Genomic DNA, 48,219 nt, shown 5'->3' with positions numbered 1-48,219 from the left:
CGCCGCGCCCCGCCCCCCCTTATTAACACACCCCCCCCCCCCCCCCCCCCCCCCCCCGCTCCTACAGGTTGGGGCCTCAGGCCTGGACGGCTTCTTTGTGTTTGTGCGCGCTGTGCAGCACTTCGATCAGGCAGTCTTCAAGCTCAAAGCGCTCATCGAGCAAGGCTCCCAGTGTCTTGAATTCCTGGGCGAGTTTTTCGCAATCGGGGCGATGGGCTTTACCGTCGCAATGGTCGTTAAAGGCCAAGGCCGCTTCGGTAATGACATTGATGCGAGGGTAGATGGTCTCGGCTAATGCGAGCCCGCGCTCATCATTGAACGCTTTGGCTTCCGCGTTGAGCTGCTCGTAAATGCCAAAGTGCCCTGCCGATACGTAATCAACCAGCAGTCGGCAAAACTCTTTTTGAGGCCCGCGCTTGGGGTTGTTCTGTTGATCTATGACCGCCACGTAAGCTTTTACAAGGTCACGACGCTCATTCAACCAGCGGTCTACCAACTGATGAACCCCATTGAAGCGTTCCTGAGCACTCTTACATCTTTCGAGCATGATGATCTCTCTTCCCTAATGGGCCCCTGCCAGTCAGCGTGAGCCGGGCCTGTGCGGGCCAAACCTGTGCGGATACACCGACAGTGAGCGACATAACTCCAACAATGCGTGCGGGCCAGATTATGCCCGCCGAGCAACTGCTTCAAGGTACGCACGAGAGAAAGTTCATACAAGCGTTTAATACAACGTGCTACTTCACGTCGCAGGATGCGGCTTTTTGCCAAGCAATCCAGAACGCCGCCACTGCAGCAGGCTCAGCACTGCCAAACCCGCAAACGCCAGCATGCTCAGTTCGGGAATGCTCAGGTCAAAGAGAGTCCACTGGATTTGCGCACAGGCTTGTGTACCGCGGTAGACCGACATGAACAGTTCGCTCAGTGACAGGTTGTTCCACAGGTGGGCCAGGCTTGGCTGGCAGATCATCAATTGCTCTGGCGGAAAGCGCTGTGTGAGCACTTGCATGGTTGCACTGGCCAACCCGGCCAGCGCCAGCAGCAGGGCGAGCAATGAGTAAACCCGCACGCCGACGGAACGCGGCGCATGGACGAAGGCGATGAGGTTGACAGCGCAAAAAGCCAACATCAAATAACGTTGCACAAGGCACAGCAAACACGGGGTCAGCCCGAGCCCGCACTCCAGATACACAGTGGCACCCAGCACCAAGGCGCTGGCCAGAAAAGCCACAAAAAATATGAAACGTGAGCAGGCCAAAAACATGGCTTTTCCGTAACAAATAGACAGACAGTTACGGTAGAGGAAAGCCATTCCCCCTTTCAAGGCCGGCCAATACGGATACTTCCGTAAGCCTGTAGGGAATCACCAACTGCTACTGAAAGACCTTGGAGAAAACAACGTGGGATGTTTCTTTTAGCGAAAAAAAACACTGTGGGCCACTGTGAAAGCTGCCAACGGCAACACTCACAGTGGCGCTCATGCAGCGCTCTATTGCGGTAAAGGCAGTGCCAGCAGACGCTCATCCAGCAAGTTCAGGCCTTCCTGAAACAACTGGTTGCTGCGAGCTGTGTCACCCAGCTGCGCCAAGAGCCGTGCAAGCTCTGCGCACGTCTCCGGATTACGCTCAAGCTTGAGGCTGCCTTCAAGGTAGTCCCGAGCTTTGCCCCACAGACTGTTCTGCAAACACAAGCGGCCCAGGGTCAGCAGCAAACTGGCGTCCGCCGGGTGCGCCTTGAGCCACCCTTCTGCGGTGTGCAACTGCTTGGCCGGATCGCTGCCACGCAGCAAGCCATAGAGACGCACCAGATGGGTGTCGTATTGACGTTTGAGGGCACCGCGCACCACTTCTTCAGCCTCGGACTGCGCGCCCAATTGGCGCAGTTGTTCGGCATAGGCCAATACCAGCGTCGGCTCCTGACGCTGTGCCGAGGTCAGTTGCTGCCATGCCAGTGTCAACGCTTGCAGACGACCCTCGCCTTCAGTCTCCCGTTGCGCCGCCAGCCCCAGGTTTTGGCCCCAGGCACGGCGCTCAAGTTCAGCCAGCTCCTGAGCCGGTAGCACTTTGTCTTTACGCAACTCAGGCAGTAAACGAATCAGGGCGCCCCAATCGCCGCGCTGTTGATGCAGGCGCTGCAGTTGACGAAGCACTTGCACGTTGTGCGGATGGCGCTCGTGCATCGCTTGCAGGGTGTTGAGAGCGCCTTCGGTGTCTGCGCGATCAACTTGCAGTTGCGCATGGCTCAGCGCAATTGCCAATTCCGCCTGCGGCTGACGCTCTAGCGCACGTTCGAGCAGGCTGTCGCTCTCTTCATAACGCCCCAGTTCGTTGGCCGCACGAGCCGCCCCCAGGTAGTGCAGCAACGGCTGACGCTCGGCTTCTGCAGCACGGGTCAGGTGCTTTTGTGCGCTGGCCCAGCGGCCTTCGGCGAGGTCCATCTGGCCGTGCTCGATCGCCAGTTGAGTCCGACGGCTGCGATTACGGCGTGACCACGGATTGACCAGCCCGGTCGAGACGCTGAACAACTCGACCAGCAGCTTGATACCCCAGATCACCAGCCACAGGATCACCAGCACCGCCAGGGAAGCCCACAGGCTGGATTCGTAGCGGAAGTTTTTGTAGGCCACCAATACGTAGCCTGCGTCCTCGGAGATTGCCAGGCCGATGCACGCCGCGGCTGCAATCAACAAGAACACAATCACATACAGACGCTTCATGGGCTGGTCTCCTGCGCAGGTTTGGCAGCCGCACGCCCTGGCTCGTCCGCCTCGACATGACGGCGCTCAAGGTAGGCCTGCATTGCACTCAGGGCGCCTGCAAGGTCAGGCGTCTTGACCGTGACCGGTTGCTTGCTCAGCTCAACCACTTGCTCCAGCATCTTTTTACTTTGCGCGTTGTCTTGGTTGAAGTTGCCTTCGAGCACCTCTTGAGCCTGGGACAGCGCCTGGGTATAGACCGATGCCTGACCGTTAAGCGCAGCCCATTGCGCCTGCTCCAAGGCCAGGCTCAATGCCAGTCGCACTTGTGTCAGGCTTTGCCCGGCCAGCAGCGGACGCACGTTTTTGTCGGCGTTGAAGTCGATACGGATGTAGTGCGAAATTTCGTCCCACCACTGCTCCCAGCGGCTGGCGCCATCGCCGTCGGCGGTCAGGCCCAGCAATGACTCGCCCGAATCCTTGAACTCAGGCGCCAGCGCGGTGAGCTGCGACACTTGATCACGCAAAGCCCCCAACTGCAGGAACAACCCCGTGCGGTCCGGCTGCTCAACACTGCGCATGGCCGCCAGGCTCTTGGCCAATTGCTCGCGGGCAGCGAAGGAGCCCGGATCGTTCTGCTCGCGCAAAATGTCATCCGCGCCCTGCACCAATGCCTGAGCGCTGCTGACGTCTTGTAGCGCCGACAAGCGCAGGCTGGCCAGGCGCAACAAGTGCTCGGCCTCGGCCAGGCGCCAGTCTTTGCGGCTCGCCCCCAGTACCGTCTCAAGACGCTGATTCAAGCGTTGCTGGTCGCCTTGCAGTTGCACCACCAATTGCCGCTGGTTATCCAGATCGTTGGCCGACGGCAACTGATTGAACCGGGTCAGCAACTGCTGCTCGCTCTGTTTGATCGACAGAGTCTGCGCGCCCAGCGCCTGGACTTCAGCCAGTTGCTCGGCCGTGCTGGTTTCCAGGTGGCGGACCTGCCACACACCCCAACCGCCCACCGCAATACCGGCAGCGCCCAGCAACAGTGCAAACGCGGCCAGGCCATTGCCGCGACGCTCAGGCTTGATGACAGGCTTTTCAACCGGCGCCTCGGGCGCGGGCTGCACGTGTTCTTTTGGCAAGACTGTTTCGCTCACGTATCCATCCTTTGCGTTAGAAAGCAGGTACGGGCTGTGCCCGTAGCGCCGCCAGCAAAGCCGCGGCGCTCGCGCCACGACAATCCACAACGTTTTTGGCCCCGGCATCGCGTGCTATTTGCGCAACGCGAGGGCTTGGAACAAACAATGTCATACCGCTCAGTTGCGGCCAGGCATCACCTGCCAACTGGCGCAAATGTGCGAACCCCTGTCCACTGCTGACCACCAGAGCGTTCAGGCGTTCCGCTTTTACGCGTTGAGGCAGTGTTTCAGGCGGGTAAGACGGCAACGACCGACGATACAGCTCAAGGTAGTCGACCTGTGCGCCGAGGTGACGCAGACGCTCGGCGAGCAGTTCGCGACCGCCCTCGCCCCGCATGATCAGTACCTTGGGCACATCACAGGCCACGGCCTGGGCGAAGGCCGGCAAAGCCAGCAAGGCCTCGCTGTCATCGGCAGATAGAGGGTAGCTAACATCGAGGCCATGATCGGCGAGAATCTGCGCGGTTGCGGCGCCCACACTGAACCACTTCTGCACAGGCGCTTGCGGCCAGTACAGGCGGACCCATTCAAGGCCCAGGCGCGCAGCTGGCTTGCTGACCACGATGACCGCGCAATAGCGATCCAGGTGGGCAATGACCTCGCGCTGGTCATCGCTCAATGCCAGCGGCTCGATAGTCAGCAGCGGGAGGCGGCTGCTGAACACTCCGGCGTCCGCCAACTCGCTCGCAAGCGCCGCCGACTCTTCAGTGGGGCGGGTCAGCAACAGGCGCCAGCCTGTCACTCGTGCCCCGCCTCGCCGTAGACCGCCTTGAGGATTTCTCCAGCGCCTTGCGCCAGCAAGTCTTCAGCGACTTGTACCCCCAACGCAGTGGCCGCACTGTGCGCTGCGCGCGCCTGGGCGCTCAACAACACACCACCATTAGGCTCGCCGACCAGGCCGCGCAGCCAGATCTGCTCACCTTCGAGCACGGCATAACAGGCGATCGGCACCTGACAGCCACCATTGAGGTGTTTGTTGAGGGCTCGCTCTGCGGTCACCCGCACCGCCGTTTCGGCGTGGTGCAGCGGCGCCAGCAAGGCATGAATTTCGCTGTCAGCGCTGCGGCATTCAATGCCCACGGCGCCCTGGCCACCGGCCGGCAGGCTGTCTTCAACGCTGATCGCCGAGGTAATGCGGTCTTCAAAGCCCAAGCGGATCAGGCCTGCTGCCGCCAGGATGATGGCGTCGTACTCCCCGGCATCGAGCTTGGCCAGGCGCGTGTTGACGTTGCCGCGTAAAAAGCGGATCTCAAGATCAGGGCGACGGGTCAGCAACTGGGCCTGGCGGCGCAGGCTCGATGTGCCCACCACGCTGCCAGGCGGCAACGCTTCAAGGCTGGCGAAGGTATTGGAAACAAAGGCATCGCGCGGGTCTTCGCGCTCGCAAATGCAGAACAGACCGAGGCCTTCGGGGAAGTCCATCGGTACGTCCTTCATGGAGTGCACGGCGATGTCAGCTTCGTTTTCGAGCAGGGCGGTTTCCAGCTCTTTGACGAACAGGCCCTTGCCGCCGATTTTGGACAACGGCGAGTCCAGCAGCTTGTCGCCACGACTGACCATCGGTACCAGCGTCACCACAAGACCTGGGTGAGCCTGCTCCAAACGGGCTTTGACGTATTCGGCCTGCCACAGAGCCAGGGCGCTTTTACGGGTAGCGATGCGGATTTCGCGAGAGGACATGGATCAATCCGTACTGAAAAGATACGGCCGATAATAACAGCTCAGCCCAAACAGCTTTGACTTGTATCTGAAAGTACGTGGCCTCCCGTTCCCGAAACCGCCCCCCGTGCGCTATTTACCGAAGCGCTCTAAAGCTGCTGCATCATTTTTCGCACGCCCGCCACATGGCGCCGGCTCACAATCAGCGCATCACCGTTAAGCCCCTTGAGGAACAACTGGAAGTGCCCCAGCGGGGTACGTTGCAGGCGTTCGATACGATCACGCGCGACCAGCGCGTTACGGTGGATGCGCACAAAGCGCTCCCCGAATTCGTCTTCAAGGGCTTTGAGCGGCTCATCGAGCAGGACTTCGCCACCCTCGTGACGCAAGGTCACGTATTTATGGTCGGCGATGAAATAAATCACTTTGTCGATGGGGATCAGCTCAATGCCTTTTCGGGTTCTGGCACTGATGTGGGTGCGCGGGCCACTGCCCGTCTGGGCCGCCGGGCGAGTCAACGCTGCCAGTTGCACACGATTAGGTCGATGCGCGTCTTTCAAGGCCGCAGTGAGGGCCTCAGCGCTGACCGGCTTGAGCACATGGCTGACGCCGCTGTCTTGCAGCGCCTGCACGGAAAACTCGTCAGGCGCCACACAAAACACCACAGCGGGTGGCAGTTCTCGCTCGCATAATTTGGCTGCTACCTGCAATCCATCGAGCCCCGGCATCTGGATGTCGAGCAGTACGACATCCGGCTTCAGGCTTTCGATCAGGCTCAGAGCCTCTTCGCCATGAGTCGCGGCGGGCTCCAGCAGCGTATAACCCCCAACAGCAGTAAGCAAACGGCTCAAGTGCTCTCGGGCCAAGGTTTCGTCATCAACGATCAGGACATTCATATAGCGCTGTATTCCTGCGTGAGTCTCGCACAAGGATAGCGTAGACAGGTGAAGTGACGGCTGTCACGGCGATCCACGCTAAGACTAGCGCGAAGGCCAAAAAGTGCCGCAAGTCGCACAGCAAAATTCACCTGTGTCTGTTGCTCGATTTAATACCGGATGAGTCCAACAAGCTACAAAGACCTGCAAAGACCTGCAAAGACTGATCCATATGACCAACTGTAGACGGTTGCCAAGACGAATGGGGCCAATCCATACATTTCGTCCAGGTATTTTGTTTATACCTCAATTGCGTGAAAACCTGCCGACCTGCGTCAACGCCTTGAATGGCAACCCTGTTATGATCCGCAGTAACTTTTTATGTACTCACCCTCAGCCGATTACGAGCGAATCCATGAGCACCGACAAGACCAACCAGTCCTGGGGCGGCCGCTTCAGCGAACCCGTCGACGCCTTCGTTGCGCGCTTCACTGCTTCCGTCACCTTTGACCAGCGCCTTTATCGCCACGACATCATGGGCTCTGTGGCCCACGCCACCATGCTGGCCAAGGTCGGCGTGCTGACCGATGCCGAACGCGACAGCATCATCGACGGCCTGAAAACCATCCAGGGTGAAATCGAAGCCGGCACGTTTGACTGGCGTGTCGATCTGGAAGACGTGCACATGAACATCGAAGCGCGTCTGACAGACCGTATCGGTGTTACCGGTAAGAAATTACACACCGGCCGTAGCCGTAACGATCAGGTCGCTACTGATATTCGCCTGTGGCTGCGAGACGAAATCGACATCATCGTGGCTGAAATCACACGCCTGCAAAAAGGCCTGCTGGAGCAAGCCGAACGTGAAGCCGAGACCATCATGCCGGGCTTCACACACCTGCAAACCGCCCAGCCGGTGACGTTCGGTCACCACATGCTGGCCTGGTTTGAAATGCTCAGCCGCGACTACGAGCGTCTCGTCGACTGCCGCAAGCGCACCAATCGCATGCCATTGGGCAGCGCGGCACTGGCGGGCACGACCTACCCGATCGACCGTGAGCTGACCGCTCAACTGCTGGGCTTCGACGCCGTGGGCGGCAACTCGCTGGACAATGTGTCGGATCGCGATTTCGCCATCGAATTCTGCGCTGCCGCCAGCATCGCGATGATGCACCTGTCGCGCTTCTCCGAAGAGCTGGTGCTGTGGACCAGTGCACAATTTCAGTTCATTGACCTGCCTGACCGCTTCTGCACCGGCAGCTCGATTATGCCGCAAAAGAAAAACCCTGACGTGCCCGAGCTGGTACGCGGCAAAAGCGGCCGTGTGTTCGGTGCCCTGATGGGCTTGCTGACCTTGATGAAAGGCCAGCCATTGGCCTACAACAAGGACAACCAGGAAGACAAAGAGCCGCTGTTCGACGCTGCCGATACCCTGCGTGACTCGCTGCGTGCCTTTGCCGACATGATCCCGGCGATCAAGCCAAAGCACGCGATCATGCGTGAAGCGGCGCTGCGCGGGTTCTCGACCGCTACCGACCTGGCCGACTACCTGGTGCGCCGTGGCCTGCCATTCCGTGACTGCCACGAAATCGTGGGCCATGCCGTGAAGTACGGCGTGGAAACCGGCAAAGACCTGGCCGAAATGAGCCTTGAAGAACTGCGCCAGTTCAGCGATCAGATCGAAGAGGACGTGTTCGCAGTGTTGACCCTGGAAGGCTCGGTCAATGCGCGTAACCACATCGGCGGCACAGCGCCGGCTCAGGTTAAAGCGGCAGTGGTTCGCGGCAAGGCGTTGTTGGCCAGCCGTTAAACACATCTGCTCCCTGTAGGAGCGAGCTTGTCTCGCGATCTTTTAAGGTCAAAAGTTCGCGAGGCCAGCTCGTTCCTACAGGCCGGATGCCTTGGCGCTCTTATTTTTTGCTGCTAATCCATGCCAAAAATTGCGGCATGGCAGCGTCTTTGTCTGCAGCGATCTTCTGGACATGCGGGTTTTGCTCAAGGTGTTGCAACAGCGCCTTGGCGGCTGGCAGCTCGGCCAACAGGTCCAGACCAAAGACTTTATGACCGACCGCGCAGGCCAGGTTGACGCTGTAGGCGAAGTAAATATCTGCAATGCTCAGCGTTTGACCCGCGACATAAGGCGCGAATTTACCGTGGCGCGCCAGTGACTCAATGCCGTGCAGCAATTCAGCCTTGGCTTTGGTCTTGATCGCCTCGGGGACTTGCGCACCGAAGAACGCTTCAGCGTAGCAAGCCCGAGCCGGCAGCTCGATGTACAGCTCGATTTCCTTGGCGATAGCCAGCACTTGAGCCCGCTCGAAAGCATCGCTCGGCAGCAGCTTGGGCCCCGGCTGGGTCTGTTCGATGTAATCGAGGATAACGCTGGTTTCGTTGATGTATCCCTGCTCGACACCCAGCACCGGCACTTTGCCGCAAGGGCTAACGACGAGGGCCTCCGGCGTTTTTCCAGCAAAAAACGCGACCTCTTCAAAAGGCACGCCCTTTTCCAGCAGCGCCAGCTTGACCATGTTGTAGTAGTTACTGACCGCGAATCCATAAAGCTTGAGCATTACAAAGCCTCCAGGCCATGTTGGGGTTGGCAGCAGGTGTTATAGAGCTTCTGCACAACGCTGACCAGCAGCATCATTAAGGTGAATACAGCTAAACTGCGGCCTTAACTTAAGGAGCCTGCCCATGAGCGAGCCAACTGACATCGACAACGACGAAGAAGAATTCACCGAATCGACGCTGATCCAGGCGATTGAAAACCAGATTGAGAGCGACAACCCGCCTGCCGCCAAAGCCACGTTCAACAAGCTGACCCTGGTCGGTTACGAGCGTGATGAGATCTTGAACTTGATGGCCCACGTACTGGCCATCGAAATTGACGCGATGCTCGATGAGGACCGCGCCTTTGATACGCAGTGGTACGAAACAGCTCTGCGCGCGCTGCCCGAGTTGCCGCCCGAGAAGCAGTAAACCCGGCCTCAGGCGCGAATGACAGGCGCTCGTTGCCAGTCCAGTTCACTGGCCGGCATCGGGCGGCCAAACCAGTAGCCCTGGCCCAGATCGCAGTGGTAGTCGAGCAGGAACTGCGCCTGCTCGACGTGTTCAATGCCTTCGGCGTGCACCTGCAAGCCCATGCTTTGGGACAATGCGATGACCGCCCGGACAATCGCCACGTCGTCATTGTCTTGTGGCAACCCGGCGACAAAGCCCTGGTCGACCTTGAGCTTCTGCACAGGCAATTGCTTGAGGCGCAGCAAAGAGGAAAAGCCGGTTCCAAAATCATCAATCGCCAGTCGCAAGCCCAGCGCGCGCAGACGGTGCATCTGCTCCAGCGCACCTTGGGAGTCTTCCATCACCGCACTTTCAGTGACTTCCAACTCCAACAGGGCCGGGTCCAGGCCTGTATCGGTCAGCACGGTTGAAACCAGCGTGTAAAGCTCCGGACGGGCAAAAAGACGGCTGGAGATATTCACCGCCACAAACGACAAATTCACGCCTGCCGACTGCCATTGGCACATTTGCCAGCACGCCTGCTCCAAGACCCAGGCATCAATTTCCGCAATCAGGCCGGTCCGTTCAGCGATCGGAATAAATTCCCCCGGCGGTACCAGACCGCGTATCGGGTGCTGCCAGCGCACCAGCGCCTCAACGCCGATCAGACGGCTGGTTTTGAGGTCATGCACCGGCTGGTAATACACCCGCAGTTCGCGCTGCTCCAACGCCCGGCGCAAGTCACTGGCCACCTCGATCCGGTTCAGCGCGTGTACGGTCAGCTCTTCGGTGTACAACGCGTAGCCTTCACGCCCCGCACTCTTGGCCTTGAAGAGTGCCGAGTCGGCGTTGCGCAACAATTGCTCGGCATTCAGTGCATCGCCCGGGAACACACTGATGCCGACACTGGCACTGACAAACAGTTGATGCGTGTTCACCTCAAACGCGGCCTTCATGGCTTCCAGCACGTGTTGCGCCAGCACTTCGGCCTGACTGGCCTTGGAGCAGTTCTCGATCAGCACGGCAAACTCGTCGCCGCCCAATCTGGCCACCGTATAGCCTTTGCCGAAAATACTCTGCAAACGCCCGCCGACCGCCTTGAGCAGCAGATCGCCAACATTGTGGCCAAGGCTATCGTTAATAATTTTGAAATGATCAAGGTCGATCATCAGCAAGGCGCAGCCTGTCTTGTGACGCTGCGCGGTGGTCAATGCCTGTTCGGTACGGTCGGTGAACAGCAGGCGATTGGGCAAGTCCGTCAGCGGGTCATGGTGGACCAGCCGCGCCAGTTCGGTCTGTGACTTCTTGATCGCCGAAATATCCGTGAACACTGCGACATAGTGGGTGAGTTGACCTTTGCTGTCGGTTATCGCCCGCACGGTTTGCCATTGCGGGTAGATCTCACCGTTTTTGCGGCGGTTCCAGATCTCGCCGTGCCAGTCGCCGGTGTCCTGCAAAGACTTGAAAACTGCTTTATAAAACTCAAGATCATGATGGCCAGACTTGAACATGTTGGGCCGTTTGCCCAACACCTCCTCGACCGTATATCCGGTGATTTCAACCAACGCACGATTCACATGCACAATCAGACCATTGCGGTCGGTGACCAGTACGCCTTCGCGGGTGCAGTCAAAAACCGCCGCCGCTTGACGCAGACGCTCGCGATCCTGGCGTTGACGTTTCAAGCTGGCCCCACCGCCCAGAAAGCTCAGCAAGCGGGCCCGGGCGACAAAGATCAGGACGGCGCTGACAAACACCCAAACATAGCCATTGATGAGTTGCCAGTGCGCCAACTGTGCCGAATCATCAAAAAAACTGCTCAATAAATGATCAGTCATTTGCAGCCAGACTACCGATAACAGCCCGTAAAGCAAGGCTGCACGCAAGGCATCGCGAGAAGAAACCGACATGAGAAAGTTATAGCGCCTACAAAAAAGGGAGAATTATAGTGTAAGAAACATCCAGCCACTCTTATCTGAAAGGGCGACTGGTTTTAAATGTCTGCATGGTGATAATGCGTGTTGCAGTTTTTTCATCTTCCCGAGGGCCAAACAGCCTATGTGGTACAACGGTTTACTTGACTTGTCAGCCTGGCAACTGGTTGCAGTCACCCTGTTGATGACCCACGTGACCATTATCGGTGTCACGGTTTATCTACATCGCTACTCAGCTCACCGCTCACTCGAACTCAACGGTGGCCTGAAACATTTCTTCCGCTTCTGGCTGTGGCTCACCACCGCTCAGAACACCCGTGAGTGGACTGCCATCCACCGCAAACACCACGCAAAATGTGAAACCGCAGATGACCCGCACAGCCCGGTCGTCAAAGGGTTATCGACCGTTTTGCGAAAAGGTGCAGAGCTGTATCGCGAAGAAGCACGAAATCCTGAAACGTTGCGTATTTACGGCAAGAACTGCCCTGAAGACTGGATCGAGCGCAATCTTTATTCGCGCTATAAGCTTCTGGGCGTGGCCCTGATGCTGGCGATTGATCTGCTGCTGTTCGGCGCCATCGGCCTGACGATCTGGGCCGTGCAGATGATGTGGATCCCGGTGTGGGCGGCGGGCGTGGTAAACGGCTTGGGCCATGCCGTGGGTTATCGCAACTTTGAGTGCCGCGATGCCGCGACCAATCTGGTGCCGTGGGGCATCATCATTGGCGGTGAAGAACTGCACAACAACCACCACACCTACCCCAACTCGGCCAAGCTATCCGTCAAGAAATGGGAGTTCGACCTGGGCTGGGCCTGGATCAAGGTATTCAGCTTTCTGCGTCTGGCCAAGGTTCAGCGGGTTGCGCCCATCGCCCATCGGGTCGAAGGCAAAGGCAGCCTGGACATGGACACCGCGATGGCGATCCTCAACAACCGTTTCCAGATCATGGCGCAGTACCGCAAGCTGGTGATCGCACCGCTGGTGCAGCAAGAACTGGCCAAGGTCGATCACTCGGTTCGCCATCAGTTCCGCCGTGCCAAGCGTTTGCTTTCGCGGGAAACCAGCCTGCTTGAAGAGCGCCATCACCAGCGCATCGAGACCCTGCTGGAGCACAGCCACTCACTCAAAGTGATCTATGAGAAGCGCCTGGCGCTGCAACAGATCTGGATCAAGACCAGCACCAATGGCCACGACATGCTGGCCGCCATCAAGGACTGGGTTCACGAAGCCGAAGCCAGCGGGATTCAATCGCTGCGTGAATTTGCCAAACAGCTGAAGACTTACTCGCTGCGCCCTGCGGCGGTGTAAGAGCGGTTACAGGCAGCGATTACTCTGTAGTCGCTGCCAAGGCAAGAATGGGTTACGAAGCGACCCCAAAGGTCCGCCCTACAACCCACATCGCAGCCTAGCTCCTCGTCAGCGACTACATACCTTGCTTACCAACCGCGACAACTCTGCAGTCCCGACCCGCAGCAAACGCGCGGTCTTGCTGTTAGCCAGTGCCTCCAGGCCTTCTTCTGACTCCAGAACAGCCAACTGCCCCGCCAGGTTCATGACCAGTGCTTCACGCGAATACACCCCGCCGCCCAGGTGATACACCGCCGCGATCAGCTCGCGCAGCTCCAGCGGCAAGCGCCAGCGTGTGCGCAACGCGGAGCCGAAGGCGGCCCCGAACTCGACCAGCGACTCGTCAATCACCTGCGTATCCAGTTCGCCACCCGCCTGCTGCCACTCCTGCAAGCAGCGCAACACGGCCAGGTCGCCCAAGCGATACAGCAAACCCGCGCAGTAGCAACGCGCCTGATCCAGATTCAGCATGCCCGCCAGCGTGCGCCCATAGTCTGCCGCTCGCAGCGACACAGCCCACTGGTGTTCGGCGTAGGCCGCCAGACGCGGGTCACTCAATTGCGCGCTGTGCTTGAGCGTCAGCCCTTGCACCAGGTTCATGCTTTGAGCCGGGCCTAACCGCTGCAAGGCGTGGGCCAGCGTCTGGGCGGGCCGTGCGAGGTGTTGTGCCGCGCTGTTGGCCGCGGCTATCAGCACCGCGGTGATTTGCGGGTCCTTGCGTACTTCCTGCTCCAGCGACGCCAGATTGAGCCCTTCAGGGCTCAAGCTACGTTTGACCGCCGCCCGCGCATCTACCCACAACGGAGCACCGTCTGAAGACTCCCGGCGCTGCGTCAGAAAACTTTTGAGCGTCATGCCAGGGGCCAGTGCCGGAATGTCACATAACACCTCCTGCCCTTCACTCAGCAGCAGGCCCTGCAACCGTTTGGTCAGCCCGTTCAAGTCCAGCGGTTTGGTCAGGTAAGCGGTCGGCGCCAACGGCAAGGCTTCGCGCACACTGGCGCTGTCATTCCGGCTGCTCAATAAAATGAACGGTAACGCGGGGCTGCGACGGCGTTGGCGCACACTGCGCAAAATGTCCAGGCCACTGACGCCCGGAAGGTCCCGGTCGGAGATCACCAGGTCATAACTTTTTTGGCTCAGCAGCAGGAGCGCTTGCTGACCTTCACCACAGACATCCAACTGCGCGTCACACCGTACGCTCAACACCACTTGCTTAAGCAAGTCGCGAGACCACGGATCGGCCTCGGCAATCAATACGCTCGGTACTACGGATAAATCTACAACAGCCATTCAATTTGCTCCCAGCGCAATGCCTGCACCTTAAGACAAAGGCAACGCGTGGATATAGAAAAATCACATTTTTGGATCGTCCAAACCAAAAAAAACCGCCGAAGCGGTTTTTTTGTCTATCGAGTCACATCTTCACTGCCAGCTTATGCCAGCTCAGCGAAGCACTCTTCAAGAATGGCCAAGCCCTTGTCCAGTTGCTCGTCCGGTGCAGTCAACGGCACCAGAACACGCAGAACGTTGCCGTAAGGGCCGCACGACAGCAGGATCAGACCTTTGTCACGCGCCTTAGCAACCACTTGAGCCACTGCCGCTGCGTTTGGCTTATGGGAGTCGCCGCCTTCGAACAGCTCAACCGCGATCATGGAGCCCAGCGCACGAACGTCGCCGATCACCGGGTACTTGGCCTGGATAGCCTTGAGGCCCGACACCAGACGCTCACCCACCGCGTTGGAGCGATCCAGCAGTTTCTCTTCTTCAAACACTTCCAGTACAGCCAAAGCAGCCGCACAGGCAATCGGGCTACCGGCATAGGTGCCGCCCAGGCCGCCTGGAGCAATGGCGTCCATCAGTTCAGCCTTGCCGCACACACCGGCCAGCGGGAAGCCGCCAGCGATGGATTTAGCAAAAGTGGTCAGGTCAGCAGTTACGCCCATCTGTTCCATGGCGAAGAAGGTGCCAGTACGGCCAGCGCCTGTTTGTACTTCGTCAGCGATCAGCAGGATGCCGTGTTTGTCGCACAGTTCGCGCAGGCGAGCCATGAACGCTTTCGGCGCCACGTAGAAACCACCTTCGCCCTGAACGGGCTCGATGATGATCGCAGCGATATCTTTAGGCTCGGCATCGTTTTTGAAGATGCGCTCGATGCTGGCGATGGAATCGTCAACGCTCACGCCATGCAGTTCGCATGGGTACAGAGCGCGGAACACGCCGCCTGGCATCAGGCCCATGCCGGCCGAGTAAGGCACGACTTTACCGGTCAGGCCCAGGGTCATCATGGTACGACCGTGGTAGGCGCCGGTGAACGCAATCACGCCAGCACGACCAGTGGCTGCACGCGCTACCTTGATGGCGTTTTCAACGGCTTCAGAACCGGTGGTCACCAGCAGGGTCTTCTTGTCGAAGTTGCCAGGTACCTTGGCGTTGATTTTTTCGCACAGTTCTACGTACGGCTCGTAAGCCAGTACCTGGAAGCAGGTGTGGCTCAGCTTGGTCAGTTGCTCTTGTACGGCAGCAACGATTTTCGGGTGCAGGTGACCGGTGTTCAGTACCGCGATACCGCCCGCGAAGTCGATGAATTCACGACCTTCAACGTCAGTCACGGTCGCGTTTTTAGCCGACTCGGCGAAAATCTGGTGAATCTGGCCAACGCCGCGCGGGACAGCGGCTTCACGGCGTTTCATCAAAGATGCGTTGGTCTTGTTGCTCATGGTGTTCCTCATTCGCCGTTTATCTAACGGCGTGGTTCAAGGCTGACGCGCCTGGGAAGCACCGATGCCAGCATGCGATGATCGACTGGCATGGCGCACCCGGCCACAAAAAATTACAGTTTGAAACACAGAGGGAGCATCGCTCTCGTGCCCCTTCTGCTGAACCACCCGCCGGGCTTAGATGCCCAGGCAGAGATATTTGATTTCCAGGTAGTCTTCGATGCCGTACTTGGAGCCTTCACGGCCCAGGCCCGAAGCCTTGATGCCGCCGAATGGAGCGACTTCGTTGGAAATAAGACCGGTGTTAACACCAACCATGCCGTATTCCAGGGCTTCTGCCACACGGAAAACGCGGCTCAGGTCGCGCGCATAGAAGTACGACGCCAGGCCGAACTCGGTGTCGTTGGCCAGTTCAACCACTTCAGCTTCGTCTTTGAAACGGAACAGCGGTGCCAGTGGGCCGAAGGTTTCTTCTTTTGCCACAGCGGCGTCTTTGGATACGTTCACCAGAATGGTCGGCTCGAAGAAGCTGCCTTCCAGGCTGTTGCCGCCTGCCAGCACGGTTGCGCCTTTGCTCACCGCGTCAGCGATGTGCTCTTTGACCTTGGCCACAGCCTTGTCGTCGATCAGCGGGCCGGTGGTGGTGCCTTCTTCCAGGCCGTTACCAATCTTCAACTTGGCTACGGCAGCTTTGAGTTTTTCGGCGAACGCATCGTAGACGCCGTCCTGAATGTACAGGCGGTTGGCACATACGCAGGTCTGACCGTTGTTGCGGTACTTGGAGATGATCGCGCCTTCGACGGCCTTATCCAGGTCTGCGTCGTCGAACACGATGAACGGCGCGTTACCGCCCAGTTCCAGGGACACTTTCTTGATGTCTTTGGCGCATTCAGCCATCAGTTGACGACCGATCTCGGTCGAACCGGTGAAGGACAGCTTGCGCACGATCGGGTTGCTGGTCAGCTCGCCACCGATGTCGCCCGCGCTGCCTGTTACCACGCTCAGCACACCTTTTGGGATACCGGCACGGTGTGCCAGCTCAACCAGGGCCAAGGCCGAGAACGGGGTTTGCGAAGCAGGCTTGATCACCATGGTGCAGCCAGCAGCCAGTGCCGGGCCGGCTTTACGGGTGATCATGGCGGCCGGGAAGTTCCACGGCGTAATGGCTGCGGTCACACCGATCGGCTGTTTGATCACGATCAGGCGCTTGTCAGGCTGGTGGCCTGGAATCACATCGCCATACACGCGCTTGGCTTCTTCAGCGAACCACTCGATGAACGACGCCGCATAAGCGATTTCGCCCTTGGCTTCGGCCAGTGGCTTGCCCTGCTCCAGGGTCATCAGGCGGCCCAGGTCGTCCTGGTTTTCAATCAGCAGCTCAAACCAGCGACGCAGTTTGGTTGCACGCTCTTTGGCAGTCAGAGCACGCCAGGCTGGCAGCGCCTTGTCTGCGGCTTCAATTGCACGACGGGTTTCAGCCGCGCCCATTTTTGGCACGGTACCGATGATTTCGCCCGTAGCCGGGTTGTTAACCTTGATCGTCTGACCACCGTCCGCATCCACCCAAGCACCGTCGATGAAGGCTTGCTGGCGGAACAATTGTGCGTCTTTGAGCTGCATGTTGGCTTTCCTTAACAGCACCGCGCAGAGGCGGGGCGAATTATTGATAGAAGAAAGGCGCCATAGAAGGCTGCCGTCAGGAAGTCACTCCCTAGCCAAAGTACTTAAAGGCCGCACAAAGAATAAGCCGTGCGATTCAGCACTCAGACAAGAGCGTTTGAAATCTCAAACGAATCCTAGGGTCAACAGGGGTAAAGGACAATAGGCTGTTCGAAAAAAAGAACAAACGGCCCTATTTCACCCTTTTCACACCTAGTCCTCATTAATACCCCATAACGCACAAAGAAACACCCGACGAATCAGCGGCATGGACGGGCGACACGCAGATGAGTATCATGGCGCCCGCGTTGCACCAGTAGCTCAGCTGGATAGAGTACTGCCCTCCGAAGGCAGGGGTCGTGGGTTCGAATCCCGCCTGGTGCGCCATCTTTTCTTTGTATTGAGCCTTGCTTACGGCTCAGCCGACTCAACCCCCGAATCGGTCACTTCCCCCACAGTCTCTTTCTTGTCCCCCTGGAGCCGGTAGCTCCAGTACGTTCGTGCGCGTCAGGTACGGCACTTTGCCGGAAGGCACCAGGGTGGCGGCGGCTTCCAGGTGGATGTCTTGATCGTCGAAGAAGATGTGCGGGTTGAAGGCGGTGAGTACTTTGGCTTTGCCGACGCCGCCGAGGAAGAAGGCTTCGTCGACGTAGACGCCCCAGGCGCGCAGGGTGTTGATGACGCGCATTTCCGAGGGGGAATTGCGCGCGGTCACGATGGCGATTCGGATGGGGGAGTCTTTGCTGCCCGTGGGCAGGCGTTCTTGCAACTTGGCGAGCTTGATCAACAGGCTGGCGTAAGGCCCTTCATCCATGGGCGTATGTTGAAGCGCATCTTCTTGGGCTTGGAAGGCGTCCAAACCCTTGGTCTTGTAGACCAGCTCACTGGCGTCGGAGAACAGGACGGCGTCGCCGTCGAAGGCGATGCGCACTTGGCCTTCGGGGATTTGCGGGGCGTTGGCCGGAGGTGCGGTGAGGATCGCTGCGGCGCACTGCCTGGAGTCGATGACCTTTTGCGCGTCTTCAACATTGGTGGTCAAAAACAGGTCCACATCGAAGGCGTCGATGTAATCGGCCACTGACTCGCCGCCGGTGAAGGCCGAACGGGTGATTGCCAACTGGTCACGACGAATAGTCTTGAGCACGCGAATGCCGGTATCCGGGCTGTTGCGTGACATCACCACGACCTCGACCAGCGGCGATTGGTCAGCGCTTTTGCGATGCCGGTTAAGGTCCAGCAGGGCTTTGACGAGGTAGTAACCGGTGCCCGGCGTTAGCGGCTCGTCTTCACGCTCCTGCATGTAGCGGCGGTACTTGTCGATCACGCTGGTAGGGTCGTCTTCGAGCCCGTCCTTGAACATCTGGTCGGACTCACTCATGTCGAACAAGGCGGTAGCGGAAATACCAACGACCAGGGTGTTACTCAAATCAAATGCCATGGGGACGTCCTAAATGCCGCTGCGCGCTTGCTGAGGCTGCGAGGATAGTCGATTTAGTGCTGTTCATCTGTAGGAGCTTGTCTCGCGATCTTTTGAGCGTTTAAAAGATCGCGAGGCAAGCTCGCTCCTACAGGGTGGGGATGGGTTAGAGGTCGTGCAGGCACAGGTCGTCGATGACGGCTTTGCCCATGTCGCACAGGTAGTGCGAAGCCCAGGCATGGCGTTCGCCGTCGTGTTCCAAGGCAGCATCAAGGGCCAGCTTTTTGGCGCAGAACAGTAAGGCAGACACCTGTTCCAGCGCCTGGCGCAGCGGGATGTCCGGGTTTACGCGAAACAGCTGGTGGTCGTCTGCGCCGCAAGGGCCGAAGGTCACGACGCCAAGGGTTTTGATCGGGGAAGAGGTGGTCATTGGATATGTTCCTAATTGGGTTAATGACTATCTCTTTTGTTTCCAGGCAAAAGGCGACAGCCGTACGCGGGCTGGAAAACCGGGACAATTAGGAAACCCGGCAGGTCCGAAAACCTCCCGCGCACAGCCGTCATAAGATGAAGGCTGACGCACAAAAAACGCCAATCCCCTAAAAGGCGAATGGCGCTAAAGCGCGTAATTGTTACCCGGCTTTCCAGGGCCGACCACTGTTTTTTTCAGCGGCGATGCACAGTACGCCTGCACTCAAAACCAAGAAGCCATCCATTGCCGCAGTTCACGTAGGAGCGTGCGCTTTTCTGTGCCCGCCTCTCAAACTGCGCGCTGTAAAAATCCTTCAGGCCTAAGTCTGTCGGCCTACACACATTGCCGATCAAGCTGATTTCAGCCGCATTTTGATGCCGATACCGTGCGCCGCTCTCCTACTGGAAGGCGCCCTATGAGCAGCAAGCAAGGTGTGACGCAAACACTAAGGCGTGTAGGTGGCGATGGCGGCCAAGGCGCTTCGTATTTTGATGACATGACCCCCGCCGAACTCAAAGAGCGTGATGCCGGGATCAAGGCCTACGAGGCCATTCAGGCCCGGCAAGATGCCTACATGGCGCGCCGCCAAGCTGAAGCGGCCGCTCAGCAAAGCCACCAGAAACCTGAGCGGCGGGGCTGTGTGTTCGCCAAGTGCAGCAAGCTGCCCGATGCCGTTATCAACTACAGCGACCCGGCGGGTTTCGTACCGGTTGATAGCCTGAATGACTACGGCAATTTTGCGATTTTGGGTGGGTCCCAGACCGACAGTTCCGGGTTGGTACCACTGGCATTAATCAGTGGCGCGGTACCGGCGGGGATCGGTGGTCTGGCCTTGAGCGGCACCGCCACTGGAACGACAGCCACTGGAGGCGTTGCCGCCGTTGGCGGAACGATGATTGCCAGCACGTTGTTGGGCGCGCTCGCCTTTTTATGGCCGTCTTCACTGGCTGACAGCGCCCTGTACACCGAAGACCAACTGCGCTCACTCAAACAGGCTCGCACCCGCATGCGCTTGTACGTTGAGCAACAGGCAGATGGTTCGCTCAAGGGCTATGGCTTTTACACCGGCACAAAGCCCGAATGGGAAATGATCGACGTTATCCAGTTCAGCCCCCGCGGTTCGCAGCAGGTGGCGGACTTTGGTGGCGGCGCGGAGTTGATCTGGACGCCTGCGATTGACCCAACAAACACGCTCGGTATCCCGCCACTAAACAGTGCACCACAGGCACCGCAGATCTGGATTTTCCCGCCGACCAAAAACGCCGACACGATTATCGTAAACCCGATCTACCCGCCGGACTACAAAGACTTCATTCTGGTGTTCCCGGCTGACTCGGGTGTGGCGCCGCTTTATGTTGTGTTGAATGTGCCGCGTAAAGGAGTCACTGAGTCCGGTCACTCGTATCATGCACCTCCTGAAACAGAACACATACTTGCCTTTCCAGGACTTAAAGATGTTAAGGATAAAACGCCGGTGCAAGGTGGGGGTGGTTACAGAAAGCGCTGGATTGATGCTAAAGGTAGACGTATTTATGAGTGGGACTCACAACACGGAGAACTTGAAGTTTATCGTGCAAGCAACGGAGGTCATTTGGGCGCTTATGACCCGATAACTGGAAAGCAAAATAGTCCTCCTAAGAAGAATCGGAATATTAAAAAATATTTGTGAGGTGCGTAATGGGACTCAAAGTCAGGCTGGCTTGGTATGACAAAAACACAGAGTATGGAGAGGGAAAAGAAGACTCCAAAGAATTAGGGGATGATACGAGCGTTATGAACCAACTGAATCTTTCAGTCGACAACGACATAAATAATGGCAGCTTTGACGTAAAAATAGATTGGCTCGACAATTTACAACCATTATTTGCTCATCGCATAGATTTAAAAGTCTACGACTATCAAGTCTCATTTAACTACAGAGATTGATATAAAAAGTCGGCATAGGGGTGAAGACCTTTACGAAGCAGACGAACGCTATTTATCTTTAGCCCCTACGAAAAGTATTGAGCCATGTACCATTCTGTTTTTATTGTCGACAAGCTCACTGAGGAGGTGCTCAGTGAAATTTTAATTCCTGTCAGGTATGCATCGCAGCTTAAAGCGTTAATGGGATGGACCTCAGACGAAGATGCAGTCTATGACTACGCCCTTCTCCCCTCTCAATTACAGGCCATCGAGCAGTTAATTAAGAGGACATTAGAAACACCGGACTGTATTTATTATCTATCCAGCTCAGAAATAAGGGATGAAGGCAATGAAATTTTTTGTTGAGGCCTTCGATAAAACGACTGAATTACTGGTTTTTGAATGTGTTATCCCTGCGATACATGACGAACAGGTGAAAGCCATTATGGAGTGGACAACTGAACAGCAAGGTTGGGAAGGCTACGACCTCAGAGCAGACCAATTAGTAGCGCTAGAGAAGCTCGTAAACAAAAAGCTCGATACATCGGCTTATGATTTTCAGCTCACTGTTAATGTATAACTTTCAGTTGGTTTTCCTCGCGATTTTTTAAAGATCAAAAGATCGCGAGACAAGCTCGCTCCTACAGGACGGGTTTGGTCAGAGGTCGTGCAGTCAAAGGTTTTGATCGGGGAAGATGTGGTCATTTTTGAAACTCCTATGGGATTCAGAGCTGCCACTGTCGAAATATATGACAGCATGAGTGCCATCGAATAGATGACAGCAGAGGTGAGTAAACGAAACCCACCAGGAAAGTAGAACCATGAACCATTCTGTTTTGATTTTCGACAAGACCACGCAAGTGCTGATAAACGAAGTGGCTATCCCTGGCGAGCATGCTGAACAGCTCAAAGCGCTCATGGGATGGGCTTCGGATGAAGAGGCAATCTATGAGTACGACCTCACCCCAGCGCAGGTGCGGACTATCCAAACATGGGTAGAGAGCAGACTGGAAACCCCGAATGGTCTCTATCAGTTGTCTTGCTCAGCTTAAAAACTGTAGGAGCGAGCTTGTCTCGCGATCTTTTCAAGGTCAAAAGATCGCGAGGCAAGCTCGCTCCTACAGTGGGTGGGGTTAGGTGAATAGTTTGCTAAGGCAGGTGAGTTTTTTCTTGTAGGAACGCCGGGCCTCCAAGGCTTGGTCCAGGGTGACGGGGACGAAGCGGGCCTTTTGGTTGGGTTGCATTTGGCCGATCAGGTCGAGGTCGGCGCTGATGACGGTGCCGATCATGGCGTAGCCGCCACCCGAGACGGCGTCGCGGTGCAAAACAATGGGTTCAAGCCCGGCTGGGACCTGGATCGAGCCAATCGGGTAGCAGCTGTCGACGATGTTGGACGGGTCGGAACCGGCGCCAAACGGTTGCTCGCGCGGCTGGAAGCTCAAGGCGCTGCCGCCCTTGAAGCGGTAGCCAATACGGTCAGCCTCGGAGCCGACGGTCCAGGGTTCGGCGAAGAAGCTTTGCGCGGCGGCTTCGCTGAGGCGCTCGTAGTACAGGCCCGGTACGACCCGCAGGGTGATTTCGCCACCAATGGCCTGGCGCAAGGCCATGGGCAAGCTGGCACCCGCGCGGCCTTTGCCGCTGGCAATGCCCACGGGCAGTTCGTCGCCCGCAACCAACCGCCGACCATTGAAGCCGCCCAAGCCGCCGAGGGCATATGTCGAGCGGCTGCCGAGCACGATCGGCACGTCGATGCCACCCGCTACCGCCAGGTACATGCGGGCGCCGACCTTCGGAAAGTCAAAGCGCAGCACTTGCCCGGCCTTCACCGAGAACGCGGTGTCGGGGTGCATTTCTACGCCGTCGAGGCGCGGGGTCATGTGGGCGCCGCTGACCGCGACCAGCGCGTCTTCCTGGAACTCCAGTTCTGGCCCCAGCAGTGTGCATTCCAGCGCGGCGGCTCCGGCCGGGTTGCCCACTAATTGGTTGGCTGCGCTCAAGGCGTATTGGTCGAGCGCGCCGGACGGCGGGATGCCCAAGTGGTAATAACCTTCGCGGCCCAAGTCTTGAACCGAGGTGGCGAGTCCGGGTTTGAGTACCTTGATCATGCCAGTACCTCCAACAGCGATTTTGGATAACCGACAGGGTCGGCCAGAAACGCGTCCAGCGAGAACTCCACCGGCCTAATCCGCAAATCGAAACGCCCGGCGTCGACCTCGGCCACCGCGTGGTCGTAGTCTTCGCGGTTCATCGGTTTGAATTGCACGATGTCACCGGGACGGAAAAACACCATGTGTTCTTTGAGGTACGCCAGGTTCTGCTGCGGGTCGTAGATCGGCGCGGGGGTGACGCCGAACATCTGATAGCCGCCCGCACCGCGCACCGAGTAGATACAGCCAAAGCAACCGCCGTGGCCGAGGGTCAATTTAGGCGTGTCGGTACGTGGACGAAGATACTTGGGCACTTGCAATTGCCGTTCGCGCTCAACCATCTGGAACATGAACGGCAGCCCGGCCACAAAGCCGACCATCGAGACAAACCACGGCGCGCCGCTGTGCGCCTTGATGAAGGCTTCGACATCGGCCAGTCCGTTGATACGAGCTGCGTATTCCAGGTCGGTGACGCTCGGGTCTTGATGACGGTCGCGAAAACGCATCAGGGTTTCGTGTGTCCACGGGTCGTTGTAGAGCACCGGGATTTCGATGATGCGGGTGTGCAGCGAGCGCTCGGCGACGGCGCCCGCCTCGGCACTTTGCACGGCTTCCAGCAGCGCGTGCGGGGCGATGCGATCCGGGTCAAAACGGATCTGGAAGGACGCGTTGGCCAGGCACACATCGAGCACGCCATCGAGTGCCATCTGCTCGACGGCGCGGGTGACCGCCATACCTTTGAAAAACGCTTCAAGAGACATGCTGTCGCTGACTTCGGCAAATAAATGCTCGTCAGCGCCGAAGCTGTAGCGGATAGGGTTGTTCATGCCTCACCTCCATTAGAGTGCTCTGCCAACCAAGCTTCCAATGTGCCGGTGTTGAAATCAGCCTGGTGCAGCCATGGCTGTTCCAACAGTTGGCCATGCAGCGACAACGTGCTGGCCATGCCCGTCAGCTTAGTCTGCTCAACTGCGCTGAGTGCCCGGGCCAACGCTTGCGCACGATCAGCGCCATGCACGATCAGTTTTGCCAGCAACGAGTCGTAATACGGCGGCACGCGATAGCCTTGATACAGGTGCGTATCGACGCGAACGCCCTCGCCTTGCGGCCATTCCAGCGCCTCGACCACGCCCGGGCTGGGGAAGAAGTTGCGCGCCGGGTCTTCGGCATTCAGGCGCATTTGCACGGCGGCGCCATGGAGGCGGATATCGCTTTGGTGCAAGCCCAACGGCTCGCCACCGGCAATGCGCAACATGGCCTGGACCAAATCAATGCCAGTGATTAATTCCGTGACGGGGTGCTCGACCTGAATCCGCGTGTTCATCTCGATGAAGAAAAACGCCCCCGTCTCGTCGTCGTACAGGTATTCCAGAGTACCGGCGCCCTTGTAGCCCAGTGCTTCAGCCAAGCGAACAGCGCTGTCGCAGAGGGTTTCGCGCTGTGACTGAGTAAGCACTGGCGACGGGGCTTCTTCAAAGACTTTTTGCCGACGACGTTGCAGCGAGCACTCTCGCTCAAACAGGTGCACGGCGCGTTGGCCATCGCCCAATATCTGGACTTCGATGTGCCGCGCCTTGCCGATGAAGCGCTCCAGGTACACCGCGCCATTGCCAAACGCAGTCTGCGCTTCGCGCTGGGCACGTGGAAACTCTTCACTCAGTTGCTGGGCGTTTTGCGCCAGACGAATCCCGCGCCCGCCGCCTCCGGCCGAAGCCTTGATGAGCAAGGGAAAGCCGACGGACTCAGCAGCCTTGAGCGCCGATTCGACGTCAAACAGCTCATCGGGCGAGCCCGGCACCACGGGCACGCCCGCCGCTTGCGCAGTGCGGCGAGCTTCGGCTTTGTCGCCCATGCGTCGAATGGTGTCGGGGCTCGGGCCGACGAAAATCGCCCCCGCCGCGAGCACCGCTTCAGCGAAGTCTGCATTTTCCGAGAGGAAACCATAGCCTGGGTGCACCGCATCGGCGCCAGTAGCTTTCAGCGCGCCGATCAACGCCTCGATGCTCAGGTAGCTTTTGTCGGCCCGGGCCGGACCCAGCACGTGGACTTCATCAGCCATGCGCGCAGCCAGGGAGTCGACGTCGGCCTCGCTGCAGGCGGCAACGGTGGGGATCCCCAGCGCTTGGGCGGCGCGGATAATCCGCACCGCGATCTCGCCCCGGTTGGCGATCAGTAATTTACGAATGCCTTGAGTCATGGTTCCGCCCTTACGCGTCGTCGAGCGTGGCGATGACTTGGCCCGGCTCGATCGGGTCACCGTCTTCGACCAGAAAGGCGCTCAGGCGGCCGGCGGTTCCGGCGGTCAACTCAGAAAACTGTTTCATGACTTCGATCAAGCCAATGACCGTTTCGGCACTGACCTGCGCGCCCACTTCAACAAAGTTGTCCGACTCCGGCGAGGCTTTGCGGTAGAAGGTGCCGGGCAATGGGGTGATGACGGTGTGTTCGGCCATGTCTGTTCCTCTTGGAATAGTTGTAGAAAGGCAGGCAAAAAATGAATCGCTAGGTAAACCCTGGTTCTGAGACCAGGTGTTTTCGGGTATTAGCGCGGGGCGCGTACCGTGACGCCGGCGCCATCCAGCGCCGCCCGCACGGCTTCGGCCAGCGCGAGGGCGCCCGGTGTGTCGCTGTGCAGACAGATGGAGTCGAACTCGATGGCCAGGTCTTGGCCTTCAACCGTGCGCACCACACCTTCCTGACAGGCACGCAGCGCCCGTGCAGCGACTTGGGCCGGGTCGTAAGCGCGCACAGTGCGGGTGAAAACGATGGAGCCGCTGAGGTCGTATTCGCGGTCGGCATAGAACTCGCGGATCACCGGTTGGCCCAGCTCTTTGGCGATGCGGTAGATCACCGAGCCCGGCATGCAAAACAACAGCAACTCCGGCTCCAGCCGCTGAAGGTTCTCGACCAGCAAGCGGGCCGCTTCTTCGTCGCGGGCCAGGTGCATGTAGAGCGCGCCGTGGGGTTTGATGTGTTGCAGCGCGACGCCTTGAACACGCGCCAACTCACGCAGGGCACCCAGTTGATAAAGGATGTCGTCGACCAGTTCCTGGGCTGGAGCGTTGATGTGGCGGCGGCCAAAACCGACCAGGTCGCGAAACCCTGGGTGCGCGCCAATGGCCAAGCCCAAGCGCTTGGCTTGCTCAATGGTGCGACGCATGGTGCTGGGGTCACCGGCATGGAAGCCGGTCGCGATATTGGCCGAGCTGATAAAGCCCATCAGTTCGGTGTCGACGCCATCGCCGATGGTCCATGGGCCGAAGCCCTCGCCCATGTCGGAGTTGAAATCTACGGTGTGCATAGGTGTTGCTCCTGAGGCTGATGACTGCATGCAAACTACGTTAGAGTGCTGCCTACCCCGTGGAAAGATCTATTAATAGATAGGAAGCCTTCTGAAAAACAGATAGAGGTTTCTTTGGAGTGCCCATGTCACTGACCTTGCGCCAAGTTCGCTATTTCGTCGCCGTTGCCGAGATCGGGCAGATTTCTCAAGCGGCGATTTATTTGAATATTTCCCAATCGGCGGTGACCACGGCGATCAAGGAACTGGAAAGCATCGTCGGAACGCTGCTCTTCCAGCGCTCCGTACAGGGCATGGCCCTGACCGACGCCGGGCGGCATTTTCTGAACCGGGCCTACGTGATTTTGCGCAGCGTCGATGACGCCTTGAACAGCCCGTTGCCAGACATCCGCGCCAGCGGTTTATTGCGTTTGGCAGCGAGCTATACGGTGATCGGTTACTTCTTGCCGCACCATTTGCAGCGCCTTGAACACTGGCATCCGGACGTGACCATCGAGGTCCATGAACAAGAGCGCACGGCGATCGAGCAAGGGTTGCTGGAGGGCCGTTTCGACATGGCGGTGGTGCTCACGGCAAACCTGACGCACCCGGACATCGTCTCGGAAACACTCTTCAACTCTGAGCGCCGGTTGTGGCTGCCCAGCCATCACCCGCTGTGCGAGCGTTCGGCCGTGAGCTTGGCCGACGTCGCCAAAGAGCCCTACATTTTGCTCACCGTGGATGAGGCAGAACAAAGCGCGATGCGCTATTGGGAGCAGGCGCACCAACAACCGCATGTGCGGGTGCGGACCAGCTCCGTCGAAGCGGTGCGCAGCATGGTTGCCAATGGGAGCGGTGTGGCGATCCTGTCAGACCTGGTGCACCGTCCTTGGTCGCTGGAAGGCAAACGCATTGAAACCGTCACGGTGACCGACACCGTGACGCCCATGAGTGTGGGGTTGGCGTGGCACCGAGAACGTGATTTCAGCCCGGCGATGCAGGCGTTTCGTAATTACTTCCACGACGCCTTTTTGGCCCCGCAGCAGATATCGGCGCGGCGCTGATGCGTAGGTGTAGGAGCGAGCTTGCCTCGCGATCTTTTGATCCAAGCTCCCCCTCACCCTAGCCCTCTCCCGAAGGAGAGGGAACTGATTGGGGGGATGCTGTCGATTATCGGCGGCCTGCTTGCTGCGCGACAACGCGGTGTCGAAGACGGGGTTTGAAGATTAGAACTGGTATTCGACGCTGCCTTGCAAGGTTCTGCCGCGACCCAGGGTGAAGGCCAGTACGTCGCCCAGCGGGACGAGGTAGGCGCGGTCGGTGACGTTTTCCATGGCCACACGCAGGTTCAACTGGTCGTTGACGCGGTAGCTGCCGTACAGGTCGTAGACGGTGTAGGGCTTCCAGTCAGCCGGGTAGACGCCGCCCTGGGAGACGGTTACGTCCGGGCCGCCGGCGATGGAGTAGCCGCCGCTGTAGCGGGCGCGGGCGCCGATATCCAGTTTGCGCTCGAAGAAGCGCGCGCCCAGGGTGAGGGTGCCGCGGTCCATCGGCATGTGTTCGGCGGAACCGAGGATGGCGCCGCAATGCGAGGAGCCGTTGGCGATGTCATCAGGGACCATAGCGTCTACCGGCTGACGGCTGCCGGGTTTTTTGACGATTTTGGTGACGCCGCCCAACCAGGCGGTTTTGCTGCAGTAGTCGTTGGTGCCGATCATGTGCGTGTAGTTGAACTGGCCATAGGCGCGGCCCGCGTCGTAGTCCAACTGGTACTCAATGCCCTTGAAGCGGGTTTCTTTGAGGTTGTTGACGTAGGCGCTGTTGCCCAGGCTGGCCATGCCATAACCCGGCTTTTGCAAGGCCATGTTCATGAAGATGAAGTCGTCGATCCGGGTGTCAAAGTAAGACACTTTGGCGCCTATGCGGTCGCCGTCCAAGAACAGGCTGTCTTTGAATACGTTGACGCCCACTTCCCAGGTGGTCGAGGTCTCGGGCTTGAGGAACGGGTTGGGGTAGGTGAATTCTGCGCCCCCGCCATGGGGCCGTCCGCTGATCAGGGTTTCGGTCACGGCCGGTGGGCGCCAGCCCTTGCCGTAAGTGGCGAACAGTTGCATCCAGTCCAGGCCCGGCTTGACCGATAGACCGAAGGTGGGTGAGAAGCGGCCTTGCTCTTCGTCAACGTCGTAGTGCACCGACTCCCCGATCTGTTTGGTGGTACCAATCACGAACGTGCGGGTTTCAAGGCCGGTCTTGCCGCGCAGCCGGTAACGGTCGTAGCGCAAGCCCGCGTTCACGTTGAACCAGTCGTCGTAGTCGTAATCCAGACGCGTGAACAGGCTGGCCACGCCACGATCGCCCTTGGGCGTCATGTTTTCTGAGTCCGGGCTATCGAGCACGGCGCCTTCAGCCACGGATTGGGTCGAGTTGGGGCGCACTTTGTCGTAGAAGAACTCCAGCCCGTAGTTGGCTTTGATGATCGAGCGTTCACCCAGTGCAAACAGCGAGGTGTTCTGCGCTTGCAGGCCGTAGGTGTCGGTTTGGTAGGTGACGTTGTAAGCCGGGCTGATGCCGCGCGCCAGGGTGCTCTGCTGGTTGCGGTTGTCGACGTGGTAGACCTTGGCCTTGAAGTCGATCAGCGGGTTATCCGGCGTGTAGCTGTAGTCCAGGGCCAGGTTCTGCGCCCTGACGCTGTTGCTGCCCAGCTTGTCCCAAAGGTCGGCCTTCTCGACGTTCATCATATTGGCGTCGGTGTAGTTGACGTTGGTCACCAGGTAGCTGAGTTGCAAGCGCTGGTCTTGTGGCAGGTTGAGGCCGAGTTTGATCAGGCGTGAGCGCATCACCGAGCCTGAATAATCCACCGGGGAGTTTTTGAGGCGCGTGGCGTTTTCCGGGTGGGTGGCAGAGCCTGTGCGCAACTCGCCTATGGAGCCTTTGGTGCCGGGGTCATAGTCGCCCAGATGGCGCTCGCTCGCGGCCACCAGCATGTCCCAGACTTCACCGCCGATGGCAAAGGCCGAACTGCCGATAAAGTGGGTGCCATTGCCCAGCCCGCCCAGGCCTGTGGTGGCGCGGATACGGCCGCCGATTTCTTTGCCATCGGTGAGCAGGTCCGAGGCTTCAAGGGTGCGGAAGTTGGCAATACCGCCAATCACCCCCGCGCCGCCCATGGTGGAGGTGGCGCCCTTTTCAATCACGACCTGGGAGAGCAAGTCGGGATCGACATACAGCGTGCCGTTGCGTTGCTGGTGGCCGCTTTGTTGATAGTTCTGGCGCATGCCGTCGACCGACATGTTGACCCGGCCATAGTCCTGAATGCCGCGAATGTTGACGGACAAACCGGGGTCTTGCTGGCTGACCGCCGAGTACACGCCGGTGGTTTCTTCGAGCATGTCGGCGGCGTGGCGCGGCGGGTTGCGGTCCAGTTGTTCGCGGCTGACGACGCTCACCGAGCGCGGCGCCTGGTAGACCCAATCCCCAGGGTGCGCGGCGTTGACTTGGGTGGCCGACAAGCTCAGCACATTGCCTTCGTGCACCGGCAGCTGGAACAACTGCACGGACGGGCGTTTGCTGCCTTGTACCTGGTTGTGTTCGAAGCGGATACCGCTGCCGTCGAGCAACTGGCTCAGGGCGCCAGCGATGCTGTAGTTACCCTGGACGGCGTGGCCCGTGCGGCCTTGCAATTGTACGTCGCCGACCAGTAGATCAATCCCGGCTTGAGCGGCCAAGGCGTAGAGGGCGGTGTCCAGTGGCTGAGCGGGCACGTTGAACGGACGAACGCTGTCGAGCGTGGCCACCTTGCCCGGCGCCCCCGTTGCCGTGCTTTGCTGAGCGGCCACCTGGCCTGTCGATACCGCGCCAAGCAGCATGATGGCCATGCCTATAGCCCGTCCCAGACGACTGGGGATCGGTCGTTCTACGTTCATCCTTAACCACTCCTTGAATGCTAATGAATTGCATCTGCATTAGCATTGACGGATGGTCGCGCACCCTAGGTAAAAATAATTTCCAGCGCGTGGTCGGGGCTTAATACAGCACGGTGATGCCTGCCAGTTGGGCGACCTGAAGCTGGCGTTCAGCCGCCAGGGTACGGATGGCGGCATCGAGATTGTCGAGGTGGAACAAGCCGCTGACCGGGGTGTGCGCCTGCTCGCTGGCGACCAGTTTAAGCACGCCGGGGCGAAAGTCCGAGAAGCGTTGCAGCACCTGACCAAGGGGCACATTGCGAAAGATCAGCACGCCCTGCGCCCAGTCGGCGCGCTGTGTCGGGTCGTCGTTGAGGGCGACGATGCCCTGGCCGCGTTGGTAGCGGGCGGACTGGCCTTCATTTAGCCTCAGCTCGCTCTCAGGCTGTTGCAGGCTGACGTTGACGCTGTGTTGCAGCACGCCGACCCAGGCGTTGTCGCTGTCTTGTCGTTGCACCAGAAAGCGCGTGCCCACTGCTTGGGTTCGGCCGCCGGAGGCTTCGACGACGAACGCACGTTTTTCTTCGCCCTGACGCGGCGCCGGGCTGAACAGTGCCTCGCCCTGGATCAGCCGCACGCGGCGCTCATGGCCGTCGTAATCGACGTCCAGGGCGCTGCGCGAGCTGAGCAGCACTTGGCTGCCATCTGCGAGGGTCAAGGTGCGAACTTCGCCGGTGCCGGTGTGGTAATCGGCCATCAATGGGGCAAGTGTGTCGCGGCTGTTCACGGCCAGCATCACCACCAGCAACACGCCTGCAACGCCCGCCCAGCGCACGGGCATCCGCGGCTCCCAAGTGAACAAACCGCGTAGCAAACGCCGCACACGGGTGGCCCGCGCCACAGGGACGGGGGTGGCAAACAGCGGATTGGCGCGCAGGGTTTCGGCCATCTCCCAGAGCATTTCAGCGTCGGCCAGAGCATCGGCATGGGCCGGATCGGCGTCCAGCCAACGCTCCAGCGCGTCCATTTGTTGCGCATCCAGCCGCTCCATGCGTTGGCGTACGGCCCAGTCAGCGGCCTGCTGACGGATTCGCTCAGCAGTGGCGTCAGACGTCATCACAGGAGGCTCTCTTTTTTGGGCGTATAGGGGATATGACGGGCAAGGCGGCCACATCCGGTAAATAAACACGCATACGGTGCAGGGTTTTCATCCGCGATGCTCCATTTTTTGCGCGACGAAGCTGACGGCCATGGCCAGATGCTTCTGTACGGAGCTGGTGGAAATCGCCAAATGTTCGGCAGCCTGTTGATAACTCATGCCTTCGAACCGACACAACTGGAACACCTGACGCGTGCGCAGGGGCAGCGCGGCCATCGCCTGCAACAGGCGTTGCATGTCTTGCTGGGCCTGGGCGCGCATGTCCGGGCCGGGCATCGGGTCGACGACATCGTGGAGGGTTTCAAGCGGGACGCTGTCGGTGCGGGTCTGTTGATGGCTGCGCCGGTGGTCAATGACCAGACGGCTGGCCATGGTAAACAGGAACGCCATGGGTTCTTGCAGGCGCTCTTCACTCTCGCGCATGGCCAGGCGGGCAAAACACTCTTGAGTGAGGTCATCCGCCAGTTCGGGCTGGCGTGTTTTTAATAGCAGAAAGCGCCGCAGACGCGGCGCGCACTCGGCATACCATCGCTCCAGTTCGGTTTCAGAGGCCATGGCGCCTGCACTGCTCGATTTAAATGAGGTTGATATTCTTTATCATTTGCGCAATTGGAGGCAAGAGGCTATTACGGGTGAGGGGGCTCTTAGGGCAAAAGCCAGATCACGTGATCGCGAGGCGAGCCGGTGGGTTGGGCGTTGCGTTGCCGGACGCAATCGTGAATGATACGACTTCTCATTCATGACTGTTTCTCGTCTGGGCCTTCCGTTCATGCCTTCGCCCTCCCCTTCAACGTTGCTGACCAGCTTTCAGGAGCATTACGACGATCTGTTGTCGTTCCTGACTAGGCGCTTGCGGGATCGGCATCGGGCGGCCGATGTGGCACAGGAAACCTGGATCAAGCTGGCGAAGATCGACCCCGACTCGGTCACGGTGTTGAATGACCGGCATTTTATTTTCAAGGTGGCCGGCAATCTGGCCATTGATGCGCTGCGGGTTGATCAGCGCCAGACACGTAATTTGAGCGCGGAGCCGCCTTCACTCGACATCGCCGATCCGGGTTTGCCGCCCGAAGGCGTATTGCTGGCCAAGGAGCGCATCGGCATTTTGGATGAAGCCCTGCAACAACTCTCGCCTAATGCCCGACAAGCGTTATTGCTGAGCCGTATCGATGGTATGACTCAGGCGCAGATCGCGGCGGAACTGGGCGTGTCGCCGAGTATGGTGGCAAAATACATCGGCCAGGCGTTGCGCCATTGCCGTGACTGGCTCAAACACAATCATGCCTGAGCCTGCCGCAATGCCTTCAACCCCTTCCTCTGACGACCTCGACGATCAAGCCATCGATTGGCAAACGTTGCTGCATTCTGGCGAAGCCAGCGCGCGTCAGCGCCTGGAATACCAGCGCTGGCAACAGCTGAGCCCGGCCCATAAAGCCGCCGCTCAAGAGGCCGAAGCGTTGTGGGGGGACATTGGCCTGACCGCAACGGCCGAGCAGCACCGTGCGCGCCCGCGTCGGCGAGCGTTTCGCTGGGCCAGCGGGTTGGCAGCAGGGCTGGTCTTGGCCGTACTGGGCTATGGCGGCCTGACCTACATGCCTCATTGGTCGGATACCTACCACACCGGGGTCGGCCAGCGTCAGCAATGGTTGTTGAGCGACGGCACACGCGTGACGCTGAACAGCGCCTCGGCATTGTCGGTGGACTTCACCACCACCCAGCGGATCATCAAGCTGCGCAAAGGCGAAGGGCTGTTCGAGCTGGCAGATGATCCGTCCAGACCATTTGTAGTTGAGGCCGGCCAGGATCGGGTGCAGGCCAAGGACGCCACGTTCAGTGTGCGCCGCGATGCTGACCAGACCCGCGTGCTGGTAGCCACTGGTGCCGCGCAGGTTGAACATCAGGCGCAGACCCTGGAACTGCGCCCCAATCAGCAGGCGATGTATCGCGCCGGGCAGCTCGTTGCCGAGCGCCAGCAGGTAGACGCCCATGCGCTTACGGCCTGGCAGCGCGGCAAGCTGATTTTCAATCGCAAGCCGTTGCAAGACGTGCTCAGCGAGCTGGAGCGCTACCAGTACGGGCGCATTGTGCTGCCGGATACGGCCTTGGGCGCGATGCAGATCAGCGGGGTGTTTGACCTCAACGATCCGCACAACCTATTGCGCACCCTTGAGCAGCGTTACGGGCTAAACATCACCTATTTGCCGTTTGTGGCGTGGGTGCACTGAAAATAATTTCACGCGGGCACTGCAAGATCCTGTCGGGCATATCGTCGTACTAAGACCAAGAGCGAATCCGTTCTCATTAGCGACATAAACACCCAACCAAGGATTAACACTGCAATGGTCCAGCACGTCAGAAAGCCGCGTGGCGCCCTCCCAAAAGAACAACGACTGCGCCAGACCTTAGTGGCCACAACGTTGCTGGCAAGCCTGGCAGGCACCTTGCACGCTACGGCCAACGCGGCACCGGCAACACTAGCCAACGCCGCAGTGAGCACCCGCCAGGTCAGCGTTGCCGTGCCGGCCCAGGACCTCGATCAGGCGCTGACGCAGTTTGCCGACCAGGCAGATTTGCACCTGCTGTTCACCTCCGCCGAAGTGGCCGGGCTGCGCAGCCAGGCGCTGAACGGCCCAATGAGCGTTGAGCAAGCGCTGGACGCACTGTTGGCCGGCAGCGGCCTGAATTGGGCGTTCAGCGACGAGCGCACGGTCATTTTGCGCAAGCCCGAGGCGGCGGCCAAAGGGCTGCAACTCAAGGCACTGGAAGTCAGTGTCGGCGCGCGCACCAGCACCGCCATCAGTGAAATTCCCGGTACGGTTTGGGTGGTGGATCAGGTGCAACTGCAAGAGCAACTGGACACCGGCGTCACCCTCAAAGAAGCCATTGGCAAGTTGGTGCCTGGGCTGGATCTAGCCCCCGAAGGCCGCAGCAACTACGGCCAGAACATGCGCGGGCGCAACGTTCTGGTGATGATCGACGGCGTCAGCCAGAACAGCTCGCGCGGGCTGTCGCGCCAGTTCGACAGTATCTCGCCGTTTAACGTGGAGCGGGTTGAGGTGTTGTCCGGCGCCAGCGCTTTGTATGGCGGCGGCGCCACGGGCGGGATCATCAATATCGTGACCAAGAAAGGCACGCCCGGCCCCGCACAGTTTGAAACCGAGCTGTCGGCCACCAGCGGTTTCAACAAGAGCGATGACCTGTCGAGCCGTATCTCGCAGTCTGTAAGCGGCGGGACTGATCGAGTGTTTGGACGCCTGGGGATTTCCGGCGAGCAGAATAAAGCGTTTTACGACGGTAAAGGCGACCAGATCTTTATCGACAACACTCAGACTGACCTGCAGTACAACCGCACGCTGGACCTGATGGGCAGCTTGGCGATCAAGCTTGATAATGCGCAAGACCTCGATTTGCTGGCGCAGTATTACGACTCGGGCAACAACGGCAACACCGGGCTTTACTTTCCAAACCTGCACGACAAGGCGCCCTCTAACTTGGAAGACGCCGAGATCCGCAGCGGTTATCACACCGACCTTGAGCCGCGCTCCAAACGCGTGCTGCTCAACGCCAACTATCACCATAGTGATCTGCTGGGCCAGGACTTTTACTTGCAGGGCTCGTACCGCAAGGAAGACAACAACTTCTACCCGTTCCCGTATTACAACGCGGGCAAACCCCAAGGCGTCAACGGCGTTTACTTCGCCGCCTCGCAACAAAACTTTGAAGTCACCAGCCTCAAGGCCTTGTTCGCCAAGCAGTGGGACAGCGTGAAGCTGACCTATGGCGTAGACCTGGATCGCGAACGCTTCAACGCCACGCAGAGCGTGTTCGACTCGGCCATTTCGTCCGAAAGCGGCGGCCTTGATCTGGACACCCAAAACAAAGCCCCGCGCTACCCCAGCTACCGCGTCGACGGCCACTCGGTGTATGCCCAGGCGGACTGGAAACTCACTGACGCCCTGACATTGTCCGGGGGCGCGCGCCGCCAGCAAATGGACGTGGACGTAGGGGTGTTCAAAGGCATCCCGGGCGGCAGCAACGATTACGCGGTCAATCTGTTCAATGCGGGCGCCATTTATGACTTCAAGAACGGCCACCAGACCTGGATCAACTACAGCGAAGGTTTTGACCTGCCGGACCCGGCCAAGTATTACGGCAAGGCAGGCTTGAGCGTTAAAGACAACCCGCTGGCCGGGATCAAGAGCCGTCAGGTGGAAACGGGCTGGCGTTTCGCCGATGTGGATTGGGACGCACAAGCGGCGGTGTATTACATCTGGTCGGATAAAGTCATCACCACCGACAGCGCAACGCTGACCATTGATGTGGTCGATAAAAAGAGCCGTGACTTTGGTTTCGAGGGTGCGTTAACGCGCCACTTCAATAACGGTTGGGATGCGGGGGGCACCTTGCACCTGGTGCGCTCAGAGGAAGAAGACGCCGATGGCGACTGGATGAAGCGCGATGCCCGGTACGCGTCGCTGTCCAAGTCCACGGCGTTCGTGGGCTGGCATGGAGACGGTCGCAATGTGCGCTTGCAGGGCAACCACGCCTTCACGCTCAAAGACGACTCTGATCACAAGATCAGTGGTTACACCACGTTCGATTTGATGGGCAGCCAGGAGACGGAATTCGGCACTTTCAGCGCCGGTATACAGAACCTGCTGGACAAGGAATACAGCACGGTGTGGGGCCAACGCGCCGCGTTGTTCTACTCGCCAACTTACGGTCCGGACTATCTGTATGACTACCAGGGCCGTGGTCGGACGTACACGTTGACTTGGTCGATGGCGTATTGAGTGCAAACAGGCTGCGAAAGGGGTAACCCTTCGCAGCCTGCGGCAACGACTACGTTTACTGGGGCGCTACGCCGCCAAAGCGGGTGCCCATCAGGTTGATGAAGTCTTCGAGGCTCATTTTTTCCCCGTTGAAGTTCACCATACCGGCGGCGTAGTTGAGCGATGCGAGGATGTTGCTGCCCTCCACGGTCGCCAGCCCGGTTTGCACCGCCATGACACCCGCCAATTCGCTGGTCATGTTGGCGATCTGGGCGATTTCTTTCGGGTCGGTCTGCCCGGCCAACTGCGCCTGAACACTCGCCAGGTCAGCAATCATTGGCTTGGACAGTTGCAGTTTGGCGTCCAGCGACGTCAGCGCTTGCTTCAAGACATCCAGCGGCTGTTGATCAAACGAAGCCGGCTTCGCCAGGCTGGCCGCGATGTTCAACTGGCTCTCGCCATTGGTGGTCTTGATGCTGAGTTTTTCCAGCGCCAGCTTGGGATTGGCCGCCAGCAAGGTGCTGACATCGGCTTGCACCTGGGTGTCTTCGGCCGGGGTCAGTTGAACCTTGGGCAGGGTACCGTCGGCTTGTGGCTGGAACTTGTTCTGATAGATCTGCACTAACGACTGCATGGCCGGGATATCCAGGCTGCTGGCCGACATGACCATTTCTGCGCTGCCCACCGGTTTGTCGTTCAAGGTGACGTCGCCCAGGGTGTAAGTCAGGCGCCCGGACATCAGGCGGTCCTTGGCCGAGGCCGAACCGGTGTATTCGAAGTTCTTGACCTTGAGCACCGACTGGGCAAGACCGGACGTCAACTGGCCTTCGCTCAGCTCCAAGACGTTTTGGCCCAGGTAGAAGCCATAGGCACTTTTGGTCAGATCGCTGGCCAGGGTCAGCCCGCTCAGCTCGACCGAGACAGGCGCTGAATCGGCAGGCACTGCATGCAGCTTCAGGAAGTCCATGTAGCCTTTGGCTTTGAGGTGCTGTGCACCGTCATCGCTTTGAGCATTCAGGTTCAGCCCGGAGAAGCTGATGCTGGTCTTGTCTTCCAGCGTGACGTCGAATGGCAGCAAGTCCATTTCGCCATCCACCGAGCGGCCGTAGCTCAAGGTCACCTGACCTTTGAGCGGCGCCTGGTCTTTGGTGGCTGCGAACCATTTTTCGGTAAACGGTGTTTTCTCAAGTGCGTAGTTGCTGACGGCCATGACCGGCGCCCACTTGAATGTCTTGATGCGCGACCACGGCAAAGGACCATGCTCGATGTGATCGACAAACAGCAGCTCCACCGGTTCAGGGTCAGTACCTGAGGCATCATCCTGAATTTTCAGGCGGTAGTGAGCGGTGCTGCTGTAGAGATGAGTCTCAATGGACACCAGTTCGAGGGTGCCGTGAGTGGCCGAGCCTTGCAGCTGAGAAGCCAGCTCTTTGTTGGCTTCTTCGATCGAGGTCTTTAACTCACCTTCAATTTTGGTACCGGTGTACCACGCGCCAGCCGTGTTCAGTGCCCCTGCAATAACAACAATGCCGACCAGTACGCCTAATGGTTTGTTCATCAAGTTGACCCGTTCAATGTCCGTTGTGTTGAAAGATATGAGGTCTTTACTGAGCCCTTCATGGGCCGAAAAGTGGCAGCAGGTTATCACTCGTGACGAACCGACGCAGTGTTTCGACCCGACCAACTCTATCGATCGAGCAAACGCCGTTCGCACGTGCCTGTGAGCGTAGCGCCACAATCAAGTGCCCAAAGGGCTTTCTACGTGCCTTGGCTGATGACTGCGCGGAATTCTCCTACGAGATTAAAAGCACAATCCTAGGACCAGATAATAGTCCTCAGCCAGCAGGAATTTCGTGACATTGCTGTCATGGTTTTGCCTCGCCTGCCGGTTGTGCACGGCTACTTTCCCAGCCGCCTCCCAGGGCCAAAAACAGATCGATCTGGCTCATCGCTACTTGGGTGTTGGCGGCGGCCAATTGGGCCCGCACATCGGTGTAGGTGCGGGTGGCTTGCAGGTCTGCGAGGAACGATTCGCGCCCGGCGGCAAAGAACTGATGGGTCTGATCGGCCGCCGTTTTGGCAGACGCATCGGCTTCGGCCAACGCATCACGACGTTGCAGCGCAGCGGTGTATTGCACCAGGCTGGTCTGGGTTTCGCGGACCGCGTTCAATACCACGCCATCGAAGCTTGCCAGCGCGCCTTGGGTGGCCGCCTCGGCCTCACGGATCCGCGCCCTTGAGCCGTTGGTGGGGATGGTCCAGCTCAGCAACGGGCCGAAGCCCCAACGGTTGGTCGAGGCCGTGCCGAGGTTATCCACAATCCCGACCGTGCCAATGGTGGCACCGATGCTGATGTCCGGGTACAGCGAGCCGGTGGCGACGCCGATTTCAGCCGTTGCGGCGGCCAGATGCCGTTCGGCCTGGCGCACATCAGGGCGACGCTTGAGCAGCGTGGCGCCGTCACCTACGGGCAGCAATTGCGCAATGTGCGGTAACTCATCACAGGTGGCGACATGGGCCGGCAGCTGATCCAGCGGCTTGGCCAGCAGCATCGACAATCGGAACAACCCGGCCTGGCGCTGAGCCTCATAGCGCGGCAGTTCGGCACGCAATGATTTGACTTGGGTTTCAGATCGGGTGACCTGGGTTTCATCGCCTCGCCCGGCATCACGCAGACGCTGAGTCAGCGCGGTGGTTTGCGCCTGAAGCTTGAGCGACTCCTTGGCGATTCCGAGCTCTTCATTGGCGGCGCAGACCTGGACGTAAGCCCGCACTACGTCTGCAACGACAGTAATACGTGCCGTGTCCGCCGCCGCCTGGGTGGCATCGGCGTTGGCCTGGGCGGCTTCAATGCCGCGTTTGAGAGTGCCCCACAGGTCGAACTGGTACGAGGTACTGATGCCGAGATCCCCGACATTGGCCACCGGCACTTTTTCCGTCAGCAAAAAGGCTTCGCCCGATTCCTGCAGACGCTGCGCCCCGGCTTTGACCGAGCCGCTCCAGCCTCCCGCCGACTCGGCCTGTTCAACCTGGGCTCGGGCCCGGGCCAGGTTCGCCGCCGCGACGCGCAAATTGGTGTTGGAGGCCATGGCCTGACGCACCAGATCATTCAGCGTCGGGTCTTGGTAAAGCCTCCACCAATCAGTGGGTACCGGTGCCGAGACGACGTTGTCGCCCTCGCCCGCCAACGTGCCTTGCAGGTCTGGGCGCTGCAGGGCCGCGTCTTTGGGCAGGTGATAATCCGGCCCGACCATCTGGCAGCCGGCCAGCAGCAATCCGAGCCCTACGGCTGCCAGAGGAACCGCTTTCATTGCGCCTTCTCCTGTGTCGGCTTGGCTTTGGGCGAGTCCGGGATGATGGAAACGGTCGCCGTGCGGCCTGCGATCATGCGGAAGTCTTCAGGGACGTCATCAAAGACGATGCGCACCGGAATCCGTTGCGCCAGCCGCACCCAACTGAAGGCCGGGTTCACGTTGGGCAGCAGGTTCTGGCCGCTGGTGCGGTCGCGGTCTTCGATACCGGCCACGATGCTTTCCACATGGCCCCGCAGACGGGCGTCATCGCCGATCACGCGGATATCAACGCTTTGGCCCACGTGGATGCCATCGAGTTTGGTTTCTTCGAAGTAGCCATCGATGTGGAAAGAGCTGCTGTCGACAATCGACAACACGGGCCGCCCGGCCGTCACGAATTCGTTCACCCGAGGGGCGCGGTCGTTGACGTAGCCATCAACCGGGCTACGCACCACGGTGCGGTCGAGGTTGAGCTGGGCGCTGTCGACGGCCACTTCGGCTTCGGTGAGCGCGGCCTGTGCGCGCATTTCTCGCGACTGGCTTTCTTCCAGTTGTTCACGGGCAACGAGATTACCCAGCCCACGGTTGCGGCGATTTTCACGCTGGGCCTGGGCCAATGTCTCTTTGCGGTCTGCCACGGTGGCCTGGGCCTGACGCAGGGCCAGTTTGAAGCGGTCCTGGTCGATGACAAACAGCACCTGGTCGCGCGTGACAGGCTGGTTGTCACGCACATCGACTTGCTTGATGAGACCCGACACATCGGGGGAGATCTGCACCACGTCCGCGCGAATGTGGCCATCGCGAGTCCAGGGAGCAAACATGTAGTACATGGTCATGCGCCAGACCACGACGCAGGCAAACGCCACCACCAACAAGGTGAGAACAACGCGGCCCAAGGTCAATAAAGGTTTTTTCATGTCATCAAATATCGACTAAAAGAATCCACAACGCCGAGTAGCAGTGCGTAGAGACCGACGTTGAACAAAGCCCGGTGCCAGACCAAGCGGTAAAAGTGCAGACGCGTAAGAACCGCGTGTACCCCTAAAAACAGCAGGTAGGTAATGCCCATCAATACCAGGAGCGTAGGCAGAAACACCCCGCTGATATCGATATCTCCGATCATAGCGGCGCTCCATCAATGCCTTGCACGTGCGGGTGCTGCAGGTCGTCGTTATCCACAATGAACTCCACACCCGGCAGCAGGGCCAGACGCAAGCCGCTGAGGGCATGCAGCAAGTGAACCCGCGCATCGCTTTCGTCTTGCAGGGCATTGGCGTTGAGCGCTCGCCGGGTTCGGTCCATGGTCATTTGCAGGCCGCTCGGGATGGGCAAGCGTTCACCCGCCGTCAGGCAGGCGCGGAAGTAATCACCCACTTCGCCAACCACTTGGCGCAACAGCAATTGCGGCCCGCCGGTCACGCGGGGGGCGTAGGCCAGCAAGTCGAGCAGGTTCAGCGCCACGCGCAGTTCACGCAGGGCAACGCCGGTGTCTTGCCCGGTCATGGCCAGGCGCGGCAGGTGCTGCATCAAACGATCGAGCATTTGTGCGCCCATTTGCCGGTGCTGGGCCAAGGTCGCAGGTTTGGTCAGGCGCACGATGTCGCGCCAACTGAAGCGAGTGAGTCGTTTGGCAGCCAGTTCTGCACCAAACGGACGGGCGATCAAGGTCCAGATGAAGGCAAACAGCAGCCCGATGGGGCCGGCCAGGTTGGCGTTCATGAAGACCTGGAAGTCTGCATCGTAAGCACCCTGAATACTGATGAAGGAGGCGGTGTTGACGATGGTCAGCAAGGTGCCGAGGTAAAAGCGCGGCTGCACGGTCAGAGTGCCGACGCAAATAAACGGCACGGCAAAGGCCAGCACCAGCATGGGGAAGTCATGCAGGTTGGGCAGGATCACGAACAGGTACAGGCTGGCAAACAGCACCGAGAGCGAGGTCCAGAAAAAGAACCGGTAAATCTGCGGGGCCGGGTCGTCCATGGCGGCAAAGAAGCTGCAGGCGACGGCTGCCAGAATGACCGCGCTGGCGCCGTCGGTCCAACCGAGCAGTATCCACAACACACAGGCAACCACGATCGCCGTGACGGTGGATAACGCGGAATAGAGCATCAGGCCGCGGTCCAGGAACGGTGTCAGGCGACCGAGCCGCCAATGCCGGTAAACCGCACGCCAGACTTCCTGGTCGCCCGTTGCGATTGCCAGTTGCAGGCTGCGGCAGTCTTGCCACAAGTCGATCCACTCACCCAACCGATACAGCACGTTGGAGAGCAATAGCTGGCGTCGATCATCCAGGGCTTCGGGACTGGGTTGCAGTTGTTGCAGTTCATGGCGCAGCGCTTCCCATGGCTGGACAGGCGCGCCGTCGCTGGTATTGGCCAGCCATTCACGTGCGTGATCCAGCAGCGGCGTAACTTTCTCGACCAGTTCCGGGGTACGACGTTCCAGGGCGTAGAGGGCATCGTCCAGGGCATCGACCACCGGCAGCAAATGGATCATGCGCCCGCGAAGTTCTTTGGTGTTGCGCACGGTTTGCGGATGCGCGCCTTCGTGGGGCAACTGACCGATCATCAGTTCCAGGGTGTTGAAGGTCGAGACCATGGAGGCACGCAAGCCGCTGGCTTTACTGGGCTCTACTTCGCGGGACAGGAAGTACTCGCTGTAGTTGGCGGCGTCGGTGAACCATTTGGCTGATGAGTCGACAAACACCGGCGTCAGGCGCCGAGGCCAGAACATGCTCCCCACCACCGCAGCACAGACGATGCCGAGCATGATCTCTTCGGTACGAGAGATGGCGATGTCAAACACGTTGAGCGGGTTATCCACGATCGGCAAGGCGATCATCGGCATGGTGTAGCCCGCCAGCATGAACACATAGCTGTTGGCGGTGCGCAGGTGCAATGACAGGAACAGCAGGATGCCCGTCCACAGCGCAATAGCCAGCACCAGCAGAAACGGTGTTTGCACAAATAGCGGGACGAAGAACACCGCCGCCGAAGCCCCCAGCAGAGTCCCGATAGCACGGTAGATGGCCTTGGAACTGGTGGGGCCGACAAAGGGGCTGGAGACGATGTAGACCGTGGCCATGGCCCAGTAAGGCCGGGGCATTTCCATCAGCAGGGCGATGTACAGCGCGATCATGGAGGCGGCAAAGGTCCGCACGCCGTAGAACCAGTCGCGGGCGGGCGGCATGCTACTGAAGAAGCCGTTCAAGAAACGGCTCCATCAGGCCGTTGGCCAGCGGCTTCAAAGGCTTTGATCACTCTGAGGGCGGCTTCCTGGTCGGCGACGCTAACGTCTGCCAGCGCTGCACGCCTGAGTTGCACCAATTGCGCCTCGATCGACTGCACCAACGTACGGCCGGTCTCGGTGAGGCTAAGGGTTTTGGCGCGGCGATCACTGGCGTCTTCGTGCCGCACGACGTAACCCGCCTTGCACAGTTGGTCGAGCAATCGAACCAGGGACGGACTTTCCATGCCCGCCGCTTGGGCTACGGTCACTTGCCGCACGCCCTCACCCAGGCGGCCGATGATCAGCAGCGGCATGGCACAGGCTTCGGAAATTCCGTAATTGACCAGCGTGGTCTGGCAGACACGTCGCCAATGGCGAGTCGCAACCACCATACCGGTGCTGATGCTCATTTGGAGTTGGTCAAGAGAGTCAGGCAAGAGGCATCACATAATGTTAGTTTGCTAACTATTAATACTGCTCGGCCAGATGATTACAGTCAAGTGTTACTAATTAATTCTGACGACCCGTAATCGGTTTTTTGCGCAGCATGAGGTTCAACTGATCGACTATCTCGGCCCAATCAGCGTCTTCTAAAATTTCGTTACGCAAGAACTCAGCTTGCGATGGCGTCCAAAAATACGCATCCGCCAGCTTCACATCAGCCTTGAGCGGCGAGTGCGACGTGACAAACTTTTCAATATCGGTGGGCCCAGACGGCAGGCCCAGTTGTTTGAACAATGACGGGAGGCTATGGGTGGGCGCTTGCATGCAGTGAATTCCCTTCAGGATCGTGGCCGCAGTGATCGGAACCGCAGGTCAAATATAGTCGAACCTGCGTGTCATCGATGGTCAGATCCTGGGTTTTGTCCCACTGCGTCGGGATGGGCGCAAAGTCATCCGGTTGTACGCTGCTGCTGATCAGCCAAACGCGCCCTGGCCCGGCAGGCAAGTCGGCCAGATGATCGATATAAATCTTGGCACCTTGTGCATTGACCAGCGTACCGAAACCATAATCCGTCGGCCGCCCGGACAGGCCTTCAGGCGTGGGCGGCGTGTAGAGCATGGGCTGGGCGTTGGTTGTGTTGTAGTAGACATAGCTGAAGTACCAGAACAGGTCACTGACGATAATCCGGTCTCCAGGCAGGAACTGCTGATTCACGTGCTCGACCAACTGGTCAAAGTGATCAGCTTCGCCGCTGAAGTTACTGCGCAGCCCCACACACTCAACCCCCATGAACAACGCAAACACGGCAATCGCCACAGTGCGTTTGTGCTCAAGCAGGTGATCGACGGCCAAGGCGATCAGTAACGGCAAGCCCAGCGCTGCAAAGCTCACATAGCGCTCTATGAACAGTGGCGAGATAAACGACAGGGCGTAAATCACCAGGATAGGCAGCAGGGTATAGATCGCGATCAGGGCGTGGAATTTATAGGGCGAGGTGTCGCGCACGGCGATCCAGATCACCCCCACAAACAGGGCCGAGGGTGCCAGCCAAAATACCGGCCACGGTAGTTTGTCGCCCTCGTCCTGTGTCAACAATTGCCAGATCATGGAGGGCAAAGAGCGAGCATCCACCGGTGGCTCCCAGCCCACATCGCCTCCAGCTTTGAGCTCATTCATGTGCTGCAGCAAATCCACCAGACCCGGAAGCCAGGGCAGGAATAGGACGACGATGCCGGTGTTGGCGAGCCACCAGGTCGGCCGTTTGATCAAAGTGCCTGCCGGACTGTGACGGGCACTCAGAATCAGCAGATATAACCAATGGGCCAGGACGCAAAAAGCCGCGAAGTAATGGGTGTAGAACGCCGCAGTCATCAGCGCGACATAGATGGCCAGGAAGCGCGTTTTATCGGGGCTTTTTACCCAGTAGACCAAGGCGATGGTTGCACCGATCAGCCACATGCCCAGTAACGAATACATACGTACTTCCTGGCTGTAGCGCACGGCGGTCGGCAACAAGGCTAACAAGAGGCCCGCCAGCAAGGCGGCCCGTTGGGTGGCGACCAATCGCACCAACCACATCCCAAGAAAGACAGTGGCGATGCCTGGCAAGACGCTCAGGGCACGGATCGAAGCCAGACTGTCACCGAACACGTCAATCCAGCCATGCAACAGCATGAAGTACAGCGGAGGATGAACATCGTGTGCCGCATGAAGCCAGATGCCGCTGAGTGAGTAGTTGCTCAGCATCAGGCTGGAGCCTTCGTCGCACCAGATGGACGAACTGGTGGAGCCATAGAACCGGACCGCGGTGGCCACGAGCACGATGCACCACAGCCACGGCTGGAGAAAGAGTCGAGTCAATGCGTTACGGGACGATTCAGGACGTTGAAACGGTTGCTCGTCGACATCGCTATTGCTGAGTACGCCCATGCTTCACCTGCTGTGCATAAAGACTACGACTGAAGCCGTATTAACTGTCGCGATTGTAGGGCACAAACTACAAAAATAGGGGAACCGTCAGCGCCGAACGCAACAAGAAAAAAGGCAACAGCCAACTGCAATCGCTTGCCTATAGCCGCGTTAAACTTATGCTCGTGCGATAGGCCCTTAGAGGTACTGCTCGATCGAGCGGCCTACTCATTACAAGGTTTGACAGGGAGTAAGTCTCTGCCCAATGGACATTGGATCTCGATCAACGTGCTGAATTTCCTTTGTGGGTAGCGCCAACGTGGCCGTTAAAAAGAATCCATTAAGTAGCATTGAAGTATCCGGGCCCATCCCAGCCCATCTCGCGCGGTCTGTGATTGAAGAAACTTTGCGTAGCGCCATTCTCGATGGGCGATTGCCTTGCGGTACGGCCATTCGGCAGGAAGCTCTGGCTGACTTGTTCGGTGTGAGTCGCATGCCAGTTCGTGAAGCCTTGCGGCAGCTTGAATCTCAAGGGTTGCTACAGGTCGTCCAGTACAAAGGGGCGGTGGTCGCACCTTTGCTTCAGGACGACTCGCTGGAAACCTATGCGCTTCGTTTTTTGCTCGAAGCACAGGCCTTGCGTTTGTCACTGCCTTTACTCGACGAAGAGGATTTCCAGGCGGCGTCTAAGTGTATTGATGCACTGGAGGTCGAGACTGATTACGGAAAAATCGGCACCCTCAATCGACTCTTTCACCAAGCGCTTTACGGAAAAGCCCCCAACAAAAAGCTGCTGACGCTGGTTAAGGCAGGGCTTGTGGAAGAGGAACGCTTTCTGCGTTTTAACCTTGAGCAGATGGGCTTGGGGACATTGTGCCAAGACGATCACCGGGCGTTACTGCGTCATGCTCACGCCAGGGACATTGAAGGCTGTATCCATGAACTGGAATTACATCTGCAGCGTGGGGTAAATGCGATTATTCGCTACCTCGAGAGCCAGAAACCAAAACAGCCCTGACATTCGAAATGCCAGGGCTGTGGATAACTCGTTGATGAGTACGACGCTCAGATCTTGAAACTGTCGACCAACTGTTTGAGCCGACTGGCTTGCTGGGAGAGTGCATCGCAGTCTTTGAGGGTTTCGTTGAGATTCACGACACCCTGTTGATTGAGCAAGTTGATGTGGGTGATATCCAGGTTGAGGCTTTCAACCACTGAGGTCTGCTCTTCAGTCGCTGCGGCCACCGATTGGTTCATGCCGTCAATTTCCTCGATACGCTGAGTCACACTGATCAATCGAGCACCGGCCTGATTCGCCACCTCCACGCTGTCGGCGCTCGAGACCTGGCTGGCATTCATGGTGCTGACAGCCTCGCGAGAACCGATTTGCAGTGAGCTGATCATTTTATGGATCTCTTCAGCCGACTCCTGAGTGCGGTGGGCGAGGTTGCGCACCTCATCCGCCACTACGGCAAATCCACGCCCGGCTTCACCTGCACGCGCCGCCTCAATGGCTGCGTTGAGGGCCAGCAAGTTGGTTTGCTGGGAGATACCTTTGATGACGTCGAGTATGTGACCGATGTTGTCGGTGCTGGCGTTCAGGGTTTCTATTTGCGCACAAGAGACGCTGATCTTTTGCGAGAGTTCGGTCATGGCCAGAATGGTCTGCTCAACCACTTTGCGACCGTCATCGGCCTGCTCACTCGCACCGCTGGCATGCTGCGAAGCATCGGCGGCATTGCGGGCGATCTCCTGGGTGGCGGCGCCAAGTTCATTGATGGCCGCGGCAACACTGTTGGTACGTGCGCTTTGTTCGTCCGAACCAACGATGGAGGCATTGGACGAGGCCATTACACGCTCGGACAAATCATGCACTTGGCGCGTTACCGAAGACACTTCAGAAATGGACGCATGAATACGCTCAACGAATTGGTTGAAGGCACCTGCCAATTCACCGAACTCGTCTTTATTTTCGATCATCAAACGACGCGTCAAGTCGCCTTCACCCTGCGCTATATCTTGCATCGCGCGACCCATGGTGGTCAGCGGACGCATCAGCACCCGAATCAGAAGGCTCAACAAGACGGCAATGACCGCCACTGCAATGACCATTGCGATTAAGGCTGAAGTACGGAATTTGGAAAGTGATGCGTAGGCTTTTTCTTTACTCAATGACTGACCGATGTACCAGTCTGCGGACGGCAAGCCTGTTACCGGGGTAAAAGCGATGATTCGCTCTTGGCCATTGAGCGTGACTGTTTGAATGCCCTTCTCAATTTTCAGAGCACTGCCCGGATAAATATCCCGCAGGTTTTTCATTACTTGGTCTTTGTCAGGGCTGACGATCACCTGGCCATCACCGCTCACCAGAAATGCGTAACCCAAGCCTCCCGAGTCAACGGCGTTAATGATGTTGACCAGGCTATCCAGGCTCAAGTCGCCTCCGACGACACCTAACAACTCGCCATCCTTTTTGACAGGCATGGCGATGGTTACGATCAGACCTCCTACAGCAGCCATGTAGGGCGGCGTAAGCATTGTCTTACCGGCAGTGACACCTTGTGTGTACCAAGGCCGCTGACGGGGGTCATAACCTTCCGGCATCTTGGCGTCCGGCCGTTGAGTGAACACGCCATTGGCCTGGCCGATGTAAGTAAATTGAAAATTCGAAGTGAATGCTGGCTGATCGATGAGCCCGGCGAAATCGGCTTGATTGCCTTGGTGGGCGATGTTTTGTGCAAGGCTTTCCAATACCAGGATACGACCGCTCAACCAGTTCTGAACACTGCTCGCGGTCAAGTTGCCGGCTTGCTCCACTGACGAATCGATGTCCTGCCTGATGGTATTTCGCTGCAGATAGTCGTTGTACAAGGCGAACAGCGCGAACGCCAAAACGACAACGCCTGAAGCGGCCAGAAGAATTTTATGACTGAACTTAAGATTCATAGCATGGGACTTCTTATGCCGAAAGGATGGATGCGGGTGAGGCATTCTTGGGTAATCAAGCAGTCGATCAGGCCCAACCGACGTGCACATCAGGCTGTCGGCATCACTGGCTGAAAAGTTAGCGGATTACGGCGGCTATTTATTTGGCCCGACGAACGTACTGTCGCAACGGTAGGAATGATCTGAGGACTATTAGGACGTATGGGAATTAACGTCGCGCAAAAAACAAAACCCCTGTCTGCGTGAGCAGACAGGGGTTTTGGAATTC

44 protein-coding genes, 1 tRNA gene and 2 pseudogenes are annotated in these 48,219 nt (G+C 58.6%); 14 read left to right on the top strand and 33 right to left on the bottom strand.

The features are described from left to right. Positions 1–76: 76 nt before the first annotated feature. From rsd to NTD86_RS05640, 8 genes and pseudogenes are all read right to left on the bottom strand, one after another. The gene (gene rsd, locus NTD86_RS05675; protein ID WP_262201172.1) at positions 77–547 is read right to left on the bottom strand and encodes a sigma D regulator; all 471 of its coding nucleotides are present in this window, start codon (positions 545–547) and stop codon (positions 77–79) included. Between the two features lie 195 nt (positions 548–742). Continuing rightward, positions 743–1,264, bottom strand: a complete 522-nt coding sequence (locus tag NTD86_RS05670) for a disulfide bond formation protein B (protein ID WP_262201171.1) — start codon at positions 1,262–1,264, stop codon at positions 743–745. Between the two features lie 225 nt (positions 1,265–1,489). Beyond that, on the bottom strand, positions 1,490–2,716 hold the full coding sequence (locus NTD86_RS05665; protein ID WP_262201169.1) for a heme biosynthesis protein HemY: 1,227 nt from the start codon (positions 2,714–2,716) through the stop codon (positions 1,490–1,492). Next, positions 2,713–3,840 (bottom strand): uroporphyrinogen-III C-methyltransferase, encoded by a 1,128-nt coding sequence (locus tag NTD86_RS05660; RefSeq protein ID WP_262201168.1) that lies wholly within the window; start codon positions 3,838–3,840, stop codon positions 2,713–2,715. The genes NTD86_RS05665 and NTD86_RS05660 overlap by 4 nt, the downstream gene beginning before the upstream one ends. 16 nt (positions 3,841–3,856) lie before the next feature. After that, positions 3,857–4,624 (bottom strand): uroporphyrinogen-III synthase, encoded by a 768-nt coding sequence (locus tag NTD86_RS05655; RefSeq protein WP_262201167.1) that lies wholly within the window; start codon positions 4,622–4,624, stop codon positions 3,857–3,859. After that, entirely contained in the window at positions 4,621–5,562 is a 942-nt protein-coding gene (hemC, locus tag NTD86_RS05650; RefSeq protein ID WP_262201166.1) for a hydroxymethylbilane synthase, read from the bottom strand. Before hemC ends, NTD86_RS05655 begins: the two co-directional genes overlap by 4 nt. A gap of 128 nt (positions 5,563–5,690) precedes the next feature. Further along, positions 5,691–6,437 (bottom strand): LytR/AlgR family response regulator transcription factor, encoded by a 747-nt coding sequence (locus NTD86_RS05645; protein ID WP_262201165.1) that lies wholly within the window; start codon positions 6,435–6,437, stop codon positions 5,691–5,693. Continuing rightward, positions 6,434–6,559: pseudogene (locus tag NTD86_RS05640) on the bottom strand (sensor histidine kinase); the annotation flags it as partial. The gene NTD86_RS05645 and the pseudogene NTD86_RS05640, both read right to left, overlap by 4 nt. A gap of 272 nt (positions 6,560–6,831) precedes the next feature. Between NTD86_RS05640 and argH the strand changes: the two are divergent. Next, entirely contained in the window at positions 6,832–8,226 is a 1,395-nt protein-coding gene (gene argH, locus NTD86_RS05635) for an argininosuccinate lyase (protein WP_262201164.1), read from the top strand. 100 nt (positions 8,227–8,326) lie between these two features. Here the strand turns inward: argH and NTD86_RS05630 are convergent, their stop codons facing one another. Continuing rightward, positions 8,327–8,986, bottom strand: a complete 660-nt coding sequence (locus NTD86_RS05630) for a glutathione S-transferase family protein (protein WP_262201163.1) — start codon at positions 8,984–8,986, stop codon at positions 8,327–8,329. A gap of 124 nt (positions 8,987–9,110) precedes the next feature. Between NTD86_RS05630 and NTD86_RS05625 the strand changes: the two genes are divergently transcribed. Beyond that, on the top strand, positions 9,111–9,395 hold the full coding sequence (locus tag NTD86_RS05625; RefSeq protein WP_262201162.1) for a hypothetical protein: 285 nt from the start codon (positions 9,111–9,113) through the stop codon (positions 9,393–9,395). An 8-nt stretch (positions 9,396–9,403) separates the two neighbouring features. On the opposite strand, the gene dibA is transcribed toward NTD86_RS05625, so the two are convergent. Continuing rightward, positions 9,404–11,326: a phosphodiesterase DibA gene (gene dibA, locus NTD86_RS05620; RefSeq protein WP_262201161.1), complete on the bottom strand. Its 1,923-nt coding sequence runs from the start codon at positions 11,324–11,326 to the stop codon at positions 9,404–9,406. A gap of 148 nt (positions 11,327–11,474) precedes the next feature. On the opposite strand from dibA, the gene desA reads away from it, so the two are divergent. Beyond that, complete coding sequence (desA, locus tag NTD86_RS05615; RefSeq protein WP_262201160.1) at positions 11,475–12,659, top strand: delta-9 fatty acid desaturase DesA; 1,185 nt, start codon at positions 11,475–11,477, stop codon at positions 12,657–12,659. A 108-nt stretch (positions 12,660–12,767) separates the two neighbouring features. Here the strand turns inward: desA and NTD86_RS05610 are convergent, their stop codons facing one another. The 3 genes from NTD86_RS05610 to gabD all read right to left on the bottom strand — a co-directional run bounded on the left by NTD86_RS05610 (position 12,768) and on the right by gabD (position 17,038). Further along, a complete protein-coding gene (locus tag NTD86_RS05610; RefSeq protein ID WP_262201158.1) occupies positions 12,768–13,991 on the bottom strand; it encodes a response regulator in 1,224 nt (407 codons plus the stop codon). A gap of 143 nt (positions 13,992–14,134) precedes the next feature. After that, a complete protein-coding gene (gene gabT, locus NTD86_RS05605) occupies positions 14,135–15,418 on the bottom strand; it encodes a 4-aminobutyrate--2-oxoglutarate transaminase (protein WP_262201156.1) in 1,284 nt (427 codons plus the stop codon). A 177-nt stretch (positions 15,419–15,595) separates the two neighbouring features. Then, on the bottom strand, positions 15,596–17,038 hold the full coding sequence (gene gabD, locus NTD86_RS05600; protein WP_262201155.1) for an NADP-dependent succinate-semialdehyde dehydrogenase: 1,443 nt from the start codon (positions 17,036–17,038) through the stop codon (positions 15,596–15,598). A 349-nt stretch (positions 17,039–17,387) separates the two neighbouring features. On the opposite strand from gabD, the gene NTD86_RS05595 reads away from it, so the two are divergent. Then, positions 17,388–17,464 (top strand) — tRNA-Arg (locus tag NTD86_RS05595). A 40-nt stretch (positions 17,465–17,504) separates the two neighbouring features. Here the strand turns inward: NTD86_RS05595 and NTD86_RS05590 are convergent. Both NTD86_RS05590 and NTD86_RS05585 read right to left on the bottom strand, forming a co-directional pair. Then, entirely contained in the window at positions 17,505–18,515 is a 1,011-nt protein-coding gene (locus NTD86_RS05590) for a 5'-nucleotidase (protein ID WP_262201154.1), read from the bottom strand. Between the two features lie 145 nt (positions 18,516–18,660). After that, entirely contained in the window at positions 18,661–18,924 is a 264-nt protein-coding gene (locus tag NTD86_RS05585) for a DUF3077 domain-containing protein (protein WP_048390979.1), read from the bottom strand. Positions 18,925–19,381: 457 nt separating this feature from the next. Here NTD86_RS05585 and NTD86_RS05580 point away from each other — a divergent pair, with 457 nt between their 5' ends. From NTD86_RS05580 to NTD86_RS05560, 5 genes are all read left to right on the top strand, one after another. Continuing rightward, positions 19,382–20,635 (top strand): colicin E3/pyocin S6 family cytotoxin, encoded by a 1,254-nt coding sequence (locus NTD86_RS05580; protein WP_410016952.1) that lies wholly within the window; start codon positions 19,382–19,384, stop codon positions 20,633–20,635. 8 nt (positions 20,636–20,643) lie between these two features. Further along, positions 20,644–20,892: a cloacin immunity family protein gene (locus NTD86_RS05575; protein WP_262201153.1), complete on the top strand. Its 249-nt coding sequence runs from the start codon at positions 20,644–20,646 to the stop codon at positions 20,890–20,892. 84 nt (positions 20,893–20,976) lie between these two features. Continuing rightward, entirely contained in the window at positions 20,977–21,237 is a 261-nt protein-coding gene (locus NTD86_RS05570; RefSeq protein WP_262201152.1) for a hypothetical protein, read from the top strand. Beyond that, a complete protein-coding gene (locus NTD86_RS05565) occupies positions 21,221–21,451 on the top strand; it encodes a hypothetical protein (RefSeq protein WP_262201151.1) in 231 nt (76 codons plus the stop codon). Before NTD86_RS05570 ends, NTD86_RS05565 begins: the two co-directional genes overlap by 17 nt. Before the next feature lie 241 nt (positions 21,452–21,692). After that, positions 21,693–21,923 carry a hypothetical protein gene (locus NTD86_RS05560; RefSeq protein WP_262201150.1) on the top strand — a complete coding sequence of 77 codons (231 nt, stop codon included), beginning with the start codon at positions 21,693–21,695 and terminating at the stop codon, positions 21,921–21,923. 81 nt (positions 21,924–22,004) lie between these two features. On the opposite strand, the gene NTD86_RS05555 is transcribed toward NTD86_RS05560, so the two are convergent. The 5 genes from NTD86_RS05555 to NTD86_RS05535 all read right to left on the bottom strand — a co-directional run bounded on the left by NTD86_RS05555 (position 22,005) and on the right by NTD86_RS05535 (position 26,319). Then, positions 22,005–22,976: a biotin-dependent carboxyltransferase family protein gene (locus tag NTD86_RS05555; RefSeq protein ID WP_262201149.1), complete on the bottom strand. Its 972-nt coding sequence runs from the start codon at positions 22,974–22,976 to the stop codon at positions 22,005–22,007. Then, a complete protein-coding gene (locus NTD86_RS05550) occupies positions 22,973–23,845 on the bottom strand; it encodes a 5-oxoprolinase subunit B family protein (RefSeq protein WP_262201148.1) in 873 nt (290 codons plus the stop codon). The genes NTD86_RS05555 and NTD86_RS05550 overlap by 4 nt, the downstream gene beginning before the upstream one ends. Continuing rightward, positions 23,842–25,215, bottom strand: coding sequence for an acetyl-CoA carboxylase biotin carboxylase subunit (locus tag NTD86_RS05545; RefSeq protein ID WP_262201147.1), 1,374 nt, complete (start codon positions 25,213–25,215; stop codon positions 23,842–23,844). The genes NTD86_RS05550 and NTD86_RS05545 overlap by 4 nt, the downstream gene beginning before the upstream one ends. A 10-nt stretch (positions 25,216–25,225) precedes the next feature. After that, entirely contained in the window at positions 25,226–25,471 is a 246-nt protein-coding gene (locus tag NTD86_RS05540; RefSeq protein WP_262201146.1) for an acetyl-CoA carboxylase, read from the bottom strand. An 89-nt stretch (positions 25,472–25,560) separates the two neighbouring features. Continuing rightward, positions 25,561–26,319 (bottom strand): 5-oxoprolinase subunit PxpA, encoded by a 759-nt coding sequence (locus tag NTD86_RS05535; RefSeq protein WP_262201145.1) that lies wholly within the window; start codon positions 26,317–26,319, stop codon positions 25,561–25,563. 125 nt (positions 26,320–26,444) lie between these two features. On the opposite strand from NTD86_RS05535, the gene NTD86_RS05530 reads away from it, so the two are divergent. Next, the gene (locus NTD86_RS05530) at positions 26,445–27,362 is read left to right on the top strand and encodes a LysR family transcriptional regulator (RefSeq protein ID WP_262201144.1); all 918 of its coding nucleotides are present in this window, start codon (positions 26,445–26,447) and stop codon (positions 27,360–27,362) included. Between the two features lie 162 nt (positions 27,363–27,524). Here the strand turns inward: NTD86_RS05530 and NTD86_RS05525 are convergent, their stop codons facing one another. The 3 genes from NTD86_RS05525 to NTD86_RS05515 all read right to left on the bottom strand — a co-directional run bounded on the left by NTD86_RS05525 (position 27,525) and on the right by NTD86_RS05515 (position 31,914). Beyond that, complete coding sequence (locus NTD86_RS05525) at positions 27,525–30,221, bottom strand: TonB-dependent receptor (protein WP_262201143.1); 2,697 nt, start codon at positions 30,219–30,221, stop codon at positions 27,525–27,527. A gap of 100 nt (positions 30,222–30,321) precedes the next feature. Then, positions 30,322–31,317 carry a FecR family protein gene (locus NTD86_RS05520; protein ID WP_262201173.1) on the bottom strand — a complete coding sequence of 332 codons (996 nt, stop codon included), beginning with the start codon at positions 31,315–31,317 and terminating at the stop codon, positions 30,322–30,324. A gap of 90 nt (positions 31,318–31,407) precedes the next feature. Continuing rightward, positions 31,408–31,914 carry an RNA polymerase sigma factor gene (locus NTD86_RS05515; RefSeq protein WP_153333731.1) on the bottom strand — a complete coding sequence of 169 codons (507 nt, stop codon included), beginning with the start codon at positions 31,912–31,914 and terminating at the stop codon, positions 31,408–31,410. A gap of 184 nt (positions 31,915–32,098) precedes the next feature. Between NTD86_RS05515 and NTD86_RS05510 the strand changes: the two genes are divergently transcribed. The 3 genes from NTD86_RS05510 (at position 32,099) to NTD86_RS05500 (ending at position 36,152) form a co-directional block, all read left to right on the top strand. After that, a complete protein-coding gene (locus NTD86_RS05510) occupies positions 32,099–32,647 on the top strand; it encodes an RNA polymerase sigma factor (protein ID WP_262201141.1) in 549 nt (182 codons plus the stop codon). Between the two features lie 10 nt (positions 32,648–32,657). Continuing rightward, positions 32,658–33,584, top strand: a complete 927-nt coding sequence (locus NTD86_RS05505) for a FecR family protein (RefSeq protein ID WP_262201140.1) — start codon at positions 32,658–32,660, stop codon at positions 33,582–33,584. 114 nt (positions 33,585–33,698) lie between these two features. Next, complete coding sequence (locus NTD86_RS05500) at positions 33,699–36,152, top strand: TonB-dependent receptor (RefSeq protein ID WP_262201139.1); 2,454 nt, start codon at positions 33,699–33,701, stop codon at positions 36,150–36,152. Between the two features lie 55 nt (positions 36,153–36,207). On the opposite strand, the gene NTD86_RS05495 is transcribed toward NTD86_RS05500, so the two are convergent. The 8 genes from NTD86_RS05495 to NTD86_RS05460 form a co-directional block, all read right to left on the bottom strand. After that, positions 36,208–37,689 carry a YdgA family protein gene (locus tag NTD86_RS05495; protein ID WP_262201138.1) on the bottom strand — a complete coding sequence of 494 codons (1,482 nt, stop codon included), beginning with the start codon at positions 37,687–37,689 and terminating at the stop codon, positions 36,208–36,210. 307 nt (positions 37,690–37,996) lie between these two features. Then, the gene (locus NTD86_RS05490) at positions 37,997–39,442 is read right to left on the bottom strand and encodes an efflux transporter outer membrane subunit (protein ID WP_262201137.1); all 1,446 of its coding nucleotides are present in this window, start codon (positions 39,440–39,442) and stop codon (positions 37,997–37,999) included. Further along, positions 39,439–40,341, bottom strand: a complete 903-nt coding sequence (locus NTD86_RS05485; RefSeq protein ID WP_262201135.1) for an HlyD family secretion protein — start codon at positions 40,339–40,341, stop codon at positions 39,439–39,441. Before NTD86_RS05485 ends, NTD86_RS05490 begins: the two co-directional genes overlap by 4 nt. Then, positions 40,338–40,547, bottom strand: coding sequence for a DUF1656 domain-containing protein (locus tag NTD86_RS05480; protein WP_262201134.1), 210 nt, complete (start codon positions 40,545–40,547; stop codon positions 40,338–40,340). Before NTD86_RS05480 ends, NTD86_RS05485 begins: the two co-directional genes overlap by 4 nt. Beyond that, complete coding sequence (locus NTD86_RS05475) at positions 40,544–42,634, bottom strand: FUSC family protein (RefSeq protein ID WP_262201132.1); 2,091 nt, start codon at positions 42,632–42,634, stop codon at positions 40,544–40,546. Before NTD86_RS05475 ends, NTD86_RS05480 begins: the two co-directional genes overlap by 4 nt. Then, complete coding sequence (locus tag NTD86_RS05470; protein ID WP_262201131.1) at positions 42,631–43,062, bottom strand: MarR family winged helix-turn-helix transcriptional regulator; 432 nt, start codon at positions 43,060–43,062, stop codon at positions 42,631–42,633. Before NTD86_RS05470 ends, NTD86_RS05475 begins: the two co-directional genes overlap by 4 nt. 100 nt (positions 43,063–43,162) lie before the next feature. Further along, a complete protein-coding gene (locus tag NTD86_RS05465) occupies positions 43,163–43,420 on the bottom strand; it encodes a DUF2789 domain-containing protein (RefSeq protein ID WP_262201130.1) in 258 nt (85 codons plus the stop codon). Then, the gene (locus NTD86_RS05460; protein WP_262201129.1) at positions 43,401–45,026 is read right to left on the bottom strand and encodes a glycosyltransferase family 39 protein; all 1,626 of its coding nucleotides are present in this window, start codon (positions 45,024–45,026) and stop codon (positions 43,401–43,403) included. The genes NTD86_RS05465 and NTD86_RS05460 overlap by 20 nt, the downstream gene beginning before the upstream one ends. Positions 45,027–45,324: 298 nt before the next feature. Between NTD86_RS05460 and NTD86_RS05455 the strand changes: the two genes are divergently transcribed. Further along, positions 45,325–46,023, top strand: a complete 699-nt coding sequence (locus NTD86_RS05455) for a GntR family transcriptional regulator (RefSeq protein ID WP_262201128.1) — start codon at positions 45,325–45,327, stop codon at positions 46,021–46,023. A gap of 47 nt (positions 46,024–46,070) precedes the next feature. On the opposite strand, the gene NTD86_RS24325 is transcribed toward NTD86_RS05455, so the two are convergent. Together NTD86_RS24325 and NTD86_RS24320 are read right to left on the bottom strand one after the other, a co-directional pair. After that, entirely contained in the window at positions 46,071–46,856 is a 786-nt protein-coding gene (locus tag NTD86_RS24325) for a methyl-accepting chemotaxis protein (RefSeq protein ID WP_410016953.1), read from the bottom strand. A 69-nt stretch (positions 46,857–46,925) separates the two neighbouring features. Continuing rightward, positions 46,926–47,951: pseudogene (locus NTD86_RS24320) on the bottom strand (cache and HAMP domain-containing protein); the annotation flags it as partial. Positions 47,952–48,219: the final 268 nt, after the last annotated feature.

This window comes from Pseudomonas sp. 7P_10.2_Bac1 (assembly GCF_025465935.1).
Taxonomy (GTDB): Bacteria; Pseudomonadota; Gammaproteobacteria; order Pseudomonadales; family Pseudomonadaceae; genus Aquipseudomonas.
Note: the sequence above shows the minus strand (reverse complement) of the source record. Positions and strands in the feature narration are given on the sequence as shown.

Excerpts from the sequence above, each read along its gene's own strand:
- rsd (WP_262201172.1), bottom strand. The coding sequence starts at position 547 with ATGCTCGAAAGATGTAAGAGTGCTCAGGAACGCTTCAATGGGGTTCAT.
- NTD86_RS05670 (WP_262201171.1), bottom strand. The coding sequence starts at position 1,264 with ATGTTTTTGGCCTGCTCACGTTTCATATTTTTTGTGGCTTTTCTGGCC.
- NTD86_RS05665 (WP_262201169.1), bottom strand. The coding sequence starts at position 2,716 with ATGAAGCGTCTGTATGTGATTGTGTTCTTGTTGATTGCAGCCGCGGCG.
- hemC (WP_262201166.1), bottom strand. The coding sequence starts at position 5,562 with ATGTCCTCTCGCGAAATCCGCATCGCTACCCGTAAAAGCGCCCTGGCT.
- NTD86_RS05645 (WP_262201165.1), bottom strand. The coding sequence starts at position 6,437 with ATGAATGTCCTGATCGTTGATGACGAAACCTTGGCCCGAGAGCACTTG.
- argH (WP_262201164.1), top strand. The coding sequence starts at position 6,832 with ATGAGCACCGACAAGACCAACCAGTCCTGGGGCGGCCGCTTCAGCGAA.
- NTD86_RS05630 (WP_262201163.1), bottom strand. The coding sequence starts at position 8,986 with ATGCTCAAGCTTTATGGATTCGCGGTCAGTAACTACTACAACATGGTC.
- NTD86_RS05625 (WP_262201162.1), top strand. The coding sequence starts at position 9,111 with ATGAGCGAGCCAACTGACATCGACAACGACGAAGAAGAATTCACCGAA.
- dibA (WP_262201161.1), bottom strand. The coding sequence starts at position 11,326 with ATGTCGGTTTCTTCTCGCGATGCCTTGCGTGCAGCCTTGCTTTACGGG.
- desA (WP_262201160.1), top strand. The coding sequence starts at position 11,475 with ATGTGGTACAACGGTTTACTTGACTTGTCAGCCTGGCAACTGGTTGCA.
- NTD86_RS05610 (WP_262201158.1), bottom strand. The coding sequence starts at position 13,991 with ATGGCTGTTGTAGATTTATCCGTAGTACCGAGCGTATTGATTGCCGAG.
- gabT (WP_262201156.1), bottom strand. The coding sequence starts at position 15,418 with ATGAGCAACAAGACCAACGCATCTTTGATGAAACGCCGTGAAGCCGCT.
- gabD (WP_262201155.1), bottom strand. The coding sequence starts at position 17,038 with ATGCAGCTCAAAGACGCACAATTGTTCCGCCAGCAAGCCTTCATCGAC.
- NTD86_RS05590 (WP_262201154.1), bottom strand. The coding sequence starts at position 18,515 with ATGGCATTTGATTTGAGTAACACCCTGGTCGTTGGTATTTCCGCTACC.
- NTD86_RS05585 (WP_048390979.1), bottom strand. The coding sequence starts at position 18,924 with ATGACCACCTCTTCCCCGATCAAAACCCTTGGCGTCGTGACCTTCGGC.
- NTD86_RS05580 (WP_410016952.1), top strand. The coding sequence starts at position 19,382 with ATGAGCAGCAAGCAAGGTGTGACGCAAACACTAAGGCGTGTAGGTGGC.
- NTD86_RS05575 (WP_262201153.1), top strand. The coding sequence starts at position 20,644 with ATGGGACTCAAAGTCAGGCTGGCTTGGTATGACAAAAACACAGAGTAT.
- NTD86_RS05570 (WP_262201152.1), top strand. The coding sequence starts at position 20,977 with ATGTACCATTCTGTTTTTATTGTCGACAAGCTCACTGAGGAGGTGCTC.
- NTD86_RS05565 (WP_262201151.1), top strand. The coding sequence starts at position 21,221 with ATGAAATTTTTTGTTGAGGCCTTCGATAAAACGACTGAATTACTGGTT.
- NTD86_RS05560 (WP_262201150.1), top strand. The coding sequence starts at position 21,693 with ATGAACCATTCTGTTTTGATTTTCGACAAGACCACGCAAGTGCTGATA.
- NTD86_RS05555 (WP_262201149.1), bottom strand. The coding sequence starts at position 22,976 with ATGATCAAGGTACTCAAACCCGGACTCGCCACCTCGGTTCAAGACTTG.
- NTD86_RS05550 (WP_262201148.1), bottom strand. The coding sequence starts at position 23,845 with ATGAACAACCCTATCCGCTACAGCTTCGGCGCTGACGAGCATTTATTT.
- NTD86_RS05545 (WP_262201147.1), bottom strand. The coding sequence starts at position 25,215 with ATGACTCAAGGCATTCGTAAATTACTGATCGCCAACCGGGGCGAGATC.
- NTD86_RS05540 (WP_262201146.1), bottom strand. The coding sequence starts at position 25,471 with ATGGCCGAACACACCGTCATCACCCCATTGCCCGGCACCTTCTACCGC.
- NTD86_RS05535 (WP_262201145.1), bottom strand. The coding sequence starts at position 26,319 with ATGCACACCGTAGATTTCAACTCCGACATGGGCGAGGGCTTCGGCCCA.
- NTD86_RS05530 (WP_262201144.1), top strand. The coding sequence starts at position 26,445 with ATGTCACTGACCTTGCGCCAAGTTCGCTATTTCGTCGCCGTTGCCGAG.
- NTD86_RS05525 (WP_262201143.1), bottom strand. The coding sequence starts at position 30,221 with ATGAACGTAGAACGACCGATCCCCAGTCGTCTGGGACGGGCTATAGGC.
- NTD86_RS05520 (WP_262201173.1), bottom strand. The coding sequence starts at position 31,317 with ATGACGTCTGACGCCACTGCTGAGCGAATCCGTCAGCAGGCCGCTGAC.
- NTD86_RS05515 (WP_153333731.1), bottom strand. The coding sequence starts at position 31,914 with ATGGCCTCTGAAACCGAACTGGAGCGATGGTATGCCGAGTGCGCGCCG.
- NTD86_RS05510 (WP_262201141.1), top strand. The coding sequence starts at position 32,099 with ATGACTGTTTCTCGTCTGGGCCTTCCGTTCATGCCTTCGCCCTCCCCT.
- NTD86_RS05505 (WP_262201140.1), top strand. The coding sequence starts at position 32,658 with ATGCCTTCAACCCCTTCCTCTGACGACCTCGACGATCAAGCCATCGAT.
- NTD86_RS05500 (WP_262201139.1), top strand. The coding sequence starts at position 33,699 with ATGGTCCAGCACGTCAGAAAGCCGCGTGGCGCCCTCCCAAAAGAACAA.
- NTD86_RS05495 (WP_262201138.1), bottom strand. The coding sequence starts at position 37,689 with ATGAACAAACCATTAGGCGTACTGGTCGGCATTGTTGTTATTGCAGGG.
- NTD86_RS05490 (WP_262201137.1), bottom strand. The coding sequence starts at position 39,442 with ATGAAAGCGGTTCCTCTGGCAGCCGTAGGGCTCGGATTGCTGCTGGCC.
- NTD86_RS05485 (WP_262201135.1), bottom strand. The coding sequence starts at position 40,341 with ATGAAAAAACCTTTATTGACCTTGGGCCGCGTTGTTCTCACCTTGTTG.
- NTD86_RS05480 (WP_262201134.1), bottom strand. The coding sequence starts at position 40,547 with ATGATCGGAGATATCGATATCAGCGGGGTGTTTCTGCCTACGCTCCTG.
- NTD86_RS05470 (WP_262201131.1), bottom strand. The coding sequence starts at position 43,062 with ATGAGCATCAGCACCGGTATGGTGGTTGCGACTCGCCATTGGCGACGT.
- NTD86_RS05465 (WP_262201130.1), bottom strand. The coding sequence starts at position 43,420 with ATGCAAGCGCCCACCCATAGCCTCCCGTCATTGTTCAAACAACTGGGC.
- NTD86_RS05460 (WP_262201129.1), bottom strand. The coding sequence starts at position 45,026 with ATGGGCGTACTCAGCAATAGCGATGTCGACGAGCAACCGTTTCAACGT.
- NTD86_RS24325 (WP_410016953.1), bottom strand. The coding sequence starts at position 46,856 with ATGGCCTCGTCCAATGCCTCCATCGTTGGTTCGGACGAACAAAGCGCA.